Below are 57,671 nucleotides of genomic sequence, written 5' to 3'. Positions count from 1 at the left end.
GACATGACCAATCTCGGCAAGGCCCTGAGGGAAAAGCTCAAGGCCCGCGCCGAGATTCGCGGTCCCGAGGTGGTCAGTGAGGACATTTCCAAGGACGGCACCCGCAAGTGGGTGGTGCGTGTCGCGTCCGGCAGCTGCGTGGAAACCGTGTACATTCCGCAGAACGGGCGGGGCACCCTCTGTGTATCCTCCCAGGCCGGCTGCGCGCTGGACTGCAGTTTCTGCTCCACCGGCAAGCAGGGCTTCAACAGCGACCTGACCGCCGCCGAGATCATCGGCCAGGTGTGGATCGCCAACAAGTCCTTCGGCACCGTACCGGCCAAGATCGACCGGGCGATCACCAACGTAGTGATGATGGGCATGGGCGAGCCCCTGCTCAACTTCGACAACGTGGTCGATGCCATGACGCTGATGATGGACGATCTGGGCTATGGCATTTCCAAGCGCAAGGTGACGCTCTCGACCTCGGGTGTGGTCCCGATGATCGAGAAGCTGGGTGAGGTGACCGACGTGGCCCTGGCCCTGTCGCTGCACGCGCCCAACGACGAGCTGCGCAATCAGCTGGTGCCGCTGAACAAGAAATACCCGCTCGCCGTGCTGCTGCCGGCGTGCAACAGATACATCGCCGGGCTGGGCGAAAAGCGCTACCTGACCATCGAGTACACCCTGCTCAAGGATGTGAACGACCAGCCGGAACATGCACAGCAGCTGATCGAGCTGCTGCGCGAAACACCCTGCAAGATCAACCTGATACCCTTCAATCCCTTCCCCTATTCCGGGTACGAGCGGCCAAGCAACAATGCCATCCGCCGCTTCCAGGACATGCTGCATAACGCCGGCTACAACGTGACCGTGCGTACCACCCGGGGGGATGATATCGATGCAGCCTGCGGACAGCTGGTCGGCCAGGTTATGGACAGAACCCGGCGCAGTGAACGCTACATCGCAGTACGCCAGCTTGCTGACGAGCAGCCTGGGGTGGTGCAGCCGACAAGTCGCAATTGACATCCAATCGAGGAACGAGCGTGATGAGAAAGCATTTTGTCGCCATCGGACTACTCAGCCTGTTGCTGGTCGGCTGTGTGACCACCACCGACCAGCCGCGTCGTCAGGCTGATCCTGTTGAAGCAAGGGATGCCTATATTCAGCTGGGTCTGGGCTATCTGCAGAAGGGCGAAACCGAACGGGCCAAGGCGCCCCTGCGCGAGGCCCTGAAACTGGACTCCCGCTCCGAGGCGGCTCATGTCGCGCTGGCCCTGGTCTTCCAGCAGGAAGGGGAGGTCAAGTCCGCCGAGCAGCATTTCCGCTCCGCTCTGGGCGTCGCCCCGAACAATGCGCGGATCCTGAACAACTACGGCGCCTTCCTCCTGGAACAGCAGCGTTACAGCGAGGCGCTGACCTATTTTACCAAGGCGTCGGAAGACACCTTCTATGGCGAGCGCTCTCGGGTGTTCGAGAACCTGGGTCTGACCTATCAGAAACTGGACCGGCCGGAGGAGGCGCGCGCGAGCTTCGAGCGGGCCCTGCGCCTGAACAGCCGTCAGCCCCTGGCCCTGCTCGAGATGGCTCGCATCGAATTCGAGAGCGAGAACTACGTGCCTGCCTGGAATTACTACCTTAGCTTCACCCAGTTGTCGGCGCAGAATGCCTCCAGCCTGTGGCTGGGCGTGCAGCTGGCCCGGCGCTTCAATGATCACAATCGTGCGGCCAGCTACGCGCTTCAGCTGCGGCGCCTGTACCCGGCAACGCCGGAAGCGCGGGCGCTGGCCGAGTCGGAGTCTGCCCGATGACTGTGGAAGAACTGGAAAACGCACAGATCAGCAACCCGGGTGAATTGCTGCGCCGCGAGCGTGAGCGTGTCGGTTTCAGTACCGAAGAGGTCGCCGCCCACCTGCACCTGTCGAAAACCACCCTCGGCTATCTGGAAGCAGGCCGCTTCGACCGCCTGCCCGGTGATACCTTCACCCGGGGTTACATCCGCACCTACGCGCGGCTGCTGAAACTCGATCCCGGCACTCTGGCCAGGCACTACGATCGCTATACCGGCAGTGAAGGCCGGGATACCCGGGTTACCAGTATCGGCAGCATAGAAGCGCCGCGGCGCATCGGCCGGGTGATCATGGGGATCAGTACTCTGGTGATTGTCGCCGGCATGCTGGCGCTGGGTCTGTGGTGGTGGAACGACAGCCGCCAGGCGCCGCTGCCCCCGGACTCGAACACGGTGCAGGACCTGCTCGAAGATGTGCAGGTAGACTCCATGGTGCTGCCGGAGAGCTTCCGGGAGCAGGGTGACAATGAAGCTGACGACAGCAGCCAGCTGCTGTCCGAGGATGCTGCGGCGCAGATCACCGAGCAGGAGCAGGCCGGGGACGAGCCGGCCGCCGAACCGGTGGCCGAAGCCGCCCCAGCCGGCGTGCCGGCCGAACCCGTCACCGCTGAGCCTGAGACCTCCGCTGCTGTCACCCAGCCGGCGGAGCAATCGCCCGCAGCATCGGGCAACGGCCTGGTCATCACTTTCTCGGCCAACTGCTGGGTCCAGGTCAGCGTCCCCGGCGGCCGCATCCTGCACAGCGGGCAGATGGGTCCCGGGCAGACTCTCAACATCGATCAGTCCGGTCCGCTGGATCTGGTCATAGGCGCAGCGGATGCGGTATCGACCATTGACTACAAGGGCCAGCCGGTGCAGCTCAATGCCAACCGTCAATCGGGTGTGGCACGCCTGCGCCTGGGCCAGTAAGAGGTATACATGCATCACGAATCCCCGGTGAAACGAAGAAAATCCCGCCAGATCCGCGTCGGCTCGGTTCTGGTTGGCGGCGATGCGCCCATCTCGGTGCAGAGCATGACCAACACCGACACCTGTGACGTCGCCGCCACCGTGGGGCAGATTCGTCAGCTGGAGGCGGTGGGAGCGGATATCGTGCGGGTATCGGTGCCGACCATGGAGGCGGCCGAAGCATTCGGCCAGATCCGTCAGCAGGTGAAGATCCCGCTGGTGGCCGATATCCACTTCGACTACAAGATTGCCCTGCGCGTCGCCGACCTGGGTGTCGACTGCCTGCGTATCAACCCCGGCAACATAGGTCGCGAGGACCGGATCCGTCAGGTGGTGGATGCGGCGCGGCATCACGGAATTCCGATCCGCATCGGCGTCAACGCCGGCTCCCTGGAAAAGGACCTGCAGAAGAAGTACGGCGAGCCGACCCCCGAGGCCCTGCTGGAATCGGCCCTGCGCCATGTCGAGCATTTCGACCGGCTCGATTTCCAGGACTTCAAGGTCAGCGTCAAGGCCTCCGACGTGTTCATGGCCGTCGGCGCCTACCGCCTGCTGGCCCAGCAGATCGAGCAGCCCCTGCACCTGGGCATCACCGAAGCCGGCGGCCTGCGGTCCGGTACCGTCAAATCCGCGGTGGGCCTGGGCATGCTGCTGGCCGAGGGCATCGGTGACACCATCCGCATCTCCCTGGCGGCGGACCCGGTGGAAGAGATCCGCGTCGGCTTCGACATTCTCAAGTCTCTGCGTCTGCGCTCGCGCGGCATCAACTTCATCGCCTGTCCCAGTTGCTCCCGGCAGAACTTCGACGTGGTCAAGACCATGAACGAGCTGGAGTCGCGCCTGGAGGACGTACTGGTACCCATGGACGTGGCCGTCATCGGCTGCGTGGTCAACGGACCGGGCGAAGCCAAGGAAGCCGATATCGGTCTGGCCGGCGGCTCGCCGAACAATCTGGTCTATGTGGATGGTGCGCCCAGCGAGAAAGTGACCAATGACAATCTGGTGGATCGGCTCGAGCGGCTGATCCGCGACAAGGTTGCCGCGAAGAAGGCCCAGGACGACAACACCATAGCCCGGGGCTGACAGCCTGAATTCGAAGGAAGTGCAATTTTGAAGAACCTGCAAGCCGTGCGCGGCATGAACGATATCCTGCCGGGCGACAGCGCACTGTGGCAGTATCTGGAGTCCACCGTGGCGCACCTGCTGGCCGGCTATGGCTACCAGCAGATCCGTCTGCCGATCGTCGAGCCCACCGAGCTGTTCAAGCGTTCCATCGGTGAGGTGACGGATATCGTCGAGAAGGAGATGTACACCTTTGCCGATCGCAATGGCGATTCGCTGACCCTGCGCCCCGAGGGCACCGCCGGTTGCGTGCGGGCCATGCTCGAGCACGGCCTGCTCGGCGGTGGCGTCAGCCACAAGGTCTGGTACACCGGGCCGATGTTCCGCCATGAGCGTCCGCAGAAGGGGCGTTACCGCCAGTTCCACCAGATCGGGGTGGAAGCCTTCAACCTGACCGGGCCGGACATCGACGCCGAGCTCATCGTGCTCAGCTGGCGTCTGTGGCAGCGTCTGGGCCTGGCCGAGGCGGTGACTCTGGAGCTGAACAGTCTGGGCACCAGCGAGGATCGTGCACGCTACCGCGAGGAGCTGGTGGCCTATCTGCGGGCCCGCTTCGACCAGCTCGACGAGGACAGCCAGCGCCGACTGGAAACCAATCCGTTGCGGGTACTCGACAGCAAGAACCCGGATACCCAGGCGCTGCTGGTGGATGCGCCTAAACTGGCCGATTACCTGAGCGACGATGCCCGCACCCACTTCGAGGGCCTGCGCGCCCTGCTGGATGCCGCCGGTGTTCCCTATGTGATCAACCCGCGTCTGGTGCGCGGGCTGGACTACTACGGCCTGACGGTTTTCGAATGGGTTACCGATCGTCTCGGCGCCCAGGGTACCGTCTGCGCCGGCGGCCGCTATGATGGGCTGGTCCAGCAACTGGGCGGCAAGCCCGCGCCCGCGGTGGGTTTCGCCATGGGCATGGAGCGTCTGCTGCTGCTGATCGAGACCCTTGGCAAGGTGCCCGCCGAACTGGCCCGCCAGGTGGATGTCTATCTGGTCACCCTGGGCGAGGGTACCCAGCAGGCCGCGCTCCGGCTGGCGGAACAGTTGCGTGATGCCTTGCCTGACCTGCGTCTGGTAGTGCATTGTGGCGGCGGCAGTTTCAAGAGCCAGTTCAAGAAGGCCGACAAGTCGGGCGCCCTGTATGCGCTGATCCTCGGCGAAGCCGAAGCCGCCGCCGGTCAGGTGGGGCTCAAGCCGCTGCGTGAGGATGGCGAGCAACTGAATCTGGCCTGGTCCGAGGTGCCGCAGCACCTGGCCAACCTGTTATAAATGACAACGAACAACAGCTGACGCGCCAAGAACGCGGTAGAAAGGAGAGCAGGGTGAGTTACCAGACGGAAGAAGAACAGATTGAACGCATCAAGGACGTCTGGCAGCGCCATGGTGCGCCGGTATTGACCGGTGTGGTGCTGGCACTGGCCGGGGTGTTCGGTTGGAATGCCTGGAACAACCACCAGGAGAACAAGGCCCTGAATGCCTCCGCCATCTATCAGAGCATGCTCGAAAGCGTGCTGCAGGATGACAGCGAGGCCAACCGCGCCCGCGGCGCCGAACTGGCAGAGCAACTGCGCAACGATTACGCCGGCACTACCTATGCAGCCTTTGCTGCACTGATGCAGGCGCGCCTGGCGGTCGAGGCGGAGGATTTCGCCGCCGCCGAGTCGCTCTTGCGCGAAGTGGTCGAGCAGGCCGATGACAAGGCGCTGCAGGAAATCGCCCGTCAGCGTCTGGCCCGGGTCCTGGGGCAGCTGGATCGTGCCGAGGAGGCGCTCGAGCTGTTCTCCGGCAGCGTATCCGGTGAACTGCTGGCCGGTCGCGAGGAAGTACGTGGTGACCTGCTGCAGAGTCTGGGTCGCACCGCGGATGCGCGGCAGGCCTACCAGGCAGCCCTGGAGGCGACCGGTGACCGCCGCAATCGCCCGCAGCTGCAGCTCAAACTTGATGATCTGGCGGAGGAAGCCTCTTGAAGCTGATTACCCAAACCTTCGCCGTCGGCCTGGCCGCGCTGCTGCTGGTCGGATGCGGGGGCTCCTCAAAGAAGGAGCAGCCGCCGGCCGAACTGGAAAAGATCGCCGCCGAAGTGGAACTGGAGCGGGTCTGGAAACGCAATATCGGAGTCGGTCAGGGCGAGCTGTATACCAACCTGCAGCCGGCACTGGATGGCCTGACGCTCTACGCCGCCGATGCCAATGGCCGGGTCGTGTCCATGGATCGGGATACCGGCAAGGTCAACTGGCAGGTCAAGCTCAAGGAGCCCCTGTCCGGTGCGGTAGGTGCTGGTGGCGGCCGGGTCATGGTCGGTACCCTCAACGGCGCCATGATCACTCTGGATGAGAATGACGGCAGTGAGCTGTGGCGTACCCAGGTCTCCAGTGAGGTGCTGGCACCGCCGCAGACCAACGGCGATATCGTCGTGGTGCAGAGCCAGGATGACAAACTGGTGGCCCTGGATATCAGTACCGGAGAGCAGCGCTGGATCTACGAGTCCAGCCTGCCGGTACTGACAGTGCGCGGTCACAGCACCCCAGTGGTCACTCTGCACCGGGTCTACGCCGGTCTGGCCAGCGGTCGGGTGGTCGCGCTGGATGCGCGCAACGGCCTGCCGGTATGGGAGCAGCGGATCGCGCAGCCCCAGGGCCGTTCTGAACTCGAGCGCATGGTGGACATCGATGGTCAGCTGCTGCTGGATGACGATACCCTCTACGCCGCTACCTACCAGGGCAGTCTGGTGGCGATCGACGCGGAGTCCGGTGGCATCCGCTGGCAGCGTCCGGCCTCCAGCCATGGCGGCCCGGCGGTCGGCTTCGGCAGTGTCTATCTGAGCCGGGCCGACGGCGGTGTCCAGGCCTACGACCAGAATCGTGCTACTCCGCTGTGGACCAACGAACAGCTGCTGCGTCGTCAACTGACCGCGCCTGTGGTCTTCAGCAGCTATGTCGCCGTGGCTGACTTCGAAGGTTACCTGCATCTGCTGGCGCAGACCGATGGACGTCTGGTCGGCCGGGTGCGGGTGGACAGCAAGGGCGTGCGGGCGACACCGATCTCCCGCAGCGGCACCCTGTATGTTTACGGGAATAGCGGCGATCTGGCGGCCTACCAGCTGCGCTGAGCCCGAAACAGGTTATAATTTGCGGCCGCTGTTCAATCCAGGAGCAGCGGCCTTTTTGTTTTTGTTACGCACCCGTGGTGCGCGGAGTAAGCATGGTTCCTGTTATTGCCCTGGTGGGGCGGCCGAACGTCGGCAAGTCCACACTCTTCAACCGTCTGACCAGAAGTCGGGACGCGATTGTGGCCGACATGCCCGGATTGACCCGGGACCGTCAGTACGGCGAAGCCGTCTGGCAGGGCAGGCCCTTTATCGTGGTGGATACCGGTGGCCTGACCGGCGACGAGAACGGTATCGACACCCTGATGGCCGGCCAGTCGCTGCAGGCCATCGAGGAGGCGGATGCCGTTCTCTTCCTCGTCGATGCCCGCGCCGGTCGCACCGCCGGTGACGAGATGATCGCCGAACACCTGCGCAAGCGTGACAAGCATACGTTTCTGATCGCCAACAAGATTGACGGGGCTGATCCGGACTCCATCATCGGCGAGTTCGCCCCCCTGGGGCTGGGCGCGCCCATCGGCATTGCCGCCGCCCACGGCCGCAATATCAACCCCATGCTCGAAGCCGTGCTGGTCGAGGGTGATATCCAGGCCCAGCCCGAGCTGGACGAAGAGGGCAATCCGATCGAGCGCCCGCCGGTAACGCCGATCGGCACCAGGATCGCGGTGATCGGCCGGCCCAACGTCGGCAAGTCGACCCTGGTCAACCGCATGCTCGGCGAGGAGCGGGTGGTGGTGTTTGACCAGGCCGGCACCACCCGGGACAGCATCTACATTCCCTACGAGCGCCATGGCAAGCCCTATACCCTGATCGACACCGCCGGTGTACGCCGCCGCGGCAAGGTGTTTGAGGCCATCGAGAAATTCTCGGTGATCAAGACCCTGCAGGCGATCCAGGACGCCAACGTGGTGATCTTCGTGGTCGACGCCCGCGAAGGCATAGTCGAGCAGGACCTGCATCTGCTGGGCTTCGTGTTGGAGGCCGGTCGTGCACTGGTCATTGCCATCAACAAGTGGGATGGCATGGAGCCCGGGGAGAAGGAGTACGTCAAGACCGAGCTGGAGCGGCGCCTGAGCTTCACCCAGTTTGCCGACCAGCACTTCATCTCGGCCCTGCACGGCAGCGGCGTCGGTCTGCTCTACAAGTCGGTGGACAAGGCCTACGACAGCGCCATGATGAAGATCCCCACCAAGCGCATGACCGAGGTGCTGGAAGCCGCGGTGGCCGAACACCAGCCGCCCCTGGTCAACGGCCGTCGTATCAAGCTGCGCTACGCGCACCTGGGGGGCTCCAATCCGCCGATCATCGTCATCCACGGCAATCAGGTCGATTCGGTACCGCGCTCCTATACGCGCTATCTGGAGAACGTCTATCGCAAGGTGTTCAAGCTGGCCGGTACGCCGGTGCGGGTCGAGTACAAGGGCAGCGACAACCCCTATGCGGAGAATAAGAACAAGCTTTCCGAGCGTCAGGTAAACAAGAAGCGGCGATTGATGAGTCACCACAAGAAGGCCGAGAAGAAGCGTCGCGACAAGAAGCGCTGACCCCGCGTCAGCCGGCAGCCGTCCCCCGGTGTGTGCGCCGCCGGGGGACGTGGCTCAGCCGAATATCCTGCTGATCATCCTGGCGGCAAAGCCGCGATCCAGGCTTTTCTTCACATAGGGTACGTAGTGCCTGTCCTCCCGCTTGATGTGATTGATCAGCCACAGTCCGAGATACACCCGCACCTCCCGGGCTACCCGCATGGGGTCGGCGCCGTCATCGATCTGCTTGAGGTAGCTGTGGGCCCTCTCCTTGAAGGATTCGTGTATTTTTGAATGGGCCTCCAGCATCGGATAGCCGGCCTTGGCCATCAGCGATTCCTCGAAGGTGTTGTGGGATATGGCGTAATGAACGAGCCCCCGGGCAACCTCCTCGACCCGGGAGGGATCCTCGGCCTGTATGGCTTCCTCCACCTGCTCCAGATAATCGAACAGCTGGCGGTGCTGCGAATCGATGATGTCTATCCCGGTCTCGAACTCCGGAGACCAGACCAATGAAAGTGTCATGAGAGGCTCCTGATATCCCTGTCCTGGCGTAACCCTGTCCCGGGGTTACGTTCTTGTTATGGCTTGTGCTATGGGTTATATAACCATATAAATTGAATGGAATTGATCCAGGTCAATCGGGCAGGGATATTGGACGCCGCCGGGGGGATTTGGTGCCGGACCCCTTCGCACCCGGGGCGGGTGCTCCTACATCGAAGGGGGGCTGCCTCTTTGGTAGGGTTGCCCGTTTGAAGGGGCATTTCCTGCCCGGCCCTTTCGCACCGGGGGCGGTGCTCGTACATTGAACGGGGTGCTGCCTCATTGGGGGTTGCTCCTACGAGGGTCATGTCGTGCCCCGGCCTTTCGCACCGGGACGGTGCTCCTACATTGAACGGTGCCGCCACGTTGGTAGGGTTGCTCCTACGGGGGTAATGTCGTGCCCGGTCCTTCGCACCCGGGGCGGTGCTCCTACATTGAACGGTGCCGCCACGTTGGTAGGGTTGCTCCTACGGGGGTAATGTCGTGCCCGGTCCTTCGCACCCGGGGCGGGTGCTCCTACGTCGAATGGGGTTGTCGCCGCTATGGTAGGGTTGCCCGCATGGGGGGGCATTTCGTGCTCGGGCCTTCGCACCCGGGGCGGTGCTCCTACATTGAACGGGGTGCGCCGCCTTATTGGTAGGGTTGGCCGTTCGCGTGCGATGCGGTTCCCGGGTATTGAACGGGCCGCCGCGTCCTCGGTAGGAGCACCCGCCCCGGGTGCGAATTGTTCCGAGCGATGGGATATCCTCTACTTGTACTCCACCAGCCAGGGACGCAGATATGTCCGATACCAAGCAACAGGCTTCATGGCATGCCTCCCCCCCGGAGGTGGTCGGGCGGCAGCTGGCCTCCGACAGCAGCGGACTGAGCAGTGAAGAGGCCGCCCGGCGCCTGGAAAGGTACGGGCCGAACCGTCTGGCCCCGCCGCGGCGCCGCGGCCCGCTGCTGCGGTTCGCCCTGCAATTCCATAATCTGCTGATCTACGTGATGCTGGCCGCGGCACTCATCACCGCGGTGCTCGGGCACTGGCTGGACACGGCGGTTCTGCTGGCCGCCGTACTGATCAACGGGATCATCGGCTTCATCCAGGAAGGTCGTGCCGAATCGGCGCTGGATTCCATCCGCTCCCTGCTGTCCAGCCGGGCCACGGTTCTGCGCGATGGTCGGCGGCAGGAGCTGGATGCCGCCGAACTGGTGCCCGGGGATGTGGTACTGCTGACCTCCGGAGACCGGGTGCCGGCGGATCTGCGGTTGTTCCAGGTCAACGACCTCAGGGTGGATGAAGCGGCGTTGACCGGGGAGTCGGTGCCGGTGGACAAGTCCGCTGAGACGGTAGGCCGGGATGCGCCATTGGGCGACCGATTCGGTATGGCCTATTCTGGCACCCTGGTGGTGTATGGGCAGGCCCGGGGCTGGGTGGTGGCCACGGGGGCGACCACTGAACTGGGCCGAATCAATCACATGCTGTCCGGTATCGACCAGCTGCGTACCCCGCTGATGCGCCAGGTCGATCATTTCGCCCGTATGCTGGCACTGGCGATTCTCGGTTTCTGCCTGGTGACCTTCCTGTTCGGCACCCTGATGCGTGGTTATGCCGCCGCCGACATGTTCATGATGGTGGTCGCCCTGGCCGCCTCCGCCATCCCCGAGGGACTGCCGGCGATTCTCACAGTAACCCTGGCGCTGGGCGTGCAGCGCATGGCCCGGCGCCATGCCATAGTGCGACATCTGCCTGCGGTCGAGACCCTGGGCTCGGTGACCGTGATCTGCTCCGACAAGACCGGTACCCTGACCCGCAACGAGATGACGGTCCAGCGGGTGATATGCAGTGATCAGGTGATCGAGGTCGATGGCGCGGGCTACGAGCCCCATGGTGGGTTCAGGATGGATGGACAGACACTGGAGCCCGCCGCGCGCTCGGAGCTGGTGATGGCGCTGCGGGCGGCGGTGCTGTGCAATGATGCCCGCCTGTTTCAGCAGCAGGACAGCTGGCAGATCGAGGGTGACCCCACCGAGGGAGCCCTGCTGGCGCTGGGCGCCAAGGCCGGGTACGAGCATCAGCAGCTGCAGCAGCAATGGCCGCGGCTGGGCTGCATTCCGTTCGAGTCGCAGCACAGGTTCATGGCAACCTGGCATCGCGATCCCGACGGTTCGCCCTGGATCTTCGTCAAGGGCGCACCCGAGCGCATTCTGGAGATGTGTGACGCGCAGCTGGCGGCCGACGGCAGGCAACCGCTGGATCCGGACTACTGGCGGCGCATGTCCAACGATCTGGCTGCCCGTGGCCTGCGCCTGCTGGCGATGGCCGGCAGGCAGGGCGAACCCGCGGGTGGGCAACTGGGTTTGGCTGATGTGCAGGGCGGCTTCGCCATGCTGGCCCTGGTCGGCATCATGGATCCGCCCCGGGAGGAGGCGATCCAGGCCGTGGCCGACTGTCAGGGCGCCGGCATCCGCGTGAAGATGATCACCGGCGACCATGCCGAGACGGCGCGGGCAGTGGGGGCGTTGCTGAATATCGGGGTCGGCAAGCCGGCCGTGACCGGCGCCGAACTGGCGCTGATGGACGAGACCGAGCTGCGCCGGGTGGTGCGGGAAGTGGACGTCTTCGCCCGGGCCAGCCCGGAACAGAAACTGCGTCTGGTCCAGGCCCTGCAGGAACTGGGCGAGGTAGTGGCGATGACCGGGGACGGCGTCAACGACGCCCCGGCGCTGAAACGAGCCGATGTCGGCATCGCCATGGGTCGCAAGGGCACGGAGGTTGCCCGTGAGGCGGCGGACATGGTGCTCACCGATGACAACTTCTCGACCATAGCCCGGGCCGTGCGCGAGGGGCGTGGGGTTTACGACAACCTGAGGAAATTCATCCTTTTCATGCTGCCGACCAACGGCGGCGAGTCCCTGGTGGTGCTGGCGGCCATCCTCTTCGGCCTGACCCTGCCGATGACGCCGGCGCAGGTGCTGTGGATCAACATGGTCACCGCCGGTGCTCTGGGGCTGGCACTGGCCTTCGAGCCGGCGGAGCCGGGCATCATGCGACGGCTGCCGCGACCACCGGGTCAGGCGCTGCTCAGCCCCTTCTTCATCTGGCGGGTATTGTTCATCTCGGTGCTGATGATGGCGGGCGCCCTGGGGCTGTTTCTCTGGGAGCTGGAGCAGGGGGTGGATGTCGCCACGGCCCGTACGGTGGCGGTCAACATGGTGGTGGTGGCGGAGATGTTCTACCTGTTCAACAGCCGGCATGTCCTCGGCCCGGTGCTCGGCCGCGAAGGCCTGCTGGGCAATCCCCATGTGCTGCTGGCGGTGACGGCTTGTGTCCTGCTGCAACTGCTCTACACCTACCTGCCCGCATTGCAGACCCTGTTCGGTTCGGCGGCACTGACCGGGGCTCAATGGCTGCGGATACTGGGGGCCGGATTACTGATATTCGTCGCTGCGGAACTGGAGAAGGCGGTCATGCGCGGGCTCCGTCGATCGGGGCGCCGTGCGGGGCAGGGCGCCTGATTGCAATCAAACCGCCGTGTTTGCTAGCTTATGCAACTGATTGCATATCCTGTTTCCCCTTCCTGATTCTGGAGTTCGCATGTCTCTGCCCGATCTGCTCAAGGGCCGCCTGTCCATTCCCGTGGTCGGCTCGCCGCTGTTCATCATTTCCAATCCCGATCTGGTGCTGGCGCAGTGCAAGGCGGGCGTGGTCGGCTCTTTCCCCTCGCTCAACGCCCGTCCAGTGGAGGTGTTCGAGCAGTGGCTGCAGCGCATCACCCGGGAGCTGGATGAATACAACCAGGCCAATCCCGACAAGCCGGCAGCACCCTTTGCGGTCAATCAGATAGTGCACAAGTCCAACGACCGGCTGCAGCAGGACCTGGAGCTGTGCGTCAAATACAAGGTGCCCATTGTCATTACCTCCCTGGGCGCCCGGGAGGATGTCAACGAGGCGGTGCATTCCTATGGCGGCATAGTGCTGCATGACGTGATCAACAACTTCTATGCCAGAAAGGCGATCGAAAAGGGAGCGGATGGCCTCATCGCCGTGGCTGCCGGTGCCGGTGGTCACGCCGGGACCCTGTCACCCTTTGCCTTGATCCATGAGATCCGTGAGTGGTTCGATGGCCCGCTGCTGCTGTCCGGTGCCATCTCCAATGGCAACGCGATTCTGGCCGCGCAGGCGGCGGGCGCCGATCTGGCCTATATCGGCTCGGCCTTCATTGCCACCGAGGAAGCCAACGCCGCGCAGGCCTACAAGGACATGATCGTCGAGAGTACCGCCTCGGATATCGTCTATTCGAACCTGTTCACCGGCGTGCACGGCAACTATCTGCGCCAGAGCATCGTCAACAGCGGTCTGGACCCGGAAGCCTTGCCCGAGTCCGATCCGTCAAAGATGAACTTCGGCTCCGGCGGCAATACCAAGGCCAAGGCCTGGAAGGACATCTGGGGCGCCGGGCAGGGGGTGGGCGCGGTGAAGAAGGTGGTGCCGGCAGCCGATCTGATTGCCCGTCTGCAGCGCGAGTATCAGGCGGCTCGGGAGCGGCTGGCTGCTCTGTAACTGCTTTGCGTTACGCGAGCGGTGCGCGCAGGGCTGCCTTCCATCTCGATCAGCGCTGGCGAGATGGAAGACAACTGTGAAGGCTATGGGCACCCTCGGAAACCGCTTCGCGCGGCTATGTTCCGCTTTTACATCCATGCTACCATTCGTCAAACCGGCCTTGCCATCATCCTGTCAAGGCTTGTAACGCCCAGGCACGTCTGAGTAGTATCGCTACCCTCGCAGAGCATGCCTGCCCGGTAGGCATCTCAGGTCCAGCTTGGCCTAAGGCGCACAAAAGGCAGTATGATGATCTTCCAGGATAAAAATGAGTTCGATTGCTGAGCCAAACAGGTCAAGAACCGCCATCCTGCTATGCACTCATAATGGTGAAGCCTTTCTGAAAGAACAGCTGGACTCTTACGCAGAGCAGACCTGGAAGAACTGGTTTCTGATTGTATCTGACGATCAATCCAGCGATCGAACTTGCGATATTCTTGATGATTATCAACAACGGTGGTCTCCTGGGCGGGTTCAGGTTGTCACCGGTCCGGCCAGAGGTTATGTGGAGAACTTCATGGCGGTGACGCGCCTTGCCCAGGGCCAGGCAGAGTTTTACGCATGGTCGGATCAGGATGACATCTGGCATGCCGATAAGCTTGAGCGCGCCCTGCGATGGCTGGAGAGTGTTCCACCGCATACACCAGCGCTCTATTGCGGGCGCACTCAACTGGTCAGTCCAGACAACCGGGACATTGGTATGTCCATGTTATTTGGCAGGGAACCATGTTTTGCCAATGCTCTGATGCAGAACATAGGCGGTGGCAACACCATGGTGTTCAATCAGGCGGCGTGCCGGCTTCTGGCTGAAACGTCCATAGATACAGTCGTGGTATCGCATGACTGGTGGGCGTATATCATTATCTCTGGCTGCGGAGGGCAGGTGTATTACGACCCGCTGCCAAGTGTGCGTTACCGACAACATAAGGATAATCTCATCGGTGCGAACAACTCATGGCCTGCGCGGCTTGCGCGAATTCACCAGATGTTCAAGGGTCGTTACAAGGACTGGAATAGTCTTAATATTCAGGCGTTGGGCGAACACCAGGCCAGGCTGACCAGTAGAAACCTCAGGACTCTCAAACTGTTTGCGAGCGCTCGCCAGCGTCTGTTGCCCATGCGTCTGCTACTGCTCAAACGCAGCGGCGTATACCGACAAACGCTGATGGATAATATTGGGCTGGTGCTGGCTGCTATTTTTCGGAAAATCTGATTGTGAGCATACTTGTAACTGGTGGTGCCGGTTTTATTGGCAGTAATTTTGTACTCGACTGGCTTAAGCACCATGATGAACCTGTCATCAACCTCGATAAACTTACTTACGCAGGTAACCTGGAAAATCTTGCCAGCCTGAAAAATGATAGTCGTCACATATTCGTGCAGGGGGATATTGCTGATCAGCGCCAGATTGATCGTCTGCTCGAGCAGTACCAGCCGCGGGCGCTTATCAACTTTGCGGCTGAAAGCCATGTGGACCGCTCCATCCATGGCCCCAGAGATTTCATTCAGACCAACATCATGGGCACCTTTACCCTTTTGGATTCGGCGCGCGGCTACTGGAGTCGTCTGGATGGACCACGGCGGCAGGAGTTTCGCTTTTTGCATGTGAGCACTGATGAGGTTTATGGCTCGCTGGAGCCCGGCGAGCCGGCTTTTTCGGAAACCCATCGATATGAGCCCAATAGTCCTTACTCCGCGAGCAAGGCTGCCAGCGATCACCTCGTCCGTGCCTGGTACCACACCTACGGGTTGCCGGTGCTGACTACCAACTGCAGCAATAACTATGGGCCTTACCATTTCCCGGAAAAGCTTATTCCTCTATTGATCGTTAATGCGCTGGCCGGTAGGCCTTTACCTGTCTATGGTGACGGACGGCAAGTGCGTGACTGGCTATATGTCACGGACCACTGCAGCGCGATCCGCCGGGTCCTGGAGGCTGGCATTCCTGGCGAGGTATATAACGTCGGTGGCTGGAACGAAAAAACCAATCTGGAAGTCGTTCACAATGTCTGTAATTTGCTTGATGAACTGTGTCCCAGAGCAGATGAGGGCAGTTATATTCAGCAAATTACCCATGTGGCCGATCGACCGGGACATGATCGCCGTTATGCCATTGATGCCCGCAAGCTCGAACGAGAGTTGGGTTGGACGCCTGCCGAAACCTTCGAAACCGGTATTCGCAAAACCATCCTCTGGTATCTGGATAACCCCCAATGGGTCGAGCGTGTCCAAAGCGGTGCCTACCGAGACTGGGTAAGTCAGAATTATGAGGGGCGAGTGTGAAAATTCTTCTGACCGGCAGAAATGGTCAGCTGGGATTTGAGCTGCGCCGTGCTCTGGCCCCGCTGGCAGAAGTGATTGCGCTCGACTCGCAGGCATGCAACCTGGCCAGCCCGCATGCGATCCGTCATTGGGTACGTGAAATACGGCCGGCAATCATCGTCAATGCAGCGGCCTATACCTCGGTAGATAAAGCTGAAAGTGAACCGCAGCGGGCGCATGCCATCAACGCTGAAGGGCCGGGTGCTCTCGCTGAAGAAGCGGCAAGCCTTGGTGCTCTCATCGTGCACTACTCCACCGACTATGTATTTGATGGCGGCAAAGTGGAGGGTGAGTACAGTGAAATCGACACACCTGCCCCGCTGAATATATATGGCGCCAGCAAATTGGCAGGTGAGCAGGCTGTTGCCAGGGCCAATCCGCGGCACCTGATTCTGCGCACCAGCTGGGTAGTCGGTACTCATGGCCATAACTTCGCCAAAACCATGTTGCGCTTGGCTGCTGAGAAGCGGCAGCTTGATATAGTATCTGATCAATGGGGAGCCCCGACTTCTGCCGCGTTGCTGGCTGATATCACGGCTCATTTGCTGCGCCAATACAGCCAGGGCGCCCCTCGCAATTTTCCTTATGGTCTTTATCATCTGACAGCCAGTGGAGAGACCAACTGGCATCAGTACGCAAGTCACATCATTGAGTATGCGCGAGCCGCCGGCAAACCTATACAAGTGGCTGCTGATGCCATTCGGCCGATAGCCACCAGTGGCTACCCCACACCTGCCAGACGCCCACTGAACTCCCGCCTGTCCACCAGGAAATTGCAGGAAACCTTCAATGTGTGCCTGCCCGATTGGACCGAAGGTGTGGACCACATTCTGGAACAACTGATATGAACACTGCTGCTCCCAAGCCCCGCAAGGGCATTATTCTTGCGGGTGGCTCCGGCACCCGTCTGCATCCGGCGACACTGTCCATCAGCAAACAACTGCTACCGGTATTTGACAAGCCGATGATCTATTATCCGCTCAGCACACTGATGTTGGCAGGCATTCGCGACATTCTGATTATCAGCACCCCTCAGGATACTCCGCGTTTTGAGCAGTTGCTGGGTGATGGTCAGCAATGGGGGCTGAATCTCAGCTACGCGATACAACCGTCCCCGGACGGCCTGGCCCAGGCATTCCTGATTGCTGAGGAGTTTCTTGGAGGACATCCCAGCGCACTGGTGCTGGGCGATAATATCTTCTATGGGCACGATTTTCAGCTGTTGTTGGACAACGCCATGGCCCGCGCAGAAGGCGCCAGTATCTTCGCCTATCACGTCCACGACCCTGAACGCTACGGGGTGGCTGAGTTCGATCAACAGGGTAGAGTGCTCAGCTTGGAAGAAAAACCTGCGCAGCCCAAATCCAGTTACGCCGTCACCGGTCTGTATTTTTACGACCACCATGTGGTAGAGCTGGCCAGGCAAGTCAAGCCGTCCGTTCGGGGTGAGCTGGAAATAACCGATCTCAATCGTCTCTATCTGGAGCAGGGTAACCTCAATGTGGAGATCATGGGGCGAGGCTACGCCTGGCTGGATACCGGTACTCACGAGTCCCTGCTTGATGCCAGCAAGTTCATCGCTACCCTGGAGCAGCGCCAGGGCCTGAAGGTATCCTGTCCAGAAGAAATTGCCTACCGTAAGGGCTGGATCAGCGCCGGCCAGCTGCAGCAGTTGGCTCAGCCTCTGCTCAAAAACGGCTATGGGCAGTACCTGCAGCGGATTGTCCACGAGAAGCTCATGGGTTAACTGCTTTCCGCAAAAATCAACTATACTCGGCCGTCCGCAAGAATCAGTGTCTCAGCAAGGATCGCTCCCGCGTGATCACTCACCTTCAGTATCGGCTTGAACCATGGCTGCAACGCCTGAGACGCCCGCGCCGCTTCTATCGGGGCGGGCGTTGGCATGAGCATGGCACTAGCAGCCTTTTTGCTGAGCAGGTGATTGGTCGCGACTGGTGCCAGTACCTGTGTCTGGACCTGCGCCACCTGCCTGCGGGCAAGCGAGCGGACGCTCTCAAGTATCAGATCGCCAGCCGCAGCCCCTGGCCTGAACCGTGCTATCAGGTCGCCTGGCATCAGGGGTATGCACAGCTCTGGTTCTGGCCCGCTCCGCCAGACAGTCCTCCGGGTATTGCTGCTCATGCTGAGCCGGTTTTCTGGCAGCAACCCGGTTCGGATGGTATCTACCTCTACCAGTGCGCCCAGGGATATGACCTGCAGTGCTGGCATCAGGGTCGCCTGCGGGGGAGTCAATGGTATGCGAGCGCCCCGAGCCACGTCCAGCAGCAATGGTTCGTCCGATCCCAGGGCTTGCCTCCCGCAGCCGCTGTAGAGCCGCAACAACCGCAGTTGCTGGCTCAGCCGTGGCCCGCTGTGCGTGTCAGCCCCCTGCAAGGCCTGGCGCAGCAGCCGGGCGGTGTTCTGCGTTGGGCTGCCTTTGGTTTTGTTCTGTTGGTCAGCTTGCAGCTGACCGCTCTTGCACAATGGCATTGGCAGGCCAGCAGCTATCAGAAGCAACATGATGAGCTGGAGCAGCAACTGGGCGAAGTGTTGGACCAGCGCGCCCGCGCCCGTGAGGCTGCAAGTCAGTACCGGCGATTGACACCCTTGCTTGACGGTGTTGACCCCCTGCACGTCCAGCAGTTGATTACCGAGCGCCTGGCTACGGTAGCCGAGTTCGAGGTTATCAATTGGTCGCGTCAGGATCTTCACGCAGAGATCACCATTGAAACCTCCAGTGACAGCACGCTGAGCATGGTCAACGCCTTGCGTGGGGAGGGTGTGCGGGATGTTCAGGCACAGCCCGGCCCGCGCGCCAACCAGTACCGTCTCACGGTGCAGTTACAGCCGCCGCTACCCTGGCCCGAGGGGGTTGCTCATGAAGACTGATCTGCAGCGCCAATGGCGCCAGCTCCGTCAGCAATGGCAGGCCAACCCGCGCCTGCGGCTTCTTGCTGCCGTGGTTGTGTTGATCCTGTTGTTCAGCGTGCTGCAGCATCTGCATCAAATACAGAGTCAGGCCCGCCAGGACGCCCAGCGGCAATGGCAGCGTCTGGGCGATGTGCAGCAACTCAGCCAGGAGCAACATTGGCAGCAGCATGCCGAACAGACGCAGGCCGCATTGCAGGAGCTCAAACAGCAACTCTGGCATGCCGCCAGCGAAGGCCAGGCGCAGGCTCAACTGCGAGACCTGCTGCAGCAGGCGCTCAACCGTCATGGTTTGAGTGCCATACGCATCAACGTCACCAGCTTGCTGAACGAGCAGGGCGATCTTCTTCAGGTGCGGGCCGACGTCAATGGTGACTACCAGCCCGGCGCCTGGCAGGACCTGATGCACGACCTTGCTCAACATACTCCCCGGCTGATCATCGAACACGATAGCGTCAATCGTACCAATGCAAGGCGCCATCTTTACCGGATCGGGCTGCATGCATGGTTCATCATCGGCGAGGAGTCCTGATGTTGCCCATTGACAGACTCAAGTCCCTTGTCGTGCCCCTGCTGGTGCTTGTGGGGGTCAATCTGGTTGCGGTGGCCTGGCGGGCCATTCCGCCGCAAAATGAGCTGGTCGCCCAGGATGCCAGCTGGGAGGCTCTGGAGCCGCTGGCGGCCGGCGCCGACGTCCGGCATCAACTGTTGCAGGGTGGGCAGTGGGGGCAGCCCGTCGAGAAGCCCGCCGATCAGGATGCAGCCGCTGACGCTGAAAGCAAAGGCGCGGCTGGCTCTTCTGAAGCTGCCGTACAAGCGCTTAGCAAGCACATCCAGCGCCAGCTGCAGGGCATCATCCGACGTGGTGGCTGGGTCCTGCTTTTTGCCCAACCGACAGAAACCGACGGGAACCCACCGTTGCCGCTGGAGTTGCGCAGCGGTGATGTGCTACCCGACACCCCTTGGCAGATCGGCCAGATCTGGGCTGACCGCGTCCAATTAGTGCAACAGGGACACGACCCCCTCATCGTGCCGTTGTACCCCGTAGCTGAATCCGTCACGGAGCCATAGTCATATGTTCATAACACCAAGCCTCAGCTTGCGTCCCATTGCTCGCAGCCTGCAGCTTATCCGTTCGGCTGGCTCAAGCCCCTTGCCGGGGTTGGCTCTGGTCATGCTGCTGGGGGCAGGACTCAGCGCCTGCTCCCTGCTCACTCCTCAGGATCTGCAGCCACCAGCGCCTATGCAACTTCCGAAAGATCTGGGAGCGGACGACAGCCAGGGGCAGCTTGCCCAGGAAGAGATGGGCGAGCCGGAGAAGCCAGCCAGATTCAGCCGCGGGCCAACGGTGAAGCCCACACAGGGCACCGCAATCAGGCCGGCACCCGATCAGCTGTTCCCCGAGGACGGCGTCGAGGATATTCTGCTCAATGTCAGCAACTTGCCACTCTCCGCCTTTATCAACGAAGTGTTCGGCAACATCCTGGGGTTGGATTTCCAGATTGATCCGCAACTTTCCGAGAAGAATGATCTGGTAACAGTGCGAATCAGTTCGCCGCGTAACAAGGCTTACGTATATCAACTGGGCCGTGAAATTCTCAACAGCTACGGGGTCAATCTGGTGCGTAGCGACGAGTACCTGCGGTTTGTTATTGGGCGTGGCACGGCCAGCGAAGAGCCGCCACTGCTGCTGACCGGTGCAGCCCTGCCGAACGTGCCGGAAAGCCATCGGCCGGTTGTCTATATTCGCAGCCTGGAGGCAATCAGCCCGGCTGATGCCTACGCCATGCTGCGTTCCATCTTCAGTGAGCAGCGGGAGCTGACCATCGAGCGCGAGAACCGGATCAATGCTGTTCGGCTGCAAGGCCCCTCCAGCGCGGTTCAGCAAGCCAGTGAGGTGCTTAACAGTCTTGATCAGCCGTTGTTACGCGGCGCGAATGTGTTGCGCATCAACCCTGAGTTCACCCCCGCCAAGGATATGGCTGAACGCCTGACCCAGACGCTGGGTGCTCAAGGTTATGATATCGGGACTTCCGGTAATAATATCCAGTTGGTAGCCATCGATAACCTGGGTGCTCTCTTTGTCTTTGCGCCAACCCAGGAGCTGCTGGGTATCGTGCGCCGGTGGGCTCAGGAACTGGATCAGGTGCCGCCCGCCAGTGCAACCGGTGAATCCAATGTCTACTGGTACGCAGTCAGGAACACCCCCGCGCAGGAGCTGGCCCAGACGCTCAACTCGATTCTCAGTGGCGGTGCCGGCCCGGGCTTGAGCGAGAGCGCCGACGATCGCCGTCTGCAGGGGCGCAGCGATGAGCAGGCGGGCAGTCAGGGTAACAGCGCGCAAACCGCTGCGGTCAGAAGCAATATCACCTCCCAGGGCAGCTTCGTGGTGAACGAGGCGCGTAACATGCTCCTTTTCCGTGGCGCGCCGGGTGAATGGCAGCGGATGCTGCCGCTTATCCGCGAGCTGGACGTGGCGCCTGATCAGGTGCTGGTGGAGGTCATAGTGGCGGAGGTTACCCTTACCGATACCTTCAGCTTCGGTGTGGAGTGGGCGCTGAACGAGATATCCGCCGCGGGCGCCAAGGGGGCGGTAAGTAACGTCTTTGGAGATGGAGCCCCCGGGAGTGGGCTGGGTGCTGGCGGGCTGGTGTGGACCTCCATCAGTGGTTCGGGAAATACCCGTATTGCCCTCAATGCTTTCGCCAGCAGCAACCAGGTCAATATTCTCCAGACCCCTCGCATTCTTGTGCGCAGTGGCGAGTCGGCTTCCGTCACCGTGGGTAACGAGGTGCCGATAATCAGCCGGCAGAGCACCGGGTCCGATACTGTGGATGGTAACAGCTCCATTCTTCAGGAAATACAGTTCCGCAAGACGGGGGTGCAGCTGACCGTGCTGCCCCGGGTTTACTCCGACGGGCGTATCGACCTGGAGATCCAGCAGGAGGTCAGTCAGGCGCAGCCCAACACCACGAGCACCATCGACTCGCCCATGATCCTGACCCGTAACGTGGATACGCGTCTGAGTCTGCAGGACGGCGGCTCAGTGTTGCTGGGCGGTTTGATCTCCACCAACCAGAGCAAAGGGGATTCCCGAACGCCCTGGCTGGGTGACCTGCCCGTACTGGGGCATCTCTTCCGTATGGATAACACCAATGCGGAACGCACGGAGCTGATGGTGATGGTAGTGCCTTATCGCGTACGCAATTCGGACCAGGCGGAAGCGATAAGCAGCGCGTTCCGCGACCAGCTGCGCCTGTTGAATCAGGACAATACGCAACAATATCCGTTGTACAAGGGCGCGATCCAGAAATGAACCACTACGGCTATCAACGCGCATGGGAAGGCGGCTCCTGGCGGCTCCTAAGCGTAACGTCCGCTGAGAGTGCCCCCGTAACAGAAGCAGCTGACAGGAGTGTGACGCTGCCCAGCTCCTCCAAAAAATCAGGAAAGCTCTTGCACAGGGGCAAAATCTCATTATGATGTTCACCATCAGGATATAGAAGAACTAACAGGGTTACGGAAATACTGAGAACAACAGGATTCTGGCGTGAGTGCGGTTGGCAGTATCGAAGCACCTTTCAAACGACAAATCCTCTATATTCGCAGGGCCTGATCTCGGTCAGGCTTTGCGTTTCCTAGGGGTCTACGGACCAAAAGACGTAAATTTACGCAAGTCAATAAAGGAAGACATAATGAAAGTTAACTCTCTGCTGATGAAGACCGCACTGGCCGCCGCTGTGGCGTCTGTGTCTTTTGGTGCGACTGCAGCTACATTTAATCTGGATGTCCCTGCGCCGACTACCTTGGCAAATGAAATTTTTGGTAACGGTTCGGAAACTACCATTGTTCAGCTGCCGACCATCGGCTTCGATGCCGCTACCAACGGCGGTGACCTGGCTGGTGAGGTGTCCGTTGCAGGTCAGTCCACCATTAAGCTGACTCTGGGCGGCGCTACCATTTTTGGTGAAGTGTACGACGATCCGGCTGCTTGGGCTTCGCAAAACATTAACATTACTGTTGGCGGAACCCCCCTGGACGCAACTAACGCAACTGTTAGCGCCGGTGGTACCAACAATGATAACCAGATCACCATTACTCTGACCGCTGCTGGTCTGGCGCTGGACGATATCAAGATCTCTGGTTTGAAAGTTCAACAGCTGAAGTCTTCTCTGGAGCGCCAAGGCGACCGGCAGGTGCGCACTGTTAATGCTTCCTTGGAAGTGCGTCAGGATAACAGCCTCGCGACCAGCCCTGTTGATAACGCTGGCCCGACTGTGGTCATCCAGTCTATCGACGGTGTCATTCTGAATGGTGCGCCGACCGGCTATACTGCCGCTAAACCGAATCGTGCACGCATTAACGTGGCTGATGGTCAGCTTCTGTTCACCGCCAGCACCGGCGTAGCTTCCGCTGCCGATTTCAACTCCCCTGGCGTTAACGTTATTAATCTGGGTACTCTGACCATTGATCGCAACAATCAGGGGTATGCTGCTGCCTTTGCACGCGATGCAGGCAAAGAAGATGGCACTCTGTTTGATTTCACCGGTGGTGACGAAATCAGCTTGGTTCTGAGCTCCGCCGGCGGCGTGGATCTGCGTCCCTACGGTACCTTCCAGCTGCAAGATACCACCTCTACCGGCTATACTGGTGTTGCGTGTGACGGAAGTGGTGCCATCTCTGGTTCAGGATCTGCTACTGCAGCTGCCCCGGGTGTAGTGGATATCACTTTTAACAACACTGCTGTTCTGGCGAAGCCGCACAACCTCTGTGCTGTTAAGCCCGCTGCCAACACTGCGGTTCTGCCGGAGGTTTCCCTGTCTGCGGAGCTGAACGTTGACTACTTCAGCGCTCGCTACACCGAATCCCGCGATGTGCTGGATATGGAGCGTGTGCTGCGTAACGGCTGTCAGGTAACTCTGTTCAACCTGCCGAACGTTAACGCTGCCGATAACGCCTTCATCCGCTTCACCAACACCTCCAACTTGGAAGGTCAGGTTAACGCCTATGTTTGGACTGAAGATGGCGAGCAAGTTGACGTAGGTGCTGAGGTGCTGAGCAACCTGGACGCACACGCTACTGCGGTGTTCCACACTAACGCTGGCCAGTCCACTGGCGTATACCTGGGCGACGTTCTGCCTGAGTTCGCTGAAACTTCCGGCCGCAGCCGCATCGTTCTGCAAGGCGCCTTCCCGAGCTGTGAAGCCCTGGGCCTGGTACGCAGCAGCAACGGTACTCTGGTTAACATGACCTCCACCACTTACAGTGATGGCATCAACGGTCTGGAAGAGAACGGTACTTCCAACACCACCAACTAAGTTGGCGAGTGATGTAAGTCATCTCAGGGTCTAACCCGCAGAAAAGGCTCCGCAAGGAGCCTTTTCTGTTTATATGGCGTATCTATTTCCACAGTCAGGCCCTTGCCGCTCGGCCAAGATATTGATGCTCCTGGCTTTATATTTCCCCGTCCGGCCTCTTTTGCTAGAATCCGGGCCCCACGAAATGTCCTTTTACCGGAGGTGGCATGCGTCATCTTGTACTTTTATTGTCTGCGTTCTGGCTGGCTGCCTGTACTCAGACGGCAAGCATTGATACCGCGCAAACGGAGAGTCCTGCTGCTGAGACTGCCCGTGACTTTGTAGAGGGTCGGGATTATCGCCGGCTGGAGCAAAGCATCGAGGGTGCTCCGGACGTCATTGAACTGTTCTACTATGGCTGTCGCGCCTGTTACCACCTTACTGATGAGCTGGATGACTGGAGCCGCAGCAACAACATCAGTCTGAGCCTGGTGCCAGCCCACGGCCAGGACCATCTGGTGGACGGCGCGCGCCTGTTCCATACGCTTGGCGTGTTGGGGCGTCTTGATCTGCATCGGGATGCCTATGTGCTGTTCCAGCAGCCCAGTGAGCTGGACGGCGCAGATCGCATCAACGCCCTGCTTGACGAGCGGGGTATCGCCCGTGAGGACTTCTGGAATACCTGGGGGAGCGATGCGGTGAATCAGCGTCTGGCAGGCTCTTATCAGCTGACCTCGCTGGCTGGGGTGCAGTCCACGCCGTCGTTTATCGTCCAGGGGAAGTATGTTGTTGAGTTCGGCGTAATCGATGGCAGCGAAGGTCTGTTATCCTTACTTGAGCACCTGGTCAAGGCAGGAGAATGACAACCTCAACCCCGGGGTTGGGCAATCTGCAGATCGTCTTCGTCATTCAGGCGGGTGAGCTGGAGCTCAAGGCGCTGCTGCTGGCCAGCAGTCTGAGGCAGGAGCTGGGGGAGGCGGTGCGCCTTGTGGCGGCATGCCCCCAGCACGCAGACTGGGGCGAGCTGGATGCAGCAACCCGCGCCGTGCTGCGCGAGCTGAACGTCGAGCTGATCGCTTTTGAGCCGACCTTTGCACCTGGATATCCCATTGGCAATAAAATCGATGCCCTCGCCTTGCTGGCGGATGGCAGGCCGTCCGTATTTCTCGATTCAGATATGCTGTGCCTCGGCGCCTTCGCCATGGACGAGCTGCTGGGGCAGGGCGCGGAGAAACAATTGACGTTGGCGGCCAAACCTGCCGATCTGAGGACCTGGGGGAGTGAGGCGCAATGGCAGTGTCTGTACCAGGGTCTGGGGCTGCCGCCTTCTCCGCAGCGGGTGTATTGCACGGTGGATGGCGCGCTAAGCCGGCCCTACTATAACGCCGGTCTTGTTGCCACTTACCAGCCTGCACAGCTGGCGGGGTTATGGCGTGAACAATGTCAGCGCATTCAGGCGCTGGCCCCTGCGCCTGAGCCGTTATACCCCTGGTTGGATCAGATCGGGCTGGCAGTGTGTGCGCAGTATCATGTCGCGCGCCGGGTCAGCCTGGGGGAGCGCTGGAATTTCCCGGCCCATCTGCGGGCCTTGCCCGAGTCCGGCAAGCCCAGGTTGTGCCATTATCACCATCCGGGGGTCATTCTGCGGGAGCCGCAGCTGCTGCTCAGGGCTCGGCAAGCGGCAGCGCGCTATCCACGGATCAAGCAATTGATGCGTGACCTTCCCGCCTGGCAGCCGCTGTTGCGACCGCGAATGCCACAGTTGCGACCGAAAAGCCTCAAGGGGCGGGATTTTCTTGTTACCGGCATCCCTCGCAGCGGCACCAGTCTGCTCTGCAAGCTGTTGAGTAAACAGCCCAACTGGCTGATCCTCAACGAGCCTTCCGAGGCCATCCCTTACCTGCAGGAGCGGACAGACGCCAGTGGTATTGCACTGCTGCATCGCCAATACCGGGAGCGGGTGCTTCTCGGGCAGCCCATCGAGAACAAGGTTCGTGGCGATGAGCTGATCGAGGATACCGCCCTGGGTGATGAGCGTCAGCTCTATCATCCGGCCGTGCGGGGTCGCCATTTCCGCATGGGGAGCAAGAACACGCTGGCCTATATGGCAAGCCTGAGCCATCTGCAGCGGTTGAACTGGCCTGTCGTGGCCATGGTTCGCCACCCGTTGGACAGCCTCGGCTCCTGGGAGAGTACGTTCAATCATCTACGCGAAGCCATTCCTGATCAGCTGCCACTGACCCACCCGGAGTTCTACGGCTGGGCCGGCTGGCAGCGAGCAGCTCTGGCTGAAATGGCTGACCAGACGGACGCTGCCCTGCGGCGAGTTCTGCTATGGCGGTTATTGGCACAGACATTACTTGCTCAGCCAGGTATTCATCTCTGGTTTTACGAGGCGTTCGTGGTGGCTCCCCGCGACCATATTCGCCAGTTACGCCGGAGCCTTGGCGCACCCGCAGGCGGGCCGCGCATAGAGCCATTGAAGCGCCGGCAGCGGGAGCATAATGGCCCCCACCGGGAGCTGCTTGGTGATCTTTGTGGTCCCGAGCTGAAAGAGATGGGTTACCACCTGTGACATCGAGAAGAGCATGAGCGACAAGATTTTTGGTATCGGCTTTCATAAAACGGGTACCAAGTCCCTTGCAGCGGCTTTGACGCAATTAGGGTATCGGGTACATGGGCCGGGTTGGACACGTGATGCGCAAACGTGTGCCAGCCAGGACAGCCTGTTACGCGCTGCGTTGGCCGTGATTGATGATTACGACGCATTTCAGGACAACCCCTGGCCGGTGTTGTGGCGTGATCTGGTTGAGATGTTTCCACAAGCGCGTTTCATATTGACCTTGCGTGATCCCCAGGTCTGGCTCGACAGTGCCTGCCGCTATTTCGGTGCCGAGACCACCCCCATGCGCGCGCTCATTTACGGCCCGGATGCAGCCAGCCCGTTGAATAATGAACAGCGTTATCTGGAACGATACGAGCAACACAACCGGGACGTGATGGCGTACTTTGCAGGCCGTGAAAACTTTCTCGCCCTCGACGTGGCCAGCAGGGATGCGCACAATCGGCTGCGTCTCTTTCTCGGGCACAGTGCCACCGACCAGCCATTCCCTCATCTTAATCAGAACAGCTGATGGGGCAGGGCGCTCTGCAGCGGTACTGCGCTGGAGCGGAGCGGGTTGTTGCGACAGAGGGCAGCTGTTTGTCCCCCGGTAATTTGCTAAAGTGCGGGCCATTTCAACTCCTTTGAATACAGGTGCTTCATGACGCAGGAAGCGGCTTTGTTAGGGCAGATCTTGCTGGCACAGGGCGCGATCAATGCGCGGGATCTGGACAAGGCATTGGTTGCACAGAAGCAGATGGGCGGGCGCCTGGGTGCGTTGTTGATGCGCGCAGGTGCTTTATCTGAAACCCAGCTGCTTCAGGCCTTGCAGACCCAGCTGCAGCTTCCGCTGCTGGATGTAGATATTCCGGCACCGGGCCCCGAACAACTGAAGGCTGCGATAGAGCAGACGGGCATCGATGTAGGTTGGTTACTGCAGAACGAGGCGGTGCTCTGGCTGCACGATGACCAGTTGTATTGCCTGGCTGAGGACCCTTTCTCCCCGCTGCTCAATGAGTGGATGCTTCGCCAGATACCTCAGCAGGTCCAGTTTGTACTGGCCCGGCGGCACCAGCTGGAGGCAGCTCTGGTTGGCCTGAGAGGTCTGTGGCAGGAGCAGCAGGAAGACATTCCTGATGCTCAGGACGTGCGTCAGCTCCGTGAACTGGCTGAAGAGGCTCCGGTAGTGGAGCTGGTAAATAATATCTTTTCGATGGCCCTGGAAGAACGTGCTTCGGATATTCATATCGAGCCGGAGCCGGAGACATTCGAGGTCCGCTACCGGATTGATGGGGTGTTGCATAATCGCCGTACCCTGCCCAAGCAACGTTACTATGCGGTTGCCTCCCGGTTGAAGCTGGTATCCGGCATCGATATCGCCGAACGTCGTCTGCCCCAGGATGGCCGGATTGGTTTGCGGATCAATGGTCAGGATCTGGATGTCCGAGTGTCTTCACTGCCGGGCGTGCATGGCGAGTCGATAGTCATGCGTCTGTTGCCCAAGGAAAGGGAGGATCTGCGCCTGGATCGGCTCGGCTTGCTGGATGACCATCTGCAGCAGATGCGCTCCCTGGCACGTCGCCCGCATGGCATTATTCTGGTGACCGGTCCCACTGGCTCCGGTAAGTCCACAACACTCTATGCCACGCTGGATGGCAGCAACGACGGCCAGCGAAAGATCATTACCGTTGAAGATCCGGTAGAGGTACAGATGCCGCATCTGACACAGGTGCAGGTACATAGCGATATCGGCCTGAGCTTCGCCAGGGCTCTGCGCTCCATTCTGCGTCAGGACCCGGACGTGATCATGATCGGCGAGATTCGTGATCTCGAAACCGCGGAAATCGCGGTGCAGTCGGCGTTGACTGGTCACTTGGTACTGTCCACGTTACACACCAATGATGCTCTCAGTGCCTTCACCCGCCTGGTAGATATGGGCATTGAGCCCTTTCTGGCGGCGACTCCGGTCATTGCGGTACAGGCTCAACGGCTGGTGCGGCGGCTGTGCACGCACTGCCGCGAACCCGCCGCAGCCCCGGAGCACTATGCAGAGCAGGCTGCCTACTGGAGCCGGAAGGCGCTTGGCACCGAGCAGCCGGAACAGTGGTTCCAGGCCAGGGGATGTCAGCACTGCCAGGGTACGGGCTATCGCGGCCGCGTGGGCATTTACGAGTTGGTGGAAGTGTCGGACGCGATGCGTGACCTGGTGCTGCGTAATGCCAGCCTGCCGGATATGCGTGAGCAGTCGCGTCAGGAGGGGTATCGGGATATGTTCCTGGATGGGTTGATCAAGGCCCGGGCTGGCCTGACCACCGTCGAGGAAGTGCTGCGCGTTACGAGCCTGATGTCATGACCCATTCCTACGAGTACATAGCCTGTACTGACCAGGGCCAGGAAGTGAAGGGAAGTATCAAGGCAGCCAGTCAGGCGGATGCCGCCCGGCTCCTGATGCAGCAACAGCTCACGCCGGTGGCGATCCACTCGCCGGCCGAGGTCGCGCATAAACGCTTGCCCCGCCTGGGTATTCAGGACAAATTGACCGCCCTGTTTGAACTGGCTGCCATGTTGCAAGCCGGCGTGGGTATTGCAGATGCAGTCGAATCCCAGGCGCAGGCGGCGGCGCACCCGGCGATGCGAGCTGCCTTCGTGTCCATGTCTAAGACACTGCGCCACGGTGGCAGCTTCGCTCAGGCATTGGGTGACGTTGATTTGCGTCTGCCCGTGTATGTAGATTATCTGGTGCGGGCAGGCGAACTGTCCGGAACCGTAGGGCCTGCCTTGCAGGACGCCTGTGAGCAACTGGAATATGATCTGCAGGTGCGTTCCGAGGCGCGTGGCGCTCTGATCTACCCGGCGATACTGGTGGCATCAGGTGTGGCGGCGGTGCTCATGATGTTCATGTTCGTTGTACCCAGCTTCGTTAATCTATTGGATCAGGCTGCCTCGTTGCCCTGGCTCGCCTGGGCGGTATTGTCGGCTGGGCGCTGGGCCAACGAAAACCAGTTATTGATGCTGCTGCTGTTGGTCGGGGCGGTAGTGGGGCCGCTGTTGCTCCTGCGAATCCCACGGGTGCGGCTATGGCTGCTGACGCAAATGGAGCGCTTGCCGATTCTGGGTGATTGGTTGGTGCAGGCTGATATCGCGGCATGGGCAAGAGTCATGGCGGCCCTGAGCAAAAACCGGGTAGAGCTGACCGTTGCGCTGGAGTTGGCCAGCGCGGTCGTGCGTATGCCCAAGCGTCAGTTTCGGCTGCAGCGGGCTCGTCAGGCGGTGATTCAGGGCAGCACTCTGGCGCAGGCCCTGCAGGATGAGAACTGCCTTAACGATACCGGCTACAACCTGGTGCGTGTGGGTGAAAAAACCGGTGCACTGGATGGCATGCTTCTGGCATTGTCCAGCCTGTATACCAAGCAGGGGCAGCAGCGCATGAAGAAGGTGCTGTTGATGATCGAGCCGATTGCGATCCTGTTGATCGGCAGCGCGATAGGAACGCTCATTATCGCCATTATCCTTGCTATAACCAGCGCAAATGAAATTGCTTTTTGAAGGCAAGAGGAGTCAGTCTTGAAACAGAGTTATTCGTCTCGGGTGAGGCAGGGGCAACGGGGCTTTACGCTGCTGGAAATGATTGTGGTGTTGGTCATCATCGGGTTATTGGCCGGGCTGGTTGGGCCGAGCCTGTTCCGGCAGGCTGATCGGGCGAAGGTGCAGACCGCCGAGACGCAGATCAAGATGATGCGCGGGGCATTGCACGCCTACCGACTGGACATGGGGCGCTTCCCAACCCAGGCAGAAGGCCTTGAGGCGCTGCTCAGGGCACCCGCGGATGCCAACCAGGCCCAGTTCTGGGAAGGCCCCTATCTGGACGATGGTGTGCCCCTCGACCCGTGGAACAGGGCTTATCACTACCAGTTGCAGAGCAGTGGCCATGAGGGCTTCAGCTTGTTCAGCTACGGTGCCGATGGCGAGCCGGGCGGGGAAGGTTTTGATGCAGATATCGGATATCTGCCTGAATGAAGCCAGGCGCTGCACAGCAGGGCTTCACCTTGCTGGAGATGGTAGTCGTCCTGGTTCTCACCGGCTTTCTATTGGCCGTCGTGGTACCCAATGTGCAGCGCATGTATGACAGCATGGTCACCTCCGGCGACCGCAAAGCCCTGGTCTCGGCTATCAACCGGTTGTCGGTCCATGTGCAGGAGCGGGGGCTGCCTTATACCCTGGACTCGCTGCCCGACGAGCAGTTAGCGCACCCGGATTATCAGGAGTTGTTCGTTGAAAAGGATGCCAGATTGCAAGCGAACGAGCCGATCTTCATCAGCGCTGCGGGGTTTTGCCCCTTTGGCGGTGAGGTTGAGCTGCATATGCAGGGGCGTGTTTACACCGCAACACTCGAGCCTCCCCGCTGCCGTTGGCCATGAGCAGACAGCGCTGTAAGCAAGGTGGCTTTACGCTGCTGGAAGCCATTGTTGCGTTGTCGATACTCGCCATGGCGGCGATGGCGCTCTACGGCTGGCTGAATTCGAACCTGCTTCTATTGAAGCGGGTAGATGAGGTTTATCAGAGCGTAGAGGCCGTAGAGTCGGCACTCGAGTGGGTTTCGATCCTCGATCCCTATCTCCACCCTGACGGCGAGCAGGAGATTGCAGGCACGCTGGTGACGTGGCGATTCGTACCAGTGGGCGGTAGTCTGCCGGCGAAAGACATGCATGGCAATCTTTCGGTCAATGACGCTCAGTTGTTCCGTGCGGAGGTTGAGATTCGCCGTGGCGATAAGCGTTTGGCGCGATTTGATGTGGTGCAGCTGGGTCTGCAAGCCAAGCGCCGACCGGAAGAGCTGGTTTTTTAACGCCATGCGCTTATCCCATCCTGCCGCTCACGCCAATCGCCAACAGGGCTTCACTCTGCTGGAGATGATTGTAGTGCTGTTGCTGGTGGGGATGATCAGCGCGATGCTCATGCAGGGCTTTATCTATGTGGCAGGCATCTTCAACAGTGTCGAGCGACGCCAGCAGTACTGGCAGCAACAGACCCTGCAGCGCGCCTGGTTACAGGAATCCGTTCGCAGCCTGACCAATGGCGTGGATGGCCCTCTGGCCGAAGGCCTCTTTTTCAACGGTGATGAGCAAGGTTTTACCGGGCTGGCGTTGCATGGTCTGAGCTATGCGGGTGGGGTCGGGCGTCCGACGAGAATTCAGTGGCAACTGCAGGCTGATGAGCAGCGGGGGCTGCTTCTATCGTACCGCGAAATCAAATTGCATCAAGCCGGCGCCAGGCCCGAAGACAATCCCTGGTATACGGTGGCGCGCTGGCCTGAGGGGCAGGGGCGCTTCCGTTACTTCAGCCAGGGCAGCTGGTACGAGCGTTTCAGCGGCAGACCGTTAGCCGATCAGGATAATCCGGTTCTGCCCGAATTGATCGTGCTGGATATCGAAGCAGGACCGCGGTCGATGGCGATTTGGGTCTCAACCGCCGCCAGCTCGTCTGCATACGAGGCACCCTATGTGTCCAGTGGAACGCTCTAGCATGGCCGTAGTCAGTGGGCGGCCTTCGCCGCTGGCAGGGCGGCAGCAGGGCTTCGTCATGCTTGCGGTTATCTGGGTGCTGTTGGCCATGCTGGCCGGGGTCGCGCTTTTTTCCCATTGGGTGCAGGTTTCGTTGCAGCACGCGCACACTCGCCAGGAAGCCCTTAATGCTCAGATCGGTGCCCAGACGGCGATGAGTACGGCGCTGTACATTCGGTTGACCGGGCAGCGATCTGTATACGGGGTGTCCGTCCCCAGCGAAGCCGGTGTGGCGCCGGATATCCTCTCCCTGTTTGAGTTCGATGATCTCGGTGCCTTGATTGTCGACCACGGCAAGGCTGCGCAACAGGATAATCTGGTACTTGACGAGCAGGTGTTGCAGTACGGCGGGCTGAATTTTGTTGTTCAGGATACGGCGGGCCTGATCGGGCTGACTGAGGTCAGTCATCGGGCGCTGGTGCAACACCTCTTGCGGCGCGGTCGGACCCACATAAGGCCGCAGCAACTGATCGACAGTTATCTTGATTACCGGGATGCCGATAACCAGCGTCGTCTCAGTGGAGCTGAGGCGTTCGACTATCGGCTGGCGGAACGGGCAGAACCGTTGAATGGCGCACTGCGCAACCCCCTGCAACTGCGTGACGTGATGCACTGGGATCGGGTCCTGCAGCCCTGGAGTAATGGTGAGCTGCTTTATCGCCTGCGAGTAGAGGGTGGCACAGCCATTAATGTCAACTCAGCTTCGCAGGAGGTGTTGGAATGGATCTTGGATGATACAGCGCTTGCACAGCAGTTTTTTGAGCAAAGAAAAAATCAACCATTTACCAACGTATTTGGATTGGAGGCGCAAATAGATAATGAGTCCGTTGCGCTGACAATTGAGCCTGCTGACGGCCTGCGCTTCTGGTGGTGGGAGCAGAGCAGCCCCAGTGCCTGGGTGCATGAGTTCCATTATGATGCCTTGAGGCCTGGACGTGCTGCGCTGAAGCAGGACTGGATGCTGCGTGTGGATGTGCCGGAGGGCTTCATGCGTCAGGCTCCCCGCGAGATCAAATGGTCTCTCTTGCCTGAGTTCCCGGACTATCTGGGGCGCAGGGACCCTCGGTAATCTGCTACCATTGCCCGCTTGTTTCATTTATCCAGGGTCAAGAATGCAGTTTCACTCCATTTCGCCAGCAGCCTTGCTTGCAAGCCTCTGGCAACATGCTGGGCTTATCCGGGTCTCGGCGCGGCGTGAGGTGCTGGGGCGCTATCAGGGCTCGCTGTTGGGTCTGTTCTGGACCTTCTTCACGCCGCTGTTCATGCTGGCCATCTATACCTTTGTTTTCAGCGTGGTGTTCAATGCCCGCTGGGGGGCGGATACTGATTCCAAAGCCGAGTTTGCTCTGCTGCTGTTTGCCGGGCTGATCGTTTTCAATATCTTTTCAGAATGTATTACTCGCGCTCCTGGCTTGGTAGTGGGTAATGTCAACTATGTGAAGAAGGTGGTCTATCCGCTGGAAATACTGCCATTTGTCATATTGTTGTCTGCACTATTTCACGGTTCTATCGGCTTCGCCGTATGGGTTCTCGCCTACATCGCCCTGTTCGGGGCGCCGCATTGGACTGTATTGTATCTACCATTGATATTGTTGCCGTTCCTGTTTCTGGTGATGGGGCTGAGCTGGGCGCTGGCTGCGCTGGGAGTCTATCTGCGGGATATTACCCAGTTTGTGACAGTGATCACCTCCATGCTGATGTTCCTCAGCCCTATCTTCTATCCCCTGTCGGCGCTACCCGAGAATTTCCAGCAGATCGTTCTGATCAATCCGTTGGCTATCATTATCGAGATGGTGCGCGGGGCGCTGTATTTCGGACAGAGTCCTGACTTCAGAATGTTGGCTGGCTACTGGTTGGTGGCATTGCTCTGCGCCTGGTTGGGGTTTGCCTTGTTTCAAAAGACACGTAAGGGTTTTGCTGATGTGCTCTGAAACGAATAATGCCATTCAGGTGGCCGGCATCAGTAAGCATTACGAGATCTACGAACATCCCCGCGACCGGCTCAAGCAGTTTGTGGCTCCGCGTTTGCAACGGCTGCTGAAGCGACCTGTACGTCAGTATTACCGCGAATTCGATGCTCTGCGAGACATTTCCTTCAGTGTCAAGCGCGGGGAGACGGTTGGCATTATCGGGCGCAATGGTTCGGGCAAGTCTACTCTGTTGCAGATCATATGCGGCACTCTTGCACCCAGCACAGGTGAGGTGCAGGTCAATGGCCGGATTGCCGCGCTGCTGGAGTTGGGCTCGGGATTTAATCCGGAGTTCAGTGGGCGCGAAAATGTCTTTCTGAATGGAGCCATTCTGGGACTTGATCGGCAACAGATGGAAGCCCGTTTTGATGAGATTGCCGCTTTTGCCGATATCGGCGACTTCCTTGATCAGCCGGTAAAGAACTACTCAAGTGGTATGCAGGTGCGCTTGGCCTTTGCTGTGTCTGTGTGCGTGGAACCGGATATTCTGGTGGTGGATGAGGCGCTGGCGGTAGGTGACGAGGCGTTTCAGCGCAAGTGTTTCGCCCGTATCGAGCGTATCAAGGAAGATGGCGGCACCATCCTTTTTGTTAATCACGGTGCGCAGGCGGTGATTCAGCTCAGTGACAGGGCAATTCTGTTGGATCGTGGTGAGCTGCTGTGTGCCGGGCGCCCGAAGTTTGTGGTCAATCAATACCAGCGTCTGCTTAACGTCAGCCCGGCGGAGCAGGATAATCTGCGTGCCCAGATCCTGGCATTTACCCAGCAGGAGCAGCGGCTGGAGCAGGTTCCAGCCGATAACCCGGCTGGCATGCAGGAGCTGACCGTGCCTCAAGATAACACTGCGGTGCCGGACGAGGGGTACGATCCGTCCTTGTCGGCTGACGCCGTGACTCGGCTGGAAGAGCGTGGTGCACGGATCCAGAATGTGAAAATCACCACATTGCGTGGCACACAGGTGAACCTGTTGCAGATGGGCAAGCGCTATCGGCTGGAATACGAGGTCGAATTTGACCAGCCTGCCCAGCAAGTCGGTATGGGCTTTGGTATGCGTACCATTTCAGGACTGATGGTGGCGGGCGCCTCCATGTTCCTGTCCAGAAAGCACCGTATTGCAAATGTGTCGTCCGCCCAGCGCAAGCATGTGAGCTTTGAGTTTACCTGCAACCTGCTACCGGACACTTACTTTGTGCAGTGCGGTGTGCGGGGGACGGTAGCTGGAGAAGATCGCTACCTGAATCGGGTATTTGATGTGATCTGCTTCCGGGTTCTGCCGGAGGAGGAAAGTATCTTGACCGGCTATTTCGATATGAATGTGCTGCCCGCCCATGAAGATATTTAAGGATCAATATTTGTGAAAGTAACTGAGTTAGCCTTGTCAGGCGTGTTCCTGATTGAGCCGCGAGTATTTGGTGATGATCGCGGTTTCTTCTACGAGAGCTTCAATCATGCCCGGTTTGAGGAGGCGATTGGCCGTAGCGTCAGTTTCATGCAGGATAACCACAGTCGCAGTGCACACAATGTGCTGCGCGGTCTGCATTATCAGATAGAGCAGCCGCAGGGTAAATTGGTACGTGTGGTGCGGGGCGAGGTATTCGATGTAGCGGTTGACCTGCGCAGAGACAGCCCCACCTTCGGCGGCTGGGTGGGTGAGCGGTTGTCGGAGCAGAATAAGCGGCAGCTCTGGGTTCCCGAGGGTTTTGCCCATGGCTTTCTGGTGCTGAGCGAGAGCGCCGATTTTCTCTACAAGACTACCGATTATTATGCCCCGGAGCAGGAGCGCTGCATTATCTGGAACGACCCCGAGCTGGGCATCGGCTGGCCGATTGATAAGCGGCCGCTGTTATCGGACAAGGACGCCCGCGGGGTGTTCTTGTCCGAAGCGGACTATTTCTGAAACAGCGAGAATTTAGCTCTCCTCTATCCAACTCAAAGTGTATTGCCATGAGTCAGAATACAGTTTTACAACCCGCACCCACGCAGCAGGTTGTTGTAGTGGTGCTGGGTATGCATCGTAGCGGCACCAGTGCGACTGCCCGCTCGCTGCAGACCCTGGGTATTCGTCTTGGTGGCCGGCTGATGGAACCAGCCGCCAATAACGAGAAAGGCTTTTACGAAGACCTGGACCTGGTGGCTCTCAATGAAGAGATGCTGCAGGTATGCGGACGGAAGTGGGACAGCCTCGAGCCGCTTCGAGAGGTGGATGTTGATCTGTTGTGCAGCAACGGCTACTTGTTGCGTGCTGTCAGTCTGTTGCGGGACAAGCTTGGTGATGATCCGGCCTTCGGCTTCAAGGATCCACGAACTGCGCGGTTGCTGCCTTTCTGGCAAAGGGTATTTCTCAGTGCTGATTTCAATGTTCGCTATGTGATGGCGTATCGGAATCCATTGAGCGTGGTGCGGTCGCTGGAGCACCGTGATGGCTTTGATTCGGCGAAGTCCTTTCTGCTGACGGCGGACTATCTGCTGAGTTGCCTGAACCTGGCGCAAGGCAGCCAGCTGATGATGATTGATTATGACTGCCTAGTGAATGAGCCTCGAGAGGAGCTTGAGAAGCTGTCCGAGTATCTGGATATGCCACTGGATGAGCAGGCGGTCAGTGATTTCTGTGATGACTTTCTCTCGGAGGAGTTGCGTCACTCCAGGTTCCGACCCGATGACCTGCAACTCGATGTGAAGGCTGTCTCCCTTCTCAAGGAAATCCATGCCGCCATTCATGCTGCGCTGCAGGCTGGTGAGGGGCTGCAGTCTGCCCAGATGACCGAGCAGATAGCAAGGTGGAAGGAGGAGTTTCGGCGCTGGGTGCCGCTTCTGAAACTGCATGACGATCTTGAGGCGAACCTGCGGCAGCGGGCCTCAGAGATGGTCGTTCAGGCTGCAAGAATGTCTCGTCTGAGCGAAGAGATGGCCGGGCTGACCCAGGTTCTGGAAAGTCGCGATGCGCAGCTGCTGGCACTGCGACAGGATATTGCGTTGCTGGAGGCGGCCCAGGCGGAGCTACGGCACCAGAATGCCGTACTGCATGAGGCCAGCCTGGAGAAGGACCGTCATGCTGCGCAGTTGGTTGGCGATTTGAGCCAAGCCAATCATGTGATACGGGAGCTGTTGTCATCCACCAGTTGGCGTATATCCTGGCCAGTGCGCGCGCTGGGGAGCCTGTTGCGTAAACCGTTGCACGGTGCGAGGGTGGCTGGCAGCTACTTCAGAGAGTACCCGTTGGCAACCATAGTCAGTAAAACACTGGCTGTGCTGTCCCGGGAAGGCCCGCGAGGGATCAAGGCGAGGGTCCTGCACAAGCACGGGCAGCTGCAGCGCCAGGCTGGTATGCGGGGTGGTAATCAACCGTTGCTGACAGAAGCAAGGCTGCACAGGATGCCTTCACAATCCTATGCGGGGTTGATGACACTCGATCTGGCGGTTATTGATGTGTTGTCCCTTGATGTTTTCGATACGGCGATCATCCGTCTGTACGATACCCCGGAAGGTATATTCGAATATGTTGGGCAGAAACTGGGGAAGCAGGAGTTCATCTCTAGCCGAACGCAAGCGGAAAGCAAGGCCCGGCAGCAGAATGCCCACCGCAAGGACATATCCCTGGAGAGCATATATCAGAATCTTGATATCGATGCAGAGCTTGAAGCCGCTGCCGAACTGATGTTTTGTGTGGTGAACCCGGAGGTATTCGAGCTCTATCGGCGTGCGCTTGCTGCCGGCAAGAAGGTGATGTTTGTTTCAGACATGTATCTACCCAGGGAGCTGATTGAAGAAATTCTGCAGCGTGCTGGTTACAGTGTTTACGAAGGGCTGTATGTCTCCTCGGATGATGATCTGATAAAGGGTGACGGGAGCAGATTTGAAAGTCTGAAGAAGAGCCACCCCGGGATGAAGTTCCTGCATGTGGGCGATAACTATATGGCTGACGTGTACTGGCCGGCGCACCTGGGCATGAGGTCCCACCATTACAGCAGTGCCGAGGAGTTCTATCAGTCTGATCAGCTGATCGGCACCCAGTATCAGCAACTGAGGATGGATGCCTCCATCGGTATCAGGTACCTGCTGGGTGTCTATCGATACTGGAAGAACGGTTTCAAGACCACGACAACCTCTTTCTGGCGAGATGTTGGATTCTTCTACGGCGGTCCCTTGCTGCACGCTTTTGCTGTTTTCCTGAACAGGCAGCTGACCGCCATACCGGATGCTGGCCGAGTATACTTCCTGGCGCGGGATGGACGAATCATGAAGACCGTCTATGAAACGCTTTACGGGGAGGAGGGCGAGCGCCTGAAATACTTGTACGCCTCTCGTCGCTGCATGACCTTTCCCTTGCTCTCGCTGGGGAATGCTAAACAGGATAACAGGATTCTGGACCAGTACTCGCTTTGTGAGACGGAAACCACGGCCCAATCCATATTCGACATGTTCGGGTATTCGGAGCTAGAGCAGCTCAGGAAGGATCTGTTTGATCTTGAGCGCAAGGGAGGAGGGCTGGCTACCCATGACGTCAGAGCCGTGATCAAGAGGAACCTGGATGCTATTCGCCCACATGCCAGCGAGGAGGCCGATGCGTTGCTTGCCTACCTGGATACGGAGCAGATACTCCAGGACAAGCCGGTGCTGGTGGATGTTGGCTGGTCGGGAACCATTCAGGATTCGATAGAAGCGCTGCTTGATGCCAGGCTGAAGCACAAACCCCAGATTCATGGGATCTACATTGGGGTGCGACCAAATGCTGCAGGCCTGGAGAGAAAGGTCGGCTTCCTGTTTGATTCGGATAGCCCGGCGCTGGCAGAGCAGATACTGCGCCATTATGTAGACTTCATCGAATTACTGACTGCCTCCGAGGAGGACAGTGTTCAACGTGTAGTTGAATGTGATGGTCAATTCCAGCCGTCATATCAGTTGTCCACGGATGATGAGGAGTTGAGAAAGCGTATTTCCCGGCAGATCCAGATGGGCGCCCATGAGTATGCCTGTCTGGTCAAGGGGGGGGGCGATAAGGATATTCCTGTTCTGACTCCGCATGACTTTTCCGTCCTGTTTGACAGCCTGCGGCACTATGCGTCTGAGCAGGTTATCGCTGAGTTTGACGCCGTGAAGCACTCCCGGGTGGTGGGCGGACCGCATTCGCACGATATTATCTATTTCGACCGAAGGGGCTGAGTCGTGGATTGGCTGCAAATTCATGTCGTTTATATCAATGAGATAATTTACAGGAGTTTTTTTGCCTATAACTCCAATCTGATCAGATACAGGGTGTGTGGTATCGATAACAGGCCACTCAATCTGGGGCTTTCTACGATCTACAACCGTGTCATCGAAGAGAATATCGATAAGGACGTCTGGTTGTTCTTTGTGCATGAGGATTACGAGATAAAATGTGATATTGATCACATTGCTGGCCTGTCCCCGGATGCCGTATACGGCAGCTTCGGTACCCGCTTGCAGGGTGATCATCCGGTTGGTTGGGGAATGCACTTATGCAGCAACAAGGATGGTAGCGAGGCCCTGGAAGTCGGGGTGGAGACCACCGAACCGGTAGCGGTTGATGTGCTTGATTGCCAGAGTGTACTGGTGCATACCAGCCTGTTGAGGCGTTTCCCGAAGTTGAGATTTGATGAAAAGCTTACGTTTGATCTCTATGCAGAAGATTTTTGTATCAATGCATCCCACCGCCATGGCGTGGAGATAAAGGTCTTTCCGTTGCAGTTCCAGCATTATTCTCACGGAAAAGTGACAGAGCGTTACTACGCAGGTTTGCGTTACCTGTCTGAAAAGTATCCCGATGTGGGCGTTGCCGGCCCCTGCTCTTTTATTGGTGGCCTTGCTACAGGGCTTGAGGAAAAGTACCAATATAATATCAAGGCACTTGAGTGATACGGTATTACCTCAGGTTCAGGATCATCTGCACGAGCGTTTCAACGCTCATCTCATGCGTCTTTACTGTCAGCGCGGGGTTTGTCGGCGCTTCGTAGGGGCTGTTGATTCCTGTCATATTCGGCAGTTCTCCTCGCCGGGCCTTCTTGTAAAGGCCCTTGGGATCACGCTCTTCGCATATCTCCAGGGGGGTGTCGACGAAAACCTCGATAAAGTTGTCTTCGCCGATCAGTTCGCGGGCCATTTGCCGCTCGGCCCGGAAGGGGCTGATAAAAGCGGTCATGACGATAAGTCCGGCGTCCATCATCAACTTAGCGACTTCCGCTATCCGGCGGATGTTTTCTACGCGGTCGGCATCGGTAAATCCCAGATCCCTGTTCAGTCCCTGGCGGATGTTATCGCCATCGAGGATGTAAGTGCGTTTGCCCTGGGCGTGCAGCTCTTTTTCCACGGCATTGGCGAGGGTGGATTTACCCGAGCCGGACAACCCGGTAAACCAGATGACCTTGCCGCTGTGGCCGTTGAGTCGTTCACGGTCGGCGCGGCTGATACTGAGTGCCTGGCGGTGTACGTTCTGGGCGCGGCGAAGGTTGTGGTTGATCAGCCCGGCGGCAACGGTGGCCTGGCTGAATCTGTCTACCAGGATAAAACTGCCCAGGTTGGTGGAGTCGGAATAGGGTGCAAAGGCCAGTGCGCGGCTGAGCGACAGGTTGCACACACTGATGTCGTTGAGGGCCAGCTGCTTACACGGCTCCAGTGCGCCGCTGTTGATGTTGATGCAATGCTTGATAGCGGTAATGGAGGCGCCTGCCCATTGGTTGGATAGCTTCAGCTCGTAGTTGCGGCCGGTCAATCCCGGTTCTTCATGCAGCCAGATGACAGTGGCTTCAAACTGGTCGGTCATATCCAGTGGTTGATCGGCGGCGGTGATGATATCACCCCGTGAAACGTCGATCTCCCGATCCAGTACCAGGGTGATGGCATCGCCACTTTCAGCTTTCTGCAGCTCGCCATCGAAGGTGACAATGCTTTTTACGTGGGCCATGTGTCCTGACGCTGTTACTCGTACTGCGTCGCCTACCAGCAGTTGGCCGCTTGCAAGACTCCCGGCAAAACCTCGGAAGCTGGTATCAGGACGGCAAACCCACTGCACCGGAAACAGCAATCGCTGACTCTGAGCATTGCTGGTGTCCACTGTTTCCAGGTAGCCCATCAGTGTCGGGCCCTTGTACCAGTGGCTGCGCGGCGAACGACTGGTGATGTTGTCGCCATCCAGAGCTGACAAGGGAATGGCGGTGATGCTGGCAAAGTTGAGCTGGTCGGCCAGTTGGGCGAACTCTCGCTCGATGGTGCGGAAGATGGTGGCATCAAAACCCACCGTGTCCATCTTGTTGATGGCCAGGACGATGTGGCGGATGCCCATGAGGGAGACGAGATAGGCATGGCGGCGGGTCTGGGTCTGTATGCCCTGTTTGGCGTTGACCAGAATCACTGCTACATCGGCAGTGGAGGCAGCGGTAACCATGTTGCGGGTATATTGTTCATGGCCGGGGGTGTCGGCAACAATGAATTTGCGTTTTGGAGTGGAGAAATACCGATAGGCCACGTCGATGGTAATACCCTGTTCACGCTCGGCGGCAAGGCCGTCTACCAGCAGTGCCAGGTCTACCTGTTCGCCTTGGGTGCCGTGGCGCCTGGAGTCAGCGGCGAGTGCGGCCAGTTGGTCGTCAAAGATCTGTTGCGACTCCCAGAGCAGACGTCCAATCAAGGTACTTTTGCCGTCGTCGACGCTGCCGCAGGTGATGAAGCGCAGAGTGCTTTGCGTGGATTGCTCGGTAAGCCAGCGATGCAGTTGTTCGGTGCGGTCGCTCATCAGAAGTATCCTTCCTGTTTTTTCTTCTCCATGGACCCTGCGCTGTCGGTATCGATCTTGCGCCCCTGGCGTTCGGATTGCCGGGTTTTGATTATCTCCAGAAGGATGTCTTGCAGGCTTGCCGCATCGGACTCCACGGCGCCGGTCAGCGGGTAACATCCGAGGGTGCGGAAGCGTATCTTGCGGATTTCGATCTGTTCACCTGGGAGCAGTTGGCAGCGATCATCATCCACCATGAGGATCATGTCGTCCCGCACCACCACTGGGCGATCCTTGGCGAAGTACAGGGGGACCATGGGTATCTGTTGGTGATAGATGTATTGCCAGATATCCAGCTCTGTCCAATTTGACAAGGGGAATACCCGAATGCTTTCGCCGGCATTCTTGCGAGTGTTATACAGATTCCAGAGTTCCGGGCGTTGGTTTTTAGGGTCCCAGCGGTGACTGGCACTGCGAAAGGAAAATATCCGTTCCTTGGCGCGGGATTTCTCCTCATCACGACGTGCCCCCCCGAATACGACGTCAAAGCGGTACTGATCCAGTGCCTGTTTAAGGCCTTCAGTCTTGGTGATATCCGTATGCAGGGCTGAGCCATGATCGAAGGGGTTGATATCTTTCTCGATGGCTGTGGGATTGGTGTGCACCAGGAGTTGCATGCCGCTCTGCTCGGCCATGTAATCGCGGAACTGGTACATCTCCTGAAATTTCCAGCGGGTATCCACATGCAGCAGGGGGAAGGGCGGGGGTGCAGGATAGAACGCCTTGCGTGCCAGGTGCAGCATCACACCGCTATCCTTGCCTATGGAGTACAGCATTACCGGGTTCTGTGATTCAGCTACCGCTTCACGGATGATCTGAATGCTTTCGGCTTCCAGGCGTCTCAGATGTGGTGATAACGACATGGGCATGGTGGCAGCATGTTGTGCCACAAGCTGTTCACTCAGTAGCGGGGGATAGACCGCGGGATAGCTGTGGATCTCGCTGCCTGGTGGCAGGTTGCGCAGCGTCTTTGCCAAGGCACCATGGGCGAACAAGGCGAGAGGCTTACCGATATGGGTTTGTAATTGCTGTAGTGCCTGGCGCAGCTCCCCAGGCTGCTCGCTGAGCAAGGGTAACCAGAAACGAGCGCCGCGAGCATCATTGGCATGCAAACAGGGGTGGCCACCCGGCAAGGCATATAGTTGAACGAACAACACCCGCTCGCGTTTGCGCCGGGCTTGTTCAAGAGCATATTGCAAGACCTGCTGTTTCAGCGGGCGTTGCAATTCATCCTGTAACCGCGCTGGCTGCAGCTCTGGTGGCCACAACGCCAGGCGGTTGATCAGTCGTTCGGCTGTACGCTTGGTACTTGCTTCGCCCAGTTGTTGCAAGTGCAGAAACGCCAGATCGGTGTCCCATATCTGCCTGGCATCAAGACCGAGCAGGTCCGGGTTCTTTGTCGCAATTTGCCCCATGATGTTTTTCTGTCTGGTGTGAAGTTGTGTATTTCGTTTTTGGTTGGTGTTTAATGCGCTGGTGCTGGTTGGTTGTCAGTATTTTATCATAATGCGACACGGAGTCGGTGTGGGATTCTGATATGGATGGCATGCAGTCTTGACAGGACTGACCTTGTCACGGGTGGTTGGGGCGTTGACGTCTACCCCTTTTAGATGCCAGACCAATCTTATGGTTATCGGCCTGTGGAAAAGTCGCGCTGCTCGATATCGCGAGAGATCTGCTGGTGGCTGGCCTGCCAGACGTAGCCCATGGAGTGGCCGAAGCGGTTGGTCAGTTCGTAGCCGGCGGAGGGTTTTTCCAGCAGTGAGATGAGCAGCGCGTGCTGCATCGACGGGCAGGCGCTCAGTCGCGCAGGACGTAGGAAAGAATCTCCACCACCTGCTCGGTGGTCGTAGCCCAGGCCATCGCCGCGGCATCTACCTCCTTGAGCGGATGGATGATGTCCTCCGCATGCAGGGTGATATAGGGTTTGCCCAGGGCGGCGCAGTAGCCCGCATCGAAGGCAGCATTCCACTGTTTGTACTTGTCGCCGAAACGGACCACTACCAGATCGCTCTGTTCGATCAGGGTCTTGGTGCGGATGGCGTTGACCTTGGCGGATTTGTGGTCGCGCCAGAAGGCCTTGTCCTCGGCGCCCAGGTGATCGCCGGCCGCATCGCTGGCGTCATGGTCGGTGACCGCCGAGGTGAACTCGATCTTCAGGCCACGGGCTTCTGCGCCGCGCTTGATCTCCTCCCGCCAATCGGTGTGAATCTCGCCGGACAGATAGGCTGTGAAATACATGTTGCCTCCCATTGTATGAACCGCCTGACCTTACCAAAGTCGGCGGCAAAGACAAAATCGTCGAGAGCGGCAAGCGACCAGGGGAACCTTGTTGTCGCTCGATCCCTCCATAACTGATATGAAGCGAATTTCGCGGGTAAACATGACGCGGCGCGCCAGACTGCTCGCTGTCGGGCTGGGAGCGCTGCTGCTCGCTGGGCTGCCGGTCGCCTACCTGGCCTGGCCGGCACCAACGCCCCCGCCTGCGAGCCTCTCGGCCACGGCGATCGAGAGTGTCCGTGTGCTGCGGGATCACCAGGGCGCCCCGGTGGCCGAGAATTGGCCGACCGAGAATGGGGCTCTGGTGTTCTTCGGTTTCACCCATTGCGCCGATATCTGTCCCACGACGCTGATCCGGGTGCGTGATGCCCTGAATCAGCTGGAGGACAGTGGCAGGCAACCGACGCCGACCTTCATCACCCTGGACCCGGAACGCGATATCATGGATCGGCTCGAGGCCTATCTGGGTTTCTTCGATCCCCGTATCCGGGGGTTGACCGGCAGCTCGCAGCAGATCGACCGGGTGGTTGAAACCTGGGGGCTGTATGCGCGCAGGGTCGACTTCGATAATACATACCTGCTCGATCACACCACGGCGCTGTTTCTGCTGGATAACCGGGGCGACTTGCTCGGGGTGCTGTCCGGTCAACTGGAGGCCGCTGAGCTGGCCCGTCGGATCCGGCAGCTGATGGACAGGGGGTGACAGTGGCTGCGGACAGGGTCAATCGCTGGGTATGGGTCGGTATCCTGATACTGGCATTGCTCTGGCTCGGCCCATTGCCGGCGCTGAGCCGCACCGCCTTCTCCGCGCACATGTTGTTGCACCTGGGGGTGGTGGCACTGGCTGCCCCGGTGTTGGCGCTGGGGCTGGTGCGTAGCGGGCGTCGTCTGCGCACCGGAGAGCGCTTCGCCACCGCAGCGGTGCTGATCTTCTCCCTCGAGATGCTGGTGGTCTGGGGCTGGCATCTGCCCGCATTGCACGAGGCCGCGGCGCGGCAGGTGGGCATCTTCGTGCTGCAGCAGTTGAGCTTCGTGGTGGTCGGGGCGGCGGTCTGGTGGCTGGCATTATCGGTCCGGCGGCGCAGCGAGCTGGTGGTGACCCTGCTCGGCTTTGCCCTGACCCTGATGCACATGACCATGCTTGGGGTGCTGTTGCTGCTGGCGCCGCGGCTGCTTTATCCGGCGGAGCTGTGCATGGGGTTGTTCGGTTTCACGGAGCTGGAGGATCAGCGGCTGGGCGGAGTGCTGATGGCGGCCTGGGGAGGACTGGCCTATCTGCTGGGCGGCTTGGTGCTGGGATGGCGGCTGATCTCGCCGGGCCGCGCAGCAGAGTCCACCGAATGAGCCTGCCCATGGCCTCTGGGGCGCATGGGCAGGCAGTGGTTCAGGCAGTGGTTCAGGCAGCTCTGGCGCTGCTCTGGCGCTGGGCGCGGTTCACGGCGCTGAACAGGGCCCTGAAACTGGCGGTAGTCAGGTTCTCGTCGATCCCGATGCCGTGCAGCGAGCGGCCGTTGTCCATGCGGATCTCGATATAGGCCGCGGCTCTGGCGTTGGTCCCCGAGCCGATGGCGTGCTCGTTGTAATCCATGATCTCGACCTTCACCGGCAGCGCATTGACCAGCGCCTCCAGCGGGCCCTTGCCGGTGCCGCGCCAGTGGTGATTCCGCCCCTGTTCCTGGACCTCGACATCCACTGCACTGGTGCCGTTCTCTTCCTGCAGACGGTGGCGGATCAGGGTGTAGGGCTCGCTGGCCTGGAGGTATTCGCGCTTGAGCAGGTCATGGATCTGCTGGGCGGTCATCTCCAGACCCAGCCGGTCGGTTTCGCCCTGAACCACCTGGCTGAACTCGATCTGCATGCGCCGCGGCAGGCTGATGCCGTACTCCTGCTCCAGCAGGTAGGTGATGCCGCCCTTGCCGGACTGGCTGTTGACGCGGATGACCGCCTCGTAGCTGCGACCGATATCCGCCGGGTCGATCGGCAGGTAGGGGACTTCCCAGATGCCATTCGGATCCTGCTGGGCGAAGCCCTTGCGGATCGCATCCTGGTGCGAGCCGGAGAAGGCGGTATGTACCAGATCTCCTACGTAGGGGTGGCGCGGATGCACCGGCAGCTGGTTGCACTCCTCCACAACCTTGCGTACGCCGTCGATATCGGAGAAATCCAGACCCGGATGCACGCCCTGGGTATAGAGGTTCAGCGCCAGGGTCACCAGACAGACGTTGCCGGTACGTTCACCATTGCCGAACAGGCAACCCTCGACCCGGTCGGCCCCGGCCAGCACGGCCATCTCGGAGGCGGCCACGCCGGTGCCCCGGTCGTTGTGGGTGTGCACACTGATCAGCACGCTGTCGCGGCGCTGGATGTGGCGACCGAACCACTCTATCTGGTCCGCGTACTGGTTCGGCATGCAGCATTCGATGGTGGCCGGCAGGTTCAGGATCAGCGGGTTCTGCGGGGTCGGATCGAATACCTCGATGACCGCGTTGCAGACCTCCACCGCAAAGTCGGTTTCGGTGGAGCTGAACACCTCGGGGGAGTATTCGAAGCCCCACTGGGTTTCGGGCGCCGCCTCGGCCAGCCGGCGGATGGTCTTGCCCGCCGCCACAGCGATGGCTTTCACCCCGGCCTGGTCCTGATTGAAGACAATGCGGCGGAAGCTCGGCGCGCAGGCATTGTAGTAATGCACTATGGCCCGCTTGGCGCCCTTGAGCGATTCGAAGGTGCGTTCGATCAGGTCATCCCGGGCCTGGGTCAGCACCTGGATGGTGACGTCATCGGGAATATGCCCGCCCTCGATCAGTTCGCGCACGAAATCGAAATCGGTCTGGGACGCCGAGGGGAAACCCACCTCGATCTCCTTCAGGCCGATGGCGACCAGGCACTTGAAGAAGCGCATCTTCTTCTCGGCGTCCATGGGCTCGATCAGCGACTGGTTGCCGTCGCGCAGGTCGGTGGACAGCCAGATCGGGGCCTTGTCCAGCACCTTGTTCGGCCAGGTGCGGTCGGGCAGGCTGATGGGCGCGAAGGCGCGGTATTTGCTGGACGGGTCAGGGAGCATGCTCATGGCGAAAATCCTGTTCGGTAACTGTGTTCTATGGCCGGAGGGCCGACGGTCGAATGGGCGAGTCGATGGTCTCAGCCCCGCAGTCGGCGGCTGACCAGACAGAGGCAGGCATGCTGCCGAAGAAGAATGAGGGTGCTTGGCGTTTTCATGCCGTAAATTCTAGGGCGGGATGGTTTTTGTGGCAATCGAAAGAGGAAAATAGCAATAAGCTGCTTGTTTTTGTCGTCATGGTGGGGTTGCGTTGCGCTGGATGGCGGATTTTTCCCCGGTACCGGCATAATTCGGCGCACCCGCAGGTGCGCCGACGATACTCAGCCGAGGGAGGAAACCCCGGCGTCCGGACTGGTGCGTCCGGCAGTACCCATTTCCCGCATGTCCTGGCCGCTGGGAGCCTGATACACGCGCAGCCCGAACTCGGGCAGTATGGCCAGCAGATGGTCGAAGATGTCCGACTGGATACCTTCGTACTCGACCCAGGCCACGGTATTGGTGAAACAGTAGAGCTCGATGGGCAGGCCTTCGGCCGTGGGGCTCAGCTGGCGGACGATCAGCGTCATGTCCTGATGGATGCCCGGGTGGCTGCGCAGGTAGCGCTCCACGTAGGCGCGGAAGGTGCCGATGTTGGTGATGCGTCGGGTGTTGACCGGCTCCTGTCCGCTCTCCTTCAGTTGACGGTTCCACTCCCCGATCTCCGCTTCCTTGGCGTTCAGATATTCATCCAGCAGGCGGAAGCGGTGCAGGTGGGCACGCTCGCGGTCATCCAGGAAATGCACGCTCTGCTGATCCAGCATGAGGGCGCGTTTGATGCGCCGCCCGCCGGACTCCTGCATGCCACGCCAGTTCTTGAAGGGATCACTGATCAGGCGTTTGGTCGGGATGGTGGTGATGGTCTTGTCCCAGTTCTGCACCTTGACCGTGTGCAGGGAAATATCGATCACGTCACCGTCGGCGTTCAGGGCAGGCATCTCGATCCAGTCGCCCACACGCACTATGTCATTGGAATTGATCTGCACGCTGGCCACCAGCGACAGCAGCGTGTCCTGGAAGATCAACATCAATACCGCCGCCATGGCACCCAGGCCGGACAACAGGATCAGCGGTGAGCGATCGATCAGGGTGGCAATGATCAGGATGGTGGCGATCGAGTAGATGACGATATTGATCAGCTGGATGTAGCCCTTGATCGGCTTCTCATGCGCCTTCGGACGTCGTGAGTAGATCGTGTTGACCAGATTCAGCGCGCCGGTGATGGACAACGCTATGGTGAGAATGATGAAGGCGCCGCAGACGTTGCGCACTATTGTGACCACAGTCTCGGGCAGCCCCGGAACCAGGCTGATACCGACGGACAGGACCAGTGCCGGAACGACATTGGCCAGCCGCGAGATGATGGGTGATTGATGCAGGCTCTGGTCGCGACCCAAGGGTGTGGCACGCAGCAGGCGCGTGAGTCCCCGGATGAGAATGCGCTTGACGACCCAGTTGGCGATCCAGGCGCCGAGAATCAGGGCGGTGAGGGCGATGAGCGTATACAGCTGGGGATAGCGCTCCAGCCAGTTGATGACGTCGTTGTATTGCGATTCCATAACTTTCCACAGGGTTGGTGAATGGACGCGCCCCAGGTGAAGCGCGGGCCCATCCTAGCAAAGTCTGGTGACAAAGCCGTAATCGACTGCGGCGTAATCGGTGTCAGGTGCCACGACTGGTGGCGTAGCGCAGGATCGCTATCCTCGGTATTGCCCTCGGGTTGTCGAGCGCCTGCTCAACGACGATGCTGGTTCGTCGGTGCAGGCGCAGTGGCCGAATGCCGCAGGGAGGTCAGGCTCCGGATGCCGGTCAGTCGAGCAGCGATAGAGTATGTGGCTGCTCTGCCTCGACCCGCAGTGTCAGCCGCCCCTCCCCGAGTCGCGCTTCCAGCTGCTGGCCGGGGCGGGTTTCATGCTGGCTGCGGATGGCCTTGCCTTGCTGGTCCAGCAGAATGCTGTAGCCGCGTCCCAGAGTGGCCAGCGGGCTGACCAGGTGCAGGCCCTGGGCTGCACTTTCCAGACGTTGGCGGCGCTGCTGCAACTGCAGCTCGATGGCACGTGGCAGGCGCTGCTGCAGTTGGTCAAGGCGCTCCTGCAGCAGGCCCAGCAGCCGCTCCGGATGCTGGTGCTGGAGGCGAGCGCGCAGATGGGTCAGCCGTTGCAGGCGCTGTTCGAGCCGATGTTGCCAGGCGCGGCGCAGGCGCAGTTCCAGCTCATCCAGGCGCTGGCTCTGCTGAGCCAGTCGCTCGCCGGGATGACGCAGGCGACGGCGCAAGGCGTCCAGTCGCAGCCGCTCCCGCTCCAGGCGGACCTTCATGCATTGCTGCAGCTGGCGGTGGATGCGTTGCAGTTGGACCAGCATGGCCTGGGTATCCGGGCTGAGCAGTTCGGCCGCAGCGGAGGGAGTGGGGGCGCGTACGTCGGCAACGAAGTCGCTGATGGATACATCGGTCTCGTGCCCGACAGCGCTGATCACCGGGGTGCGGCAGGCGGCCACGGCCCGGGCGACCATTTCCTCGTTGAATGGCCAGAGATCTTCCAGCGAGCCGCCGCCCCGGGCGAGAATCAGGGCGTCGAAGCCGGCCCTATCGGCCCGTTCCAGCGCCTGTACTATCTGCGGCGCCGCCTCGCGGCCCTGGACGGCCGTGGGGCTGATCACCAGTTCGATGAAGGGCGCGCGCCGGCCGAACACGCTGATGATGTCACGCACCGCCGCGCCGCTGGGCGAGGTGATGATGCCGATCCGGGTCGGGTGCGAGGGCAGTGGGCGCTTGCGTCCGGCGGCGAACAGGCCCTCGGCCTGCAGCCGGGCCTTGAGCGCCTCGAAGGCCTGGCGCAGTGCGCCGTCGCCGGCCGGTTCCACCGCATCAAGGATCATCTGGTAGTCGCCGCGCCCCTCATAGAGGCTGACCCGGCCGCGGGCGCGTACCAGCAGACCGTCACGCAGGTCCATGCGCACCCTGGCCGCATTCTGGCGGAACAGGGCACAGCGTACCTGGGCACCGCTGTCCTTGAGGGTGAAGTACAGGTGGCCGGAGGACGGGCGGGCGAGGTTCGACAGCTCGCCCTCGACCCAGACCGCGGGGAAGACTTCTTCGAGCAGCCGCCGGGCGCGGGCGTTGAGCTGACTGACGGTCAGCACCTCGCGTTCTGTGCCCAGTTGGCGGAATATGGCGTCATCATTGTTCATGCGCGCATGTTAGCAGTTCGGCGACGTCAGCTTAATGCCTGAAATCAGGCTCAATGCAATTGAGTACCTGGCGCCGCGAGGGTATAATGGCGCGCTTCCATTTTTCCCGCTCGGGAGCTCCCGCTATGCTGCGTATTCGCCAAGAAGCCCTTACCTTTGATGACATTCTCCTGATGCCCGGATATTCCGAGGTGTTGCCCAAGGACGTGTGTCTTAAGACACATCTGACTCGCGGGATCGAGCTGAGCATGCCACTGGTGTCGGCTGCCATGGATACCGTGACCGAAGCTCGCCTGGCCATTGCCATGGCCCAGGAAGGCGGCATCGGCATCATCCACAAGAACATGACCATCGAGCAGCAGGCCAATGAGGTGCGCAAGGTCAAGAAGTTCGAGTCCGGTGTAGTCAAGGACCCGATCACCATTGACGCCGACGCCACCGTGGCACAGCTGTTCGAGCTGACTCACCAGAACAACATCTCCGGTGTACCGGTGCTCTACAACGGTGATCTGGTAGGTATAGTCACCTCCCGGGACATCCGTTTCGAAACCCGCCTGGATGCCCGTGTTCGCGACGTCATGACCCCCAAGGAACGCCTGGTGACCGTCAAGGAGGGTTCCTCCACCAGTGAAGTGCGCAAACTGCTGCACAAGCACCGCATCGAGCGGGTGCTGGTGGTCGATGATGCCTTCCGCCTCAAGGGCATGATGACTGTCAACGACATCGAGAAGGCCAAGGCCTACCCGCTGGCTAGCAAAGACGAGCACGGCCAGCTTCGCGTGGGTGCTGCGGTCGGCACCGGCGCCGAGACCGAGGAGCGGGTGACCGCGCTGGTCAAGGCCGGCGTGGACGTGATCATCGTCGACACCGCCCACGGCCACTCCAAGGGCGTGCTGGACCGGGTGCGCTGGGTCAAGCAGACCTTCCCGGAAATTCAGGTGGTAGGCGGCAATATCGCGACCGGCGCTGCGGCGCTGGCCCTGGTGGCCGCTGGCGCAGACGCGGTCAAGGTCGGCATCGGCCCGGGCTCCATCTGCACCACCCGTATCGTTGCCGGCGTCGGTGTGCCGCAGATCACCGCGATCGCCGATGTGGCCGCCGCGCTGAAGGACACCGGTGTGCCGCTGATCGCCGATGGTGGCATCCGCTTCTCCGGTGATCTGGCCAAGGCCATCGCCGCCGGGGCCTCGGTGGTAATGATGGGCTCCATGTTCGCCGGTACCGAAGAGTCGCCCGGGGAGATCGAGCTGTTCCAGGGCCGCTCCTACAAGGCTTATCGCGGCATGGGGTCGCTGGGTGCCATGGCCAATGCCAATGGAGGTTCCGCCGACCGCTACTTCCAGGACACCTCCACCGGTGCGGAGAAGCTGGTGCCCGAGGGCATCGAAGGCCGTGTGCCCTACAAGGGAGCCCTGGCGGCCATCATCCATCAGCTGATGGGCGGCCTGCGTGCGGCCATGGGTTACACCGGCTGCGCGACCATCGAAGAGATGCGCACCAAGCCCGAGTTCGTCCGCATCACCGGTGCCGGCATGACCGAGTCCCACGTGCATGACGTGCAGATCACCAAAGAGGCGCCCAACTATCGGGTCGGCTGATCCGGACCCCAGAAACACCGGCGCCGGAACCGGCAGCTTCCATCCCCAGCGGATGGGAGCTGTCGCTTCCGGCTTTCAGTATCCAGCTCTTGAAGGCATACCATGGCTCAACATGATATTCACGCACACCGCATCCTGATTCTGGATTTCGGTTCCCAGTACACCCAACTGATTGCCCGGCGGGTGCGGGAGATAGGCGTCTACTGCGAGATTCATCCCTGGGACATGGAGGCCGAGGCCATCCGCGCCTTCGCGCCCAAGGGCATCATTCTCGCCGGCGGCCCCGAGTCGGTCACCGCCGAGGGCAGCCCGCGGGCCCCGGAGCTGGTGTTCGAGCTGGGGGTGCCCGTGCTGGGTATCTGCTACGGCATGCAGACCATGGCTACCCAGCTGGGCGGCCGGGTCGAGGGCAGCAATGTCCGTGAGTTCGGCTATGCCTGCGTGGATCTGGTCGGCAAGAGCGCCTTCCTCGACGGCATCGAGGACGCGGTGGCCGATGACGGTGTACTGACGCTGGATGTATGGATGAGCCACGGCGACAAGGTGATCGCGCTCCCCGAGGGCTTCAAGGTGATCGCCAGCACGCCGAGCTGTGCCATTGCCGCCATGGCCGACGAGAACCGTCGTTTCTACGGCGTGCAGTTCCATCCGGAAGTGACCCACACCAAGCAGGGCCTGCGCATCCTGTCGCGCTTCCTGCTGGAAATCTGCGCCTGTGAGGCACTCTGGACGCCGGCGCATATCGTCGAGGACGCCATTGCCCGGGTTCGTGCCCAGGTCGGCGATGCCAAGGTACTGCTGGGCCTGTCCGGTGGCGTGGACTCCTCGGTGGTTGCCGCGCTGCTGCACAAGGCCATCGGTGATCAGCTGACCTGCGTATTCGTCGACAACGGCCTGCTGCGTCTGCATGAAGGGGACCAGGTCATGGCCATGTTCGCCGAGAACATGGGGGTCAAGGTGATCCGGGCCAACGCCCAGGACAAGTTCCTGTCCCGTCTGCTGGGCGTGACCGATCCGGAGGCCAAGCGCAAGATCATCGGCCGTACCTTCATCGAGGTATTCGATGAGGAAGCCACCAAACTCGAGGGCATCAAGTTCCTTGCCCAGGGCACCATCTACCCCGACGTGATCGAGTCTGCCGCCACCAAGAACGGCAAGGCCCATGTGATCAAGTCCCACCACAACGTTGGTGGTCTGCCCGAAGACATGGCCTTCGAACTGGTCGAGCCGCTGCGCGAACTGTTCAAGGACGAGGTACGCAAGATCGGTCTGGAACTGGGCTTGCCCTATGACATGGTCTACCGTCACCCCTTCCCGGGTCCGGGGCTGGGTGTGCGCATCCTCGCCGAGGTACGCAAGGAGTACGCTGACATCCTGCGCCACGCCGACCACATCTTCATCGAGGAGCTGCGCAAGGCCGACCTGTATCACAAGACCAGTCAGGCCTTTGCCGTGTTCCTGCCGATCAAGTCGGTGGGCGTGGTTGGTGATGCCCGTCGCTACGAATGGGTGATCGCCCTGCGTGCAGTGGAAACCATCGACTTCATGACCGCTCGCTGGGCGCATCTGCCCTACGAGTTCCTGGAGAAGGTGTCCAACAGGATCATCAATGAAATCAGCGGTGTCTCCCGGGTCACCTACGATATTTCCAGCAAGCCGCCGGCCACCATCGAGTGGGAGTGACGGGCACTGGCTGGCAATGTCTAGCAACGGCAGGCATTTCGGCTGAGGGTAAAAGAACTTTCCGCTAAGCGATAGACTGTATGTAAACACAGTATTGCAAGGACGCGGAACATGCCTCATGTGGCGGCCAGGACGGCCAGCCGGGATCGGGATACTGGTCGTTACCAGAGCCACCGACCCGAGCAAACCCTTCTCTATCAGATCGTTGACGAGTATTACCCGGCATTCGCTGCGCTTATGGCAGAGCAGGGAAAGGAATTGCCGGGCTATGTGCAACGGGAATTTGAAGAATTTCTCCAAAGCCCGCGACGCAGCGCCGGCAGGCAGAGCAAGTAGAGGGCAGCGCCTGCAATCCATGCCCACCCGTTCCACGTTGTTATAGAAGCCGCATAGATCGCCGTGAAGAGGAGGGGTCCGACGATCGAGGTCAGGCTGGTGAGCGCCGCCAGTGAGCCTTGCAGCTGCCCCTGACGTTCCTCATCCACCTGCCTGGACAACATTGCTTGCAGCGCCGGCATTCCGATGCCACCCGAAGCAAGCAGGACCATGATCGGGAACGCCATCCATCCCCGTGTCGCGAAGGCAAGCAGGATGTAGCCTGTGCCGTCGGCAATCATTCCGAGCATGAGTGCCCGCCTTTCGCCGAGCCGGGCGGCTACAGGGCCGGTGATCATTGCCTGGGCGAGTGAATGCAGAATGCCAAATGCGGCAAGCGAAATGCCGATCGTGGTCGCGTCCCAGTGAAAGCGATCCTCGCCGAAAATGACCCAAAGCGCGGCCGGCACCTGTCCGACAAGTTGCATGATGAAGAAGACCGCCATCAGGGCGGCGACGACGGTCATGCCCCGGGCCCACCGGAACGAAGCGAGCGGGTTGAGAGCCTCCCGGCGTAACGGCCGGCGTTCGCCTTTGTGCGACTCCGGCAAAAGGAAACAGCCCGTCAGGAAATTGAGGCCGTTCAAGGCTGCCGCGGCGAAGAACGGAGCGTGGGGGGAGAAACCGCCCATCAGCCCACCGAGCACAGGTCCCGCGACCATCCCGAACCCGAAACAGGCGCTCATGAAGCCGAAGTGCCGCGCGCGCTCATCGCCATCAGTGATATCGGCAATATAAGCGCCGGCTACCGCCCCAGTCGCCCCGGTGATGCCGGCCACGATCCGCCCGATATAGAGAACCCAAAGGAAAGGCGCCGTCGCCATGATGGCGTAGTCGACAGCAGCGCCGGCCAGCGAGACGAGCAAGACCGGCCGCCGCCCGAAACGATCCGACAGCGCGCCCAGCACAGGTGCGCAGGCAAATTGCATCAACGCATACAGCGCCAGCAGAATGCCATAGTGGGCGGTGACGTCGTTCGAGTGAACCAGATCGCGCAGGAGGCCCGGCAGCACCGGCATAATCAGGCCGATGCCGACAGCGTCGAGCGCGACAGTGCTCAGAATTACGATCAGGGGTCTGTTGGGTTTCACGTCTGGCCTCCGGACCAGCCTCCGCTGGTCCGATTGAACGCGCGGATTCTTTATCACTGATAAGTTGGTGGACATATTAGTTTATCAGTGATAAAGTGTCAAGCATGACAAAGTTGCAGCCGAATACAGTGATCCGTGCCGCCCTGGACCTGTTGAACGAGGTCGGCGTAGACGGTCTGACGACACGCAAACTGGCGGAACGGTTGGGGGTTCAGCAGCCGGCGCTTTACTGGCACTTCAGGAACAAGCGGGCGCTGCTCGACGCACTGGCCGAAGCCATGCTGGCGGAGAATCATACGCATTCGGTGCCGAGAGCCGACGACGACTGGCGCTCATTTCTGATCGGGAATGCCCGCAGCTTCAGGCAGGCGCTGCTCGCCTACCGCGATGGCGCGCGCATCCATGCCGGCACGCGACCGGGCGCACCGCAGATGGAAACGGCCGACGCGCAGCTTCGCTTCCTCTGCGAGGCGGGTTTTTCGGCCGGGGACGCCGTCAATGCGCTGATGACAATCAGCTACTTCACTGTTGGGGCCGTGCTTGAGGAGCAGGCCGGCGGCACCGTTGAACAGGCTCCGCTCTCGCCGCTGTTGCGGGCCGCGATAGACGCCTTCGACGAAGCCGGTCCGGACGCAGCGTTCGAGCAGGGACTCGCGGTGATTGTCGATGGATTGGCGAAAAGGAGGCTCGTTGTCAGGAACGTTGAAGGACCGAGAAAGGGTGACGATTGATCAGGACCGCTGCCGGAGCGCAACCCACTCACTACAGCAGAGCCATGTAGACAACATCCCCTCCCCCTTTCCACCGCGTCAGACGCCCGTAGCAGCCCGCTACGGGCTTTTTCATGCCCTGCCCTAGCGTCCAAGCCTCACGGCCGCGCTCGGCCTCTCTGGCGGCCTTCTGGCGCTCCTGCTGCGGCGTCCGCTCGTGGGCCGTGGCGCGGGTCCGCGCGCCGGCCTCGTGCGCCTGGCGCTCGCGGGCGAGGTCCAGGGCGGCCGTCTTCACGTTCTGCCTTGCGCAGATGAGATAGATCTAGCGTGGACTCAAGGCTCTCGCGAATGGCTCGCGTTGGAAACTTTCATTGACACTTGAGGGGCACCGCAGGGAAATTCTCGTCCTTGCGAGAACCGGCTATGTCGTGCTGCGCATCGAGCCTGCGCCCTTGGCTTGTCTCGCCCCTCTCCGCGTCGCTACGGGGCTTCCAGGGGTCGTTTGCGGGAAGGGGCGAAATCCTACGCTAAGGCTTTGGCCAACGATATTCTCCGGTAAGATTGATGTGTTCCCAGGGGATAGGAGAAGTCGCTTGATATCTAGTATGACGTCTGTCGCACCTGCTTGATCGCGGCCGCGATAGCTAGATCGCGTTGCTCCTCTTCTCCATCCGCGTTCCAAGCTGCGGAAAGGCACCCATAAGCGTACGCCTGGTCGAGCAGGCGACGCGGATCGACGTCCAGCGCACGAGAGAATGCGTCCGCCATCTGTGCAATGCGTCTAGGATCGAGACAAAGGTCGTCTCTGTCAGCCGGATCGTAGAACATATTGGCGGCGCCAAAGCCCACTTCACCGACCAGACCGACGGGATCTATCACCAGCCAGCCGCGACTGGAGAACATGATGTTTTCATGATGCAGATCGCCATGTAGCCCACGCAGTTCCGAGGCATTGCTCATCATTTGATCGGCTATAATCGCCGCGTGGACGTAGTCAGTTTGACAACCTGCGTTTTGATCATCGCGCGCCCGCTGAAACAAAGCTGCAAAGCGATCCCGGATCGGGAGAAGGGCAGAAGGCAGGGGTTCCTCAGATGCGGCATACAGCTTCGCCATTAGTTCCGCTGCAATTTCGGTCGCCTGGTAGTCGCCGTGCTCGGCAACGATGTGAGAGAGCATTCGCTCCCCGGCATATTCGAGCAACATCAGATTGTTCTCACGACCGAGCAACCGGACTGCTCCCCTCCCATTGCGCCATACCAGATAGTCGGCCCCGCGCAGTTCATCAGCAATGTCTTCTATAGGTTTCAATCCCTTGACGATTGCAGGAGTCCCGTCTGGCAATGAAACTTTCCAAACGAGGCTGGAAAAGGTGTCCGCAATGAGAACAGGTTGCGAAACGTGCCAATGAGCAGGAAAAACAGGCGGCATGAACGCCTGGCACAGCGGATCGCAAACCTGGCGCGGCTTTTGGTACAAAAGGCATGACAGGTTTGCGAATCCGTTGCTGCCACTTGTTAACCCTTTTGCCAG

Annotated in this window: 49 protein-coding genes and 1 pseudogene (1 of these 50 running past the window's edge); 39 read left to right on the top strand and 11 right to left on the bottom strand. The window is 60.1% G+C overall.

Features of this window, described 5'->3' with window-relative positions:
- The 8 genes from rlmN to der form a co-directional block, all read left to right on the top strand.
- On the top strand, nucleotides 1–1,005 hold the 3' portion of the coding sequence (rlmN, locus tag VF673_RS11925; protein ID WP_440292107.1) for a 23S rRNA (adenine(2503)-C(2))-methyltransferase RlmN. It extends 141 nt beyond the left edge of the window; only the last 1,005 of its 1,146 coding nucleotides appear in the window; the start codon falls outside the window, past its left edge; the stop codon is at nucleotides 1,003–1,005.
- 23 nt (nucleotides 1,006–1,028) lie between these two features.
- A complete protein-coding gene (gene pilW / locus VF673_RS11920; RefSeq protein WP_440292106.1) occupies nucleotides 1,029–1,790 on the top strand; it encodes a type IV pilus biogenesis/stability protein PilW in 762 nt (253 codons plus the stop codon).
- Nucleotides 1,787–2,737, top strand: a complete 951-nt coding sequence (locus tag VF673_RS11915) for a RodZ domain-containing protein (RefSeq protein WP_440292105.1) — start codon at nucleotides 1,787–1,789, stop codon at nucleotides 2,735–2,737. The genes pilW and VF673_RS11915 overlap by 4 nt, the downstream gene beginning before the upstream one ends.
- Before the next feature lie 9 nt (nucleotides 2,738–2,746).
- Entirely contained in the window at nucleotides 2,747–3,859 is a 1,113-nt protein-coding gene (gene ispG, locus VF673_RS11910; RefSeq protein WP_440292104.1) for a flavodoxin-dependent (E)-4-hydroxy-3-methylbut-2-enyl-diphosphate synthase, read from the top strand.
- Between the two features lie 24 nt (nucleotides 3,860–3,883).
- Entirely contained in the window at nucleotides 3,884–5,164 is a 1,281-nt protein-coding gene (gene hisS / locus VF673_RS11905) for a histidine--tRNA ligase (RefSeq protein ID WP_090540969.1), read from the top strand.
- A gap of 53 nt (nucleotides 5,165–5,217) precedes the next feature.
- Nucleotides 5,218–5,862 carry a YfgM family protein gene (locus VF673_RS11900; protein WP_177197888.1) on the top strand — a complete coding sequence of 215 codons (645 nt, stop codon included), beginning with the start codon at nucleotides 5,218–5,220 and terminating at the stop codon, nucleotides 5,860–5,862.
- A 2-nt stretch (nucleotides 5,863–5,864) separates the two neighbouring features.
- Nucleotides 5,865–7,004 carry an outer membrane protein assembly factor BamB gene (gene bamB, locus VF673_RS11895; protein ID WP_440292130.1) on the top strand — a complete coding sequence of 380 codons (1,140 nt, stop codon included), beginning with the start codon at nucleotides 5,865–5,867 and terminating at the stop codon, nucleotides 7,002–7,004.
- Nucleotides 7,005–7,096: 92 nt separating this feature from the next.
- On the top strand, nucleotides 7,097–8,545 hold the full coding sequence (gene der / locus VF673_RS11890) for a ribosome biogenesis GTPase Der (protein WP_440292103.1): 1,449 nt from the start codon (nucleotides 7,097–7,099) through the stop codon (nucleotides 8,543–8,545).
- A gap of 54 nt (nucleotides 8,546–8,599) precedes the next feature.
- Here the strand turns inward: der and VF673_RS11885 are convergent, their stop codons facing one another.
- Nucleotides 8,600–9,049, bottom strand: coding sequence for a bacteriohemerythrin (locus VF673_RS11885; protein WP_440292102.1), 450 nt, complete (start codon nucleotides 9,047–9,049; stop codon nucleotides 8,600–8,602).
- 798 nt (nucleotides 9,050–9,847) lie between these two features.
- Between VF673_RS11885 and VF673_RS11880 the strand changes: the two genes are divergently transcribed.
- The 6 genes from VF673_RS11880 to rfbA all read left to right on the top strand — a co-directional run bounded on the left by VF673_RS11880 (nucleotide 9,848) and on the right by rfbA (nucleotide 17,721).
- On the top strand, nucleotides 9,848–12,568 hold the full coding sequence (locus tag VF673_RS11880) for a cation-transporting P-type ATPase (protein WP_440292101.1): 2,721 nt from the start codon (nucleotides 9,848–9,850) through the stop codon (nucleotides 12,566–12,568).
- A gap of 79 nt (nucleotides 12,569–12,647) precedes the next feature.
- On the top strand, nucleotides 12,648–13,613 hold the full coding sequence (locus VF673_RS11875; RefSeq protein ID WP_440292100.1) for an NAD(P)H-dependent flavin oxidoreductase: 966 nt from the start codon (nucleotides 12,648–12,650) through the stop codon (nucleotides 13,611–13,613).
- Nucleotides 13,614–13,920: 307 nt separating this feature from the next.
- The gene (locus VF673_RS11870; protein WP_440292099.1) at nucleotides 13,921–14,865 is read left to right on the top strand and encodes a glycosyltransferase family 2 protein; all 945 of its coding nucleotides are present in this window, start codon (nucleotides 13,921–13,923) and stop codon (nucleotides 14,863–14,865) included.
- Between the two features lie 2 nt (nucleotides 14,866–14,867).
- Nucleotides 14,868–15,935 (top strand): dTDP-glucose 4,6-dehydratase, encoded by a 1,068-nt coding sequence (rfbB, locus tag VF673_RS11865; RefSeq protein WP_440292098.1) that lies wholly within the window; start codon nucleotides 14,868–14,870, stop codon nucleotides 15,933–15,935.
- Nucleotides 15,932–16,822, top strand: a complete 891-nt coding sequence (rfbD, locus tag VF673_RS11860) for a dTDP-4-dehydrorhamnose reductase (RefSeq protein WP_440292097.1) — start codon at nucleotides 15,932–15,934, stop codon at nucleotides 16,820–16,822. The genes rfbB and rfbD overlap by 4 nt, the downstream gene beginning before the upstream one ends.
- Nucleotides 16,819–17,721 carry a glucose-1-phosphate thymidylyltransferase RfbA gene (rfbA, locus tag VF673_RS11855; protein WP_440292096.1) on the top strand — a complete coding sequence of 301 codons (903 nt, stop codon included), beginning with the start codon at nucleotides 16,819–16,821 and terminating at the stop codon, nucleotides 17,719–17,721. The genes rfbD and rfbA overlap by 4 nt, the downstream gene beginning before the upstream one ends.
- 20 nt (nucleotides 17,722–17,741) lie before the next feature.
- Here the strand turns inward: rfbA and VF673_RS11850 are convergent, their stop codons facing one another.
- Nucleotides 17,742–18,686 (bottom strand): hypothetical protein, encoded by a 945-nt coding sequence (locus tag VF673_RS11850; protein ID WP_440292095.1) that lies wholly within the window; start codon nucleotides 18,684–18,686, stop codon nucleotides 17,742–17,744.
- Nucleotides 18,687–18,852: 166 nt separating this feature from the next.
- Between VF673_RS11850 and VF673_RS11845 the strand changes: the two genes are divergently transcribed.
- The 19 genes from VF673_RS11845 to VF673_RS11755 all read left to right on the top strand — a co-directional run bounded on the left by VF673_RS11845 (nucleotide 18,853) and on the right by VF673_RS11755 (nucleotide 40,206).
- Nucleotides 18,853–19,434, top strand: a complete 582-nt coding sequence (locus tag VF673_RS11845; protein WP_440292094.1) for a GspMb/PilO family protein — start codon at nucleotides 18,853–18,855, stop codon at nucleotides 19,432–19,434.
- On the top strand, nucleotides 19,434–19,973 hold the full coding sequence (locus VF673_RS11840) for a hypothetical protein (RefSeq protein WP_440292093.1): 540 nt from the start codon (nucleotides 19,434–19,436) through the stop codon (nucleotides 19,971–19,973). The genes VF673_RS11845 and VF673_RS11840 overlap by 1 nt, the downstream gene beginning before the upstream one ends.
- A gap of 4 nt (nucleotides 19,974–19,977) precedes the next feature.
- The gene (locus tag VF673_RS11835; protein WP_440292092.1) at nucleotides 19,978–22,218 is read left to right on the top strand and encodes a secretin N-terminal domain-containing protein; all 2,241 of its coding nucleotides are present in this window, start codon (nucleotides 19,978–19,980) and stop codon (nucleotides 22,216–22,218) included.
- A 379-nt stretch (nucleotides 22,219–22,597) separates the two neighbouring features.
- On the top strand, nucleotides 22,598–24,220 hold the full coding sequence (locus VF673_RS11830) for a hypothetical protein (RefSeq protein WP_440292091.1): 1,623 nt from the start codon (nucleotides 22,598–22,600) through the stop codon (nucleotides 24,218–24,220).
- Nucleotides 24,221–24,426: 206 nt separating this feature from the next.
- Complete coding sequence (locus VF673_RS11825) at nucleotides 24,427–25,062, top strand: DsbA family protein (RefSeq protein WP_440292090.1); 636 nt, start codon at nucleotides 24,427–24,429, stop codon at nucleotides 25,060–25,062.
- Nucleotides 25,059–26,774: a sulfotransferase gene (locus VF673_RS11820; RefSeq protein ID WP_440292089.1), complete on the top strand. Its 1,716-nt coding sequence runs from the start codon at nucleotides 25,059–25,061 to the stop codon at nucleotides 26,772–26,774. The genes VF673_RS11825 and VF673_RS11820 overlap by 4 nt, the downstream gene beginning before the upstream one ends.
- Before the next feature lie 13 nt (nucleotides 26,775–26,787).
- The gene (locus VF673_RS11815) at nucleotides 26,788–27,333 is read left to right on the top strand and encodes a sulfotransferase family protein (protein WP_440292088.1); all 546 of its coding nucleotides are present in this window, start codon (nucleotides 26,788–26,790) and stop codon (nucleotides 27,331–27,333) included.
- Nucleotides 27,334–27,462: 129 nt separating this feature from the next.
- On the top strand, nucleotides 27,463–29,154 hold the full coding sequence (locus VF673_RS11810) for a GspE/PulE family protein (RefSeq protein ID WP_440292087.1): 1,692 nt from the start codon (nucleotides 27,463–27,465) through the stop codon (nucleotides 29,152–29,154).
- Nucleotides 29,151–30,347, top strand: coding sequence for a type II secretion system F family protein (locus VF673_RS11805; RefSeq protein WP_440292086.1), 1,197 nt, complete (start codon nucleotides 29,151–29,153; stop codon nucleotides 30,345–30,347). Before VF673_RS11810 ends, VF673_RS11805 begins: the two co-directional genes overlap by 4 nt.
- A gap of 18 nt (nucleotides 30,348–30,365) precedes the next feature.
- Complete coding sequence (gene gspG, locus VF673_RS11800; protein ID WP_440292085.1) at nucleotides 30,366–30,818, top strand: type II secretion system major pseudopilin GspG; 453 nt, start codon at nucleotides 30,366–30,368, stop codon at nucleotides 30,816–30,818.
- Nucleotides 30,815–31,219, top strand: coding sequence for a prepilin-type N-terminal cleavage/methylation domain-containing protein (locus VF673_RS11795; protein WP_440292084.1), 405 nt, complete (start codon nucleotides 30,815–30,817; stop codon nucleotides 31,217–31,219). Before gspG ends, VF673_RS11795 begins: the two co-directional genes overlap by 4 nt.
- The gene (locus VF673_RS11790) at nucleotides 31,216–31,647 is read left to right on the top strand and encodes a PulJ/GspJ family protein (RefSeq protein ID WP_440292083.1); all 432 of its coding nucleotides are present in this window, start codon (nucleotides 31,216–31,218) and stop codon (nucleotides 31,645–31,647) included. Before VF673_RS11795 ends, VF673_RS11790 begins: the two co-directional genes overlap by 4 nt.
- Nucleotides 31,592–32,323: a type II secretion system protein gene (locus VF673_RS11785; RefSeq protein ID WP_440292129.1), complete on the top strand. Its 732-nt coding sequence runs from the start codon at nucleotides 31,592–31,594 to the stop codon at nucleotides 32,321–32,323. Before VF673_RS11790 ends, VF673_RS11785 begins: the two co-directional genes overlap by 56 nt.
- Before the next feature lies 1 nt (nucleotide 32,324).
- The gene (locus tag VF673_RS11780) at nucleotides 32,325–33,431 is read left to right on the top strand and encodes a hypothetical protein (RefSeq protein WP_440292082.1); all 1,107 of its coding nucleotides are present in this window, start codon (nucleotides 32,325–32,327) and stop codon (nucleotides 33,429–33,431) included.
- 43 nt (nucleotides 33,432–33,474) lie between these two features.
- Nucleotides 33,475–34,293 (top strand): ABC transporter permease, encoded by an 819-nt coding sequence (locus tag VF673_RS11775; protein WP_440292081.1) that lies wholly within the window; start codon nucleotides 33,475–33,477, stop codon nucleotides 34,291–34,293.
- Complete coding sequence (locus tag VF673_RS11770) at nucleotides 34,283–35,674, top strand: ABC transporter ATP-binding protein (RefSeq protein ID WP_440292080.1); 1,392 nt, start codon at nucleotides 34,283–34,285, stop codon at nucleotides 35,672–35,674. The genes VF673_RS11775 and VF673_RS11770 overlap by 11 nt, the downstream gene beginning before the upstream one ends.
- 12 nt (nucleotides 35,675–35,686) lie before the next feature.
- Nucleotides 35,687–36,229 (top strand): dTDP-4-dehydrorhamnose 3,5-epimerase, encoded by a 543-nt coding sequence (gene rfbC, locus VF673_RS11765; RefSeq protein ID WP_440292079.1) that lies wholly within the window; start codon nucleotides 35,687–35,689, stop codon nucleotides 36,227–36,229.
- Nucleotides 36,230–36,276: 47 nt separating this feature from the next.
- Nucleotides 36,277–39,492 (top strand): hypothetical protein, encoded by a 3,216-nt coding sequence (locus tag VF673_RS11760; RefSeq protein WP_440292078.1) that lies wholly within the window; start codon nucleotides 36,277–36,279, stop codon nucleotides 39,490–39,492.
- Nucleotides 39,493–39,495: 3 nt separating this feature from the next.
- Nucleotides 39,496–40,206, top strand: a complete 711-nt coding sequence (locus VF673_RS11755; RefSeq protein ID WP_440292077.1) for a hypothetical protein — start codon at nucleotides 39,496–39,498, stop codon at nucleotides 40,204–40,206.
- 7 nt (nucleotides 40,207–40,213) lie between these two features.
- On the opposite strand, the gene cysN is transcribed toward VF673_RS11755, so the two are convergent.
- The 4 genes from cysN to VF673_RS11735 form a co-directional block, all read right to left on the bottom strand.
- The gene (gene cysN / locus VF673_RS11750) at nucleotides 40,214–42,079 is read right to left on the bottom strand and encodes a sulfate adenylyltransferase subunit CysN (protein ID WP_440292076.1); all 1,866 of its coding nucleotides are present in this window, start codon (nucleotides 42,077–42,079) and stop codon (nucleotides 40,214–40,216) included.
- On the bottom strand, nucleotides 42,079–43,533 hold the full coding sequence (gene cysD / locus VF673_RS11745; protein ID WP_440292075.1) for a sulfate adenylyltransferase subunit CysD: 1,455 nt from the start codon (nucleotides 43,531–43,533) through the stop codon (nucleotides 42,079–42,081). Before cysD ends, cysN begins: the two co-directional genes overlap by 1 nt.
- A 215-nt stretch (nucleotides 43,534–43,748) precedes the next feature.
- Complete coding sequence (locus VF673_RS11740; RefSeq protein ID WP_440292074.1) at nucleotides 43,749–43,904, bottom strand: hypothetical protein; 156 nt, start codon at nucleotides 43,902–43,904, stop codon at nucleotides 43,749–43,751.
- Nucleotides 43,905–43,918: 14 nt separating this feature from the next.
- Nucleotides 43,919–44,359: a YtoQ family protein gene (locus VF673_RS11735; protein WP_440292073.1), complete on the bottom strand. Its 441-nt coding sequence runs from the start codon at nucleotides 44,357–44,359 to the stop codon at nucleotides 43,919–43,921.
- A gap of 118 nt (nucleotides 44,360–44,477) precedes the next feature.
- Here VF673_RS11735 and VF673_RS11730 point away from each other — a divergent pair, with 118 nt between their 5' ends.
- A complete protein-coding gene (locus tag VF673_RS11730) occupies nucleotides 44,478–45,101 on the top strand; it encodes an SCO family protein (protein ID WP_440292072.1) in 624 nt (207 codons plus the stop codon).
- 2 nt (nucleotides 45,102–45,103) lie between these two features.
- Complete coding sequence (locus tag VF673_RS11725; protein ID WP_440292071.1) at nucleotides 45,104–45,742, top strand: cytochrome c oxidase assembly protein; 639 nt, start codon at nucleotides 45,104–45,106, stop codon at nucleotides 45,740–45,742.
- Between the two features lie 52 nt (nucleotides 45,743–45,794).
- Here the strand turns inward: VF673_RS11725 and leuA are convergent, their stop codons facing one another.
- The 3 genes from leuA to xseA all read right to left on the bottom strand — a co-directional run bounded on the left by leuA (nucleotide 45,795) and on the right by xseA (nucleotide 50,681).
- Nucleotides 45,795–47,465, bottom strand: coding sequence for a 2-isopropylmalate synthase (leuA, locus tag VF673_RS11720; RefSeq protein WP_440292070.1), 1,671 nt, complete (start codon nucleotides 47,463–47,465; stop codon nucleotides 45,795–45,797).
- A 311-nt stretch (nucleotides 47,466–47,776) separates the two neighbouring features.
- Nucleotides 47,777–49,051, bottom strand: coding sequence for a mechanosensitive ion channel family protein (locus VF673_RS11715; protein ID WP_440292069.1), 1,275 nt, complete (start codon nucleotides 49,049–49,051; stop codon nucleotides 47,777–47,779).
- A gap of 250 nt (nucleotides 49,052–49,301) precedes the next feature.
- Nucleotides 49,302–50,681 carry an exodeoxyribonuclease VII large subunit gene (xseA, locus tag VF673_RS11710; RefSeq protein ID WP_440292068.1) on the bottom strand — a complete coding sequence of 460 codons (1,380 nt, stop codon included), beginning with the start codon at nucleotides 50,679–50,681 and terminating at the stop codon, nucleotides 49,302–49,304.
- Between the two features lie 125 nt (nucleotides 50,682–50,806).
- Between xseA and guaB the strand changes: the two genes are divergently transcribed.
- From guaB to VF673_RS11695, 3 genes and pseudogenes are all read left to right on the top strand, one after another.
- Complete coding sequence (guaB, locus tag VF673_RS11705; protein ID WP_440292067.1) at nucleotides 50,807–52,279, top strand: IMP dehydrogenase; 1,473 nt, start codon at nucleotides 50,807–50,809, stop codon at nucleotides 52,277–52,279.
- 102 nt (nucleotides 52,280–52,381) lie between these two features.
- Nucleotides 52,382–53,962: a glutamine-hydrolyzing GMP synthase gene (gene guaA / locus VF673_RS11700; protein WP_440292066.1), complete on the top strand. Its 1,581-nt coding sequence runs from the start codon at nucleotides 52,382–52,384 to the stop codon at nucleotides 53,960–53,962.
- 111 nt (nucleotides 53,963–54,073) lie between these two features.
- Nucleotides 54,074–54,283 (top strand): annotated as a pseudogene (locus VF673_RS11695) (IS91 family transposase); the annotation flags it as partial.
- Here the strand turns inward: VF673_RS11695 and tet(A) are convergent.
- Nucleotides 54,229–55,428 carry a tetracycline efflux MFS transporter Tet(A) gene (tet(A), locus tag VF673_RS11690; protein WP_000804063.1) on the bottom strand — a complete coding sequence of 400 codons (1,200 nt, stop codon included), beginning with the start codon at nucleotides 55,426–55,428 and terminating at the stop codon, nucleotides 54,229–54,231. The pseudogene VF673_RS11695 and the gene tet(A) overlap by 55 nt on opposite strands.
- Before the next feature lie 104 nt (nucleotides 55,429–55,532).
- On the opposite strand from tet(A), the gene tetR(A) reads away from it, so the two are divergent.
- Entirely contained in the window at nucleotides 55,533–56,159 is a 627-nt protein-coding gene (gene tetR(A) / locus VF673_RS11685; RefSeq protein ID WP_031606906.1) for a tetracycline resistance transcriptional repressor TetR(A), read from the top strand.
- Between the two features lie 579 nt (nucleotides 56,160–56,738).
- Here the strand turns inward: tetR(A) and VF673_RS11680 are convergent.
- Nucleotides 56,739–57,569: an APH(6)-I family aminoglycoside O-phosphotransferase gene (locus VF673_RS11680; protein ID WP_001391758.1), complete on the bottom strand. Its 831-nt coding sequence runs from the start codon at nucleotides 57,567–57,569 to the stop codon at nucleotides 56,739–56,741.
- Nucleotides 57,570–57,671: the final 102 nt, after the last annotated feature.

Origin of the sequence: Halopseudomonas sp. Lyrl_26 (assembly GCF_051948695.1) — a bacterium.
In the GTDB taxonomy this organism is placed as follows: Bacteria; Pseudomonadota; Gammaproteobacteria; order Pseudomonadales; family Pseudomonadaceae; genus Halopseudomonas; species Halopseudomonas formosensis.
This window is presented reverse-complemented; position numbering and strand designations above follow the sequence as displayed.

What these genes read in the sequence shown, in the direction of transcription:
- guaB (WP_440292067.1), top strand. Translation starts at nt 50,807, where the DNA reads ATGCTGCGTATTCGCCAAGAAGCCCTTACCTTTGATGACATTCTCCTG.
- VF673_RS11680 (WP_001391758.1), bottom strand. Translation starts at nt 57,569, where the DNA reads ATGCCGCCTGTTTTTCCTGCTCATTGGCACGTTTCGCAACCTGTTCTC.
- rfbA (WP_440292096.1), top strand. Translation starts at nt 16,819, where the DNA reads ATGAACACTGCTGCTCCCAAGCCCCGCAAGGGCATTATTCTTGCGGGT.
- VF673_RS11805 (WP_440292086.1), top strand. Translation starts at nt 29,151, where the DNA reads ATGACCCATTCCTACGAGTACATAGCCTGTACTGACCAGGGCCAGGAA.
- VF673_RS11875 (WP_440292100.1), top strand. Translation starts at nt 12,648, where the DNA reads ATGTCTCTGCCCGATCTGCTCAAGGGCCGCCTGTCCATTCCCGTGGTC.
- leuA (WP_440292070.1), bottom strand. Translation starts at nt 47,465, where the DNA reads ATGAGCATGCTCCCTGACCCGTCCAGCAAATACCGCGCCTTCGCGCCC.
- VF673_RS11845 (WP_440292094.1), top strand. Translation starts at nt 18,853, where the DNA reads ATGAAGACTGATCTGCAGCGCCAATGGCGCCAGCTCCGTCAGCAATGG.
- cysD (WP_440292075.1), bottom strand. Translation starts at nt 43,533, where the DNA reads ATGGGGCAAATTGCGACAAAGAACCCGGACCTGCTCGGTCTTGATGCC.
- VF673_RS11715 (WP_440292069.1), bottom strand. Translation starts at nt 49,051, where the DNA reads ATGGAATCGCAATACAACGACGTCATCAACTGGCTGGAGCGCTATCCC.
- VF673_RS11785 (WP_440292129.1), top strand. Translation starts at nt 31,592, where the DNA reads ATGTGGTGCAGCTGGGTCTGCAAGCCAAGCGCCGACCGGAAGAGCTGG.
- der (WP_440292103.1), top strand. Translation starts at nt 7,097, where the DNA reads ATGGTTCCTGTTATTGCCCTGGTGGGGCGGCCGAACGTCGGCAAGTCC.
- VF673_RS11815 (WP_440292088.1), top strand. Translation starts at nt 26,788, where the DNA reads ATGAGCGACAAGATTTTTGGTATCGGCTTTCATAAAACGGGTACCAAG.
- pilW (WP_440292106.1), top strand. Translation starts at nt 1,029, where the DNA reads ATGAGAAAGCATTTTGTCGCCATCGGACTACTCAGCCTGTTGCTGGTC.
- VF673_RS11740 (WP_440292074.1), bottom strand. Translation starts at nt 43,904, where the DNA reads ATGCAGCACGCGCTGCTCATCTCACTGCTGGAAAAACCCTCCGCCGGC.
- VF673_RS11915 (WP_440292105.1), top strand. Translation starts at nt 1,787, where the DNA reads ATGACTGTGGAAGAACTGGAAAACGCACAGATCAGCAACCCGGGTGAA.
- VF673_RS11820 (WP_440292089.1), top strand. Translation starts at nt 25,059, where the DNA reads ATGACAACCTCAACCCCGGGGTTGGGCAATCTGCAGATCGTCTTCGTC.
- VF673_RS11780 (WP_440292082.1), top strand. Translation starts at nt 32,325, where the DNA reads ATGGCCGTAGTCAGTGGGCGGCCTTCGCCGCTGGCAGGGCGGCAGCAG.
- VF673_RS11830 (WP_440292091.1), top strand. Translation starts at nt 22,598, where the DNA reads ATGAAAGTTAACTCTCTGCTGATGAAGACCGCACTGGCCGCCGCTGTG.
- VF673_RS11795 (WP_440292084.1), top strand. Translation starts at nt 30,815, where the DNA reads ATGAAGCCAGGCGCTGCACAGCAGGGCTTCACCTTGCTGGAGATGGTA.
- VF673_RS11760 (WP_440292078.1), top strand. Translation starts at nt 36,277, where the DNA reads ATGAGTCAGAATACAGTTTTACAACCCGCACCCACGCAGCAGGTTGTT.
- VF673_RS11770 (WP_440292080.1), top strand. Translation starts at nt 34,283, where the DNA reads ATGTGCTCTGAAACGAATAATGCCATTCAGGTGGCCGGCATCAGTAAG.
- VF673_RS11885 (WP_440292102.1), bottom strand. Translation starts at nt 9,049, where the DNA reads ATGACACTTTCATTGGTCTGGTCTCCGGAGTTCGAGACCGGGATAGAC.
- VF673_RS11730 (WP_440292072.1), top strand. Translation starts at nt 44,478, where the DNA reads ATGAAGCGAATTTCGCGGGTAAACATGACGCGGCGCGCCAGACTGCTC.
- VF673_RS11810 (WP_440292087.1), top strand. Translation starts at nt 27,463, where the DNA reads ATGACGCAGGAAGCGGCTTTGTTAGGGCAGATCTTGCTGGCACAGGGC.
- ispG (WP_440292104.1), top strand. Translation starts at nt 2,747, where the DNA reads ATGCATCACGAATCCCCGGTGAAACGAAGAAAATCCCGCCAGATCCGC.
- cysN (WP_440292076.1), bottom strand. Translation starts at nt 42,079, where the DNA reads ATGAGCGACCGCACCGAACAACTGCATCGCTGGCTTACCGAGCAATCC.
- xseA (WP_440292068.1), bottom strand. Translation starts at nt 50,681, where the DNA reads ATGAACAATGATGACGCCATATTCCGCCAACTGGGCACAGAACGCGAG.
- VF673_RS11735 (WP_440292073.1), bottom strand. Translation starts at nt 44,359, where the DNA reads ATGTATTTCACAGCCTATCTGTCCGGCGAGATTCACACCGATTGGCGG.
- VF673_RS11870 (WP_440292099.1), top strand. Translation starts at nt 13,921, where the DNA reads ATGAGTTCGATTGCTGAGCCAAACAGGTCAAGAACCGCCATCCTGCTA.
- VF673_RS11790 (WP_440292083.1), top strand. Translation starts at nt 31,216, where the DNA reads ATGAGCAGACAGCGCTGTAAGCAAGGTGGCTTTACGCTGCTGGAAGCC.
- VF673_RS11880 (WP_440292101.1), top strand. Translation starts at nt 9,848, where the DNA reads ATGTCCGATACCAAGCAACAGGCTTCATGGCATGCCTCCCCCCCGGAG.
- VF673_RS11835 (WP_440292092.1), top strand. Translation starts at nt 19,978, where the DNA reads ATGTTCATAACACCAAGCCTCAGCTTGCGTCCCATTGCTCGCAGCCTG.
- VF673_RS11775 (WP_440292081.1), top strand. Translation starts at nt 33,475, where the DNA reads ATGCAGTTTCACTCCATTTCGCCAGCAGCCTTGCTTGCAAGCCTCTGG.
- VF673_RS11825 (WP_440292090.1), top strand. Translation starts at nt 24,427, where the DNA reads ATGCGTCATCTTGTACTTTTATTGTCTGCGTTCTGGCTGGCTGCCTGT.
- VF673_RS11840 (WP_440292093.1), top strand. Translation starts at nt 19,434, where the DNA reads ATGTTGCCCATTGACAGACTCAAGTCCCTTGTCGTGCCCCTGCTGGTG.
- guaA (WP_440292066.1), top strand. Translation starts at nt 52,382, where the DNA reads ATGGCTCAACATGATATTCACGCACACCGCATCCTGATTCTGGATTTC.